This is a genomic window from Bradyrhizobium sp. CCGB01 (genome assembly GCF_024199795.1).
Classification (GTDB): domain Bacteria; phylum Pseudomonadota; class Alphaproteobacteria; order Rhizobiales; family Xanthobacteraceae; genus Bradyrhizobium.
Genome location: NZ_JANADK010000001.1, coordinates 8781717 through 8837379, shown reverse-complemented (window position 1 = coordinate 8837379; position 55663 = coordinate 8781717). Strand labels below are relative to the sequence as shown.

Genomic DNA, 55663 nt, shown 5'->3' with positions numbered 1-55663 from the left:
AGGCCCCAACATTGCATCAGGTTTTCCAGGTGCTGCCCTGACGCTTGCCGGAGGCAAGCGCGGCGCGCTGCGACGGATTTCGCCGGGCGACGGTAGCAAGCTCCGCTCTGAGCCTGAGGACGAGTCCGGCTTTGGCTGGCGTCGCTTTGGTATTCTGCAAGAACTTCCACAGCAGATCTATCGGTACGTCGGCCTTTGAGCAGGTTCGCCCAATATACCGAATATCCGAGAGGTGGAGTGTGCCCAAGATGGCTAGGTCGGCGGCTTCCCACTCCCGTCAGCGGGTAGAGGATCGACAGCCAGAAGCTGTGAATGACAGAAGTCTAGGCTGGACAGCACCCCGCTTAGGCCCCCGTCTTCCATAGAATCAATCTATAACCACAGCGGATCGAATTTCGTTTGTGACCGCAACGGATAACGCCCATCGCGGCAACAGCGTGCCTTTCGGCCGAGGACGACCTCGCCACTTGCCTGAGCATGAAACCATTTCCATGAGCAATGACGCCCTGAACGCAATCTGTCCCTACTACACAATGTACCCACTCGACTTTCCTCTGCGTGTCTTAAAAACGCACGGCAAGCGGGGCGACTGGGTGATAGATCCGTTTTGTGGGCGCGGCACTACAAATTTCGCGGCTCGGCTCCTCGAAATGCCTTCCGTGGGTGTCGACAGCAGTCCGGTGGCGGCAGCTCTCGCTCAGGCGAAGCTTGCGACAGCCGACCCAAAACAAGTTGTGGCTTGTGCCCGCTCCATTCTTGAAGCTGCAAAAGAACCCGAGCGAGTGCCCTCAGGCAAGTTTTGGAAGCTCGCGTACCATGAAAGTACCCTCGTTCGTCTCTGCCAGTTGCGCGAGGCACTACTCGCAGAATGTTCGTCGCCGGCAAGGGTGCTACTGCGCGCAATAATCCTTGGTGCGCTCCACGGGCCACGACCAAAGGGGACACCTTCATACTTCTCGAACCAGTCCCCGCGCACGTTCGCGCCGAAGCCAGACTACGCGGCGAGATTCTGGACTCGACAGGGGATGCGCCCGGACAAAGTCGACGTGCTGTCGATAATTCAAACCCGGGCGGAACGCTACCTCGCTGAGCCGCCGCCCAAGGTCAACGGCTTGGTGCAACTCGGAGACAGCCGAAAGGCGGCCACTTTCAACGACGTTCCCAAGGCACGCTTCGTGGTCACATCACCTCCATACTTTGGCATGCGCACCTACCTGCCAGATCAATGGCTCCGGCTCTGGTTTCTTGGTGGCCCAGACCACGTTGATTACCGTTATCCGGAGGGGCAGCTTGAGCACTCGGGCGCGGACCACTTCGCGACCGAGATGCGGCGAGTTTGGAGGAATATGGCCTTGCACACGACTGAAGGAGCGCGGCTGATCATCCGCTACGGCGGAATCCATGATCGTGACGCAAGGCCCATGGATGTGCTTAAAATGTCCTTGGCCGACTCCGGCTGGAGGATTGTGGCCGCTAGGGCGGTGCCCGATTCCGATCGCGGTCGCCGACAGGTTCGGCAGTTTCAAGCCAAACCAAAGAAAGCAATCACGGAATATGACGTGTACTGCCACCATGTGGACGGGGATTATCAGTGACGAAGGAAAGCCGGAAAAAGCCGGAGGCCAGCGGCAAGACGCAGCAGTCGGAGGGGAAGCATCTCCACGACTTCGAGAAAGTTCCGTTCGACCACGACACGACTAAGTCGAAGTCCTCCGACGAGGAATTGAACAGCCGGTACGCGAAGGGAGAGGTCCGCATAGTTACCGAACAGGCCCGATATCCCCTGGCTGGAATTCTTGGGATGCTCAGGGATGTGATAGAGGACGAGGACGGCGAGAAAGAGCTACGGTACAAGCTTGATCCGGAATATCAGCGCCGCCACCGATGGAGCAATGAAAGGAAATCGAGGCTCATTGAGTCGTTCTTGATGAACGTGCCGGTTCCACCAGTGTTCCTGTACGAGCGCGATCTGGCTCGCTTTGAGGTGATGGACGGACGACAACGCCTGACTGCACTGAGCGACTTCTACGCAGACAAGTTCGAACTCATTGGGCTGCAGTACTGGTCGGACCTCGACGGCCGCAAGTACTCGCAACTTCCTTCAAAAATCAGAGACGGCATCGATCGGCGCTACATCTCATCAATAATTCTTCTTAAGGAAACAGCGGCCAGCGAGGAGCAGGCCGCCATGCTGAAGAAGATGGTGTTCGAACGCCTCAACTCGGGGGGAGTTAAGCTTGGGAGCCAGGAGACGCGCAATGCCGTCTACAATGGCCCGCTCAATAAACTCTGTCTTGATCTGTCGGAAAACGAGAAGTTTCGACGTATGTGGGGTATCCCGCTCGATCCTAAACCAGAGGAGACGAACGACGACGAAGAGGTTGAGGAGGCCACCGACGATTCGACAACAGCGGGTCTCCGCATGTTTGAGAAGATGGAGGACGCGGAACTTGTGCTGCGCTTCTTCGCTTACCGGAAGATCGGGGAGTTCAAGGCGGGTTTAAACAAGATCTCCGAATTTCTTGACCGGTTCATCGTGGCTGGCAACAAGTTTCCGGAAAAAGGACTCGCCGAATATCGGGCGATGTTTGAAGAGACCATACAGTTCCTTTGGGAGGTGCTGGGGGTCGAAACATTCACCGTTCTCGATCCTTCGAAGCGGAGACCGACAAAGATCGTCTATGACCCGCTCATGTTCGTCGCGAACAGCCCCGGTGTCGTGCCTCATCGGGCCGAACTGGTTGCGAACAAGGTCGTGCTCCGGGATGAGCTAAAGGAAATGTATCAGAAGAACCAAGGCCTCTTCTCTGGTCGTCGTACGAACTTCAAAGATACCCAAGACCGGAATCGCTGCGTGAGCGAAGCCTTCTCCAACGCGATCGCCAAAACTGCGAAATAGATTCGCGAAGGAGCCTATCTGTGCGTTCTACGTTGGACGTATTCACGAAGGAGTTGGAGGAACTACGGGTTCTGGTGGCATCGATCAGCCCGGTCAACGCGGCGCTCGCTAACCACAAGGACTCGCTCGTGCGTAGGTACGTATTTGTCCGCCGCCGGTTTGATTACGCGGCATTCGCCGTTGCTCTGTACGCCTCATTCGAGAAGTTCATCGAAGCCTTCATAGCTGAGTACGCTCATTTTGAGTCGCGGCGCCTTAGCTACGGGGAGTTGCCAACGAAGCTCTTGACGAAGCACCGTTCACGCACGGCCGAGATGTTGTCGCGTGGTCGTATCGGAGAGGGGCGCTATCTTGGCCTCACCGAACTTGAGGTCGTTAAGAACTTGTTCGAGTGTCTGAATGGCGTCAAGCCGTACACCCTGAACAAAGCAGCGGTAATAGCCCACGATGTAAATCTGCGCGTTGGCGAGATCGACAACCTTTTTGCGACCGTCGGCATCGAGAACGTTTGCGATCGTGCCCGCCGAGCGGATGCGCTCATGCACTGGTACCGCGAGACGAAGAACCTTGAAGTTGTTCTACAAGACGGTGTGCCCGCGACCCTCGTCGAGGAACGCATCAAAGATCTAGTCGATCGCCGCAACGAGATCGCACATGGAGGTGACATCCCGACCGAGCTGCCCGGTGAGAACGAGATGAAAGAGGCGATCAGTTTCATGCAAGCCTTCGCACAGTCAATCTTCGCGATCACTGTTGGAGCCTATCTCAAGACACATCACGCGCCCACGTCGCTCGGCCACGTCGAACTTGTGCAAGTACAAAACGATGGCCCATACAAGAAAGGAACCATCGTTGTGATCGAGAAGCCCGCGAAGCGGCTCCTCGTCGGCCAGCCTGTGTTTGTGCTCGTGGACTCTACAGGCGCACGATGGGGCCGCATCCAAAAGCTGCGAGTAAACGACACCGACGTGCATGAAGTGATGCCAGAGACCGACGCTCCGAGGGGAGTCGGAGTTGAGCTGGACTTTAAGTGCCCGAAAGGAGCAAATCTCATTGCTCTGGAGACAGACGACGATGCTGTTTGGAGAGTGTCTGAAGCGGCAGTAGCGCCGTGAGTGTCCGCGGCTGCTCGGCTCGAAGGCGAACGCTCAAGGCGGGCTCAGTTGCCTGCTCTGACGATCTCCATCCTTCCATGAACCGCATTGCTGTGGCTGTGGCCACGTTCAAAATTTGACGCCCGCCCATATGCGTGGTACGCCATGACCATCATCGCTACCATTTGATCAAAGCCCCGCCCTAGGTGGGGCTTTTGTCGTCGACCTATCTGACGCCTCGGCAATCCCGCCGGGGCGTTTTTTGTTTTGGAGGGACTATGACTAACCGCCTTTTCTACGATCCCGATACCGCACGGCCACATGTTGGCTTCAGGTTATCGGTGCACCAACTGGCTGCGCTGGATGAAGCACGCCTGAACCTTCGTCAGGGCAGGTCGGAGTTCGTGAGGCAGGCCGTCGCGGAGCGTCTGCAACGGCTTCAGGCCGCCGCGAAGTAGTCGCCAAAGAGAAAGCCCACGGCGTTCGCCGCGCCATGGGCCTCAATCTCGTTCATTCTTGTTCAACCTGCTGAGATCGAACTGAAAACACTATGCCTGAAACACACTCCGAAATCAACATCAGCCGCGTCCGCCGCGCCATCGACTTCTGGGATGGATTCACCGGTGGTGAAAGGCTGGTCGCTGGCGTGATCGCCGATCACTTCAACTCTGAAGAAGGATATGCCTTCCCGACATATCGATACCTCGAATTCGTCTACGGCTTCAGTCAGACCACAATCTCAAACGCTGTGGAGAAGCTGCGCAAGGGCCTGATGACCGTCGATAATTCCGGAGGAAACAATCGGTACAAACCGGACCCGCAAAAGGTGGAGTCTGTACTCGTCCGCCTCAAAGAGAAGCGTGAGGAATGGAAGCGCAAGAAGTCGGAGGACAGGAAGGCAAAGAAAGTGCTCCACGAGATGGAGCAAGATGCTCCACGAGATGGAGCAGCGGCGCTCCACGAGGCGGAGCCTAATGTCCAACGCAATGCCCAACCGAAAGACCAACACATTCCCGACGAAGCTTCGTCGGGTGTGTCCGCTCGCTCCTCTGAAAGGGAACGCGCCTGCGGCGCTGGCCAGCCGGGCAATGAGAAGCAGGCCAATCAATACCGCCAGACCCGTGAGGAAGCGAAGCGAGATTGGATCGAGCTCAATCGCATCATATCCGGCACATCAGAGGATGCCGAGCACCAACCAGGAAAGCGCTCCGACCGTGGAGCGATGTTTCTCTGGTTCAAGCTGCTGCGCTCTGGCGTCCCGTCGAGCCAGATCGTTCAGGCTGCCGAGAGCTACCGCGATCGGCAAAGATCAAACGGCCAGTGGGTGGCAGGCGTCGCCGGCTTCCTTGCTAAGTTTGATCAGGAAATGCGCGAGGACGGGACCTACCCTGAGACCGAGCGGCACGCTGCTAACGACAACCAGCACTTCCGAGCCGCCAGCGGCGACGACGATCTCAACCGAGGCGTTGAGGTTGATGTCTAACCCATGACCGGCAGCACACGTCACGCTGCCGGTCCCCTTCACCCCTCAGTCGGTGCCTGCCCCCCAGGGCGCACCGGATCATCATCACCCACATTCATCTCAATGCCGGGCCGCCAGACAGCACCACCGGCCGAAAGCGTTTGCCATGACCACTTCACTGGACCAGCCCACTGGACGCCTCAACTTTTCCCGACCTTCAGGAAAACCCGCCGGCCGCCACCGCATCACCATACGGGAGGCTGACGACCGACATGGCCGGTTCGAAGTAAGGCTGACAGATGGATCGACCCTGCCGGCATCCCGCACGCCGCTGCTATCCGCGGCTCGATACCTCCTCGGTGAAGGTGCGAACCCTTCCGCCGTTGTCGAGATGCGTCACGCCGGCCGGCCTGATACCGTCGCCGCATTCGGCAGGGTGGGCGCACTCGCAAAGCTCGACGTTCGGGAGGATCAAACGAGTGGACCGCGCTTCTGTAGGTGGCGACCACCACCACAAGACCGGGGATAGACGCTGCGGGTATCGATCGTCGGTGCGTTAATGTGCGGTGGGCCTAGCAGCGTAGCCTTCAAGGTCAGCGCGCTCCACGGGGCTGCTGCACGCCTTCCAACGATCACAGAAAAGGCCTGACGACTCGCGATTACCCTCGCGTCTATATTAGGGGAATTACGACTTACGGCGCTCACGGCATGCAGATGGGCCGAGTCCTATTGACTTTTTCCCCATATCGTGCGACAAGATTAACTACATTGGCACTGGATTGAACGCTAGGCCCCCTCACGGGGCCTTTCGCATTTCTAACGCCCCGATACCCACCAGCCCGCTCGGCATACCGCCCGGCGGGTTTTTCGTTTTGGAGAACACCATGAAGAAAACTGACCCGTTCGCACCGGATGAGCTTGTCTGCTCACCAATGGTACACGTAGCGCTGAAGCTGCCCAAAATCCTGCTCGACAGGATCGACGCTGCCGCCGCTCAAGACGATCCGAGCTGTGCGAACCGGAGTTCGAAGATGCGCCGATACTTGATAGCCGGCCTTCGCCGCGAACATGAGGCTGCCTGAGATGACCACGGACGCAATTGAGGACGCCGTCGTCTCTGCCGCACGCGCCAAGGGCTATGCGCTAAACTCAACGATCATGGCGACCGTGGCCATCGATCTTGCCGGTTCGTCGCTTGTCGGCGACCTGATCACGATTCCCGGTAAGGGCTCGCTGTCGGTCGCAGACTATCTTCGTGACTTGCGCGACCGGGCACCGAGCGGCTTCAGCCGATTGCAGGAGCCTGAGAAGCCCGACGCGGAGCGGACAGTCACCGAGATGCGCCGGAAACGATCGCTCGACGCCGCATGGCATGACCGCCGTGCCAAGGCCGCCGGCCTGACCTTGGACATGATGAATGAGATCGCGAGGAACCGCGCATGACCTATCGAAGATTACGAAGTGCAGTTGCCACCCGGGAGGCCATCGAAGCCATCCCACCCGATGCACGGGAGCAACGGGCTCAGCATCTAGTGGCCCGCGAACGAGGCCAGCGACTTGCCGCCGCTCAGGCCGCCGTGGCAGCCGCGCTAGAGGCCCATGAACGCGCACTGGCCAGCGTCCCGGGGGCTGAGGCCGATCTCAAGGCCGCCCGTGCAACACTCGACGAAGTCGAAAGAGAGGCAGCAGCGGCAGCGCCGACTGCTTAAATATTCGGACGGCGGTTCAGCTCTCTCCAGAGGCTGCCGTTCGTATAGGGAGGCGTGACGTAGGCCGATGTTGAGACTTGCGAAATTGCACGCCCTCGCGGTGGCTCTCGCCGTCGTCGCGCCTCCCGCCCTTGCCGGACCCTACTGCATACCAGCCCACGGTCGTGACCAGATCGCCAAAGCCGGCAGCGTCTGTCCGATCGGCTATCTGGCGTCGGGACCGTGCTGCGTTGCGCTCCATGTGGACACGCCACGCGCCTTTGCCCGTCTTCCCGGCCGATCGTGTCCGGCCGGAACATTCACCAGCGCCGGAGAATATTGCGTGTCACTGCGGTAGCCGCGCCAAGACGCGCTGCACCTGCACCGCCTGCCACTTGCCGTTGCCGAGCGCGGTAGGAATACCGGCCTCGTTCAGGCCATCTGCAATGGCCCGTAGCGACGTTGCGCCGGCCGCTTGTAACTTGCGGATCGTCGGACCGATATCTGCCGCATGTTTCGTGGTGCGCTCCGACAGGGCCTTCCGGGAGGCTTCCTGCATCTTCGCACCGGGGACAACGCCACGGTTGCCACCAAGCTGCTTACCCCGCCGCTTGGCCGCTGCTAGTGCCGCCTTGGTGCGGGCTGAAATCATGCCGGCTTCCAACTCCGCCACTGCCACCATCTGCTGAAGCAGGAAGCGGCCGGTAGCGCCTTCGATCACGGGCAGGTCCGCGAAGCGAACGTCAACGCCCGCCTCAAGCAGGCGGGACAGGAAGGCGACAGAGCGAGTGAGGCGGTCAACCTTGGAGACCACCAGCGCAGCCCGATGCAGTCGCGCCGCGGCCAGCGCCTGCTCCAGTGCGGGCCGGTCAGCTCGCTTACCCGACTCCACCTCGGTGAACTCGGCAACGATCGTCCAGTCGCCCCCGTTGAGATACGCCGCGACTGCCGCGCGTTGAGCTTCGATGCCGAGACCAGACTTGCCCTGCTTGCCGGTGGAAACTCGGTAGTAGGTGACGAACTTCCCGTTATGCTGCGCCATGGCCTTGCCTGTTACAAATACTTCAACGTCCGTTGACGTATCTGTAACGGCGGGTAGGCCGCCCCGTCAACGAAAATCTTTCGATCTTCGGTCCTCACCCAAAGCACAGTTGTGCTGACGCCATGGTGGGGAGCTGCTGAGGTGTCGCGGCCACCGAAGAGACCGCCGTGATCAGTCATCTACACCAGCGCCCCAGCATCGTTCGTCTGCGGTTGTCCGCTCGCTGGTGACGGTCAGTGATCATCAGCCCGGTGGAGGCCGTCTGCCGCTGACGGAAGGTCGGGCTGCGTGGCTGCGATCGACTGGACGTGGTGCGCCAAAGCTGACCGCTCCTCACCGTGACGGACAATGCGACCACGGCCGGGGGCTCCTCACTTCATCGTCCGCCGTGGAGCACCATCGCCATCACCATCACCATCACCATCACCATCATTGCCCTCGCCCTGCACAGGCCTGCGAGGTTTCCCAGCGCTCGCGAGCGGGGGAGGGTGAAGGCGAGTTTTTTTGTGCGGCATACCCCCTCGGTCGGCCAACCCCTTCCTACTAGCGAGCAGCAAAAGGCGCCTTTCTGAGAGGCCCACCCCACCAAGAAAAAGACCCCACCCATTTCGGGTGGTCACCGTCCGCGCGCCAGCCGCGCCAACAAAACAAGAGAAACATGTCAGAGATCATCAGCGTCCACGCATCATTGACCGCGACCGACAGCGCGAGTCCCGTCATCGCCGGACTTCTCCGGAACGTTCGCAAGCTTGAGGCCGCAGTTAAGTCCATCAACGGCATCTCAGCATCCAAGCTGTTTCCCGACAGTGTCTCAGCCGGCCTCCAGAGGATCACCGACGACGCTCGGAAGGCCGCGTCGACTTACCGCACAGAATGGAAGTCGGCCTATGCAGACAGTCTGCGTGACGCGCGGGCGTTCCATCGTGAGCTGGACCGCCTCGACCGGCAGACCTTCAATCGGCGACAGGCTGAGCAACGCGCCGTTGGTCGTGGTGCCAGCTCCGGCGGTCGTGGCGCGCTCCCTCGTGGCATTTCGCCAACCACCGCGCTCATCTCCGGCGGCATCACGATCTCAGGTGTCGCATCCGCATTCAAGAGACGGATGGAAGCCGACGTCGCCGAGACCAAGGCGCAAATCTTCGGCGGGCTGTCACAAGCTGAGGTGAAGCGGCTTCGTGGTGACTGGTCGGATCAAGTCGCGGTCAAGTTCGGTGAGTCCGCAGCCGCAGTGCTGGACAGCTACACGGAAGCGCTTAAGCAAGGCTTCGACGCCACGGCTGCAAAAAAGGTCACAGAGAACGCCTTGGAGGCGTCTTCGGCGCTCGAAATGAACATCGGTGAACTGATGAAGCTGGCCGGCAAGACCGCGACCAGCCTCTACGGCAACGTCCGGAACGCTGATCCTGCCCGCGTGGCACGAATGATGACCTCGGTTGCCGTTGCTGCCGCCGCGACCGCCGCGGACCCCAATGAAGTCGTTGAGGCGAACAAGCGTGCTCTGTCAGCCTTGAGCACAACCAAGATGAAGGAAATCGATCTCTCCGCGTTCACGTCGGTCGGCATCTCGGCAGGCCTCCAGCCGAACAAGGCCGGTACGTTCCTCGGTTACTTGACCTCCGAATTTGCAAACGCCGGCAATGCCCGCGGCCAGCGTGCGAAGGATCTGGATCAAGCAGCGCGAATGATCGGATACGGTGGCCGGTCGCAAATGGCTCAACGGATGGCTGCCGCACCGACTGAGTTCATGCTCGACATGTTCTCGAAGATGCGGAACATGAGCGAGCAGACCCGGGCGAAGTTCGCCAACCTCGCCGGCATGCGGGAATGGCGGGATGAGCTGGTGCAGATGGCCAAGGCCTCCGATCAAATTCGGGAGACCTTGAAGGAGATCGACCAAAAGAGCGATGCCGTTTCCGGGTTTTCCAAGGCCAAACTCAACTCACTTCAGAAGCGCTGGGACCGCATCAAGGCAATGTTCGGTCTCGCATGGGAAAAATTCGGAAGCGGCTTCGAGCAGAGCTTCATCGAGGTGTCGGACTGGTTTGACAAGCACACCAGCATCGTCACCTCCGGCAGGATCGCGGAGAAGTCCAGAGACCTTGTCGAGCGACTGAAGAAGGCGTTTGGCGTCGCCAGCATGGGCGATGCACTCGACAAGATCGCCGCGAAACTGTCGTCCGTAGACGTCGACAAGATCATCGGCTTCCTGTCGGGCTTCGCGGGCGGGCTCAGGTCTGTGTTCGATACCGTCACCACCCTGCTGAAAGGCGTGGCCGCGGCAATGGGCAAGGACGGTAACAGCGCCGAAGTCCTGGGGAGGCTGACCGGCCAGATTGTTGCCTTGTCCGTCGCGCTCGGAACACTCGCCCCGGTCATGGCCGTGTTCACCGGCTTGGTGGGCATCATCGGCCGCATCGCGGGCCTGCTCGGTGGTCGGGCGTTGCTCGGTGCTGCGAGCGCCAACCCTGTTGGTACCGCTGCCCTGCTCGCGTGGCTCCTCGCGGAGAACAACGACACCGGCTTATCCGATGCCTCGAAGAAACGGCCGGGCGAGACGACAAGCCAATGGCGAGAGCGTCAACGCCAGCACAAGAGAGACCTGTACCAGAAGCAGAGTGGCGACGGCTTCAACCCCGCGGACGTTCACCCGATGAGCTTCATCGGGAACAAGCTGGACAATCTCGGTGGGAAGATCGAACGCGCCTCGTTCATGAGCACTGACCTCAGTTCCCGCGGACGCACCTACGGCAGCGGCGGCAGCAGCAGCGCGGCGATCAGTGCCAACATGAACCGGATCGTCAGCGGGGTCGGCACCCCCGATGCTCTGTGGAAGAACGTAACGCCGGGCGGCCTCCTTCCGAACTTCGGCGTTGGCTCTGGCGGCATCATCAAGCGCAGCAACATCCCTTCCTTCGGCGGCGGAGGCGGCAGCGTTGACGATATGAGCCGGGCGGCCTTCGATAAGAAGTTCGCTGGCACTCCGCTCGCTGGCAAGTACGATCAGATCGTCGCGGCGGCCAGAGTCAACGGCATCTCGCCTGCGCTGCTGGCCGGTGTGATCGCGCACGAAACCGGCAACGGCCATGTGTTGTCCGGAAACAACGTTGCTGGCCTGATGGACCCGGCAACCGGCATGGCGAAAAAGATGCAGTTCGCCAGTCTCGATGCAGGCATCAGCAGAGCCGGCCAAGTGGTCGCAAAGAACTACCGTCTGGCCGGTGGCAACCTCGACAAGATGGGGGCGCGCTATGCCCCTGTCGGCGCCGCGAACGATCCGCGTGGGCTGAACGGTGGATGGCCCGGAGGCGTTCGCAAGCAGATGAGTGCGCTGTCTGGTGGCGTCGGCAGCACCGCCGCAGCGGCGGCTGGCGTTGAACCCGGCCTTGCCGACAAGCTCGGCCTGCGCGGGAGGGCCAACTTCATGCATGGTCAGTATGGTGGCGTCGGTCAAAACCTGACCACCGTCGCCCTGGCCTCCGGAAAGAAGTTGACCGTCAACTCCGCTGCGGCAGAGTCCTTCAAGGGCTTCGTCGATGAGCTGGAAGCGTCTGGCTACAAGATCAGATCGATCGGCGGCTTTGATATGCGAGGCAAGCGCAAGGGCGGAGGTTGGTCGCAGCACGCCTATGGTAATGCGATCGACATCAACCCCGGCAAGAACGCTCAGGATGGCACCGGCAGAACGGACATGCCGGCGAACGTTCGCGACATGGCCGCCAAGTACGGTCTGTCATGGGGTGGAGACTGGTCGAAGAAGTTCAACGACCCGATGCACTTCGAGTGGAACGGATCACAGCCGTGGAAGAATGTCCCGACGCCGAGTGATGCTGTCAAGAACGTGCCTGCTGCTCCGCAGTCTGGCATCCCGATGCGGGGTGGCTTCGGCGGTGGTAACAGCAACGTCGCGATCCACATCAACGGCAATAGCCACGATCCGGAAGCTCTGGCCACGCTGGTTCAGCGCCGCATCGACGAGAAGATGAACTGGCGCGCCCATGACTCGGAGAGCGAGTACACCTGAGGCACAGCTCGGCCCTACGGGGCCGGGCAACTTTTTTCGTCGTTTGCGTCAATACAAATTCCAATGCAAACGCCGATCGATCATGGTCGAGTCGCGACCGGCAGTCGGTCGTGTTTGAAATGAAAGCATCACATGAAAAGTCATCCCGTTGAAACCGCCATCGAATTGATATTGCCGGCCCTGTTTAGAGTGTCGGGGGTTCAGCAGCACCTTGCGAGGTCAGCGGCCGAGAATCTCATCGAGCTTATTGACGGACACGCATTCCACGACGCCTTGACCGAGGCCCCTTCGGAGATGGGGGAGGCCGCGCGAGCCATTTCCTGATCTCACCTGAGCCACACCAGCCATCAACGCCCTCAGCCAATCCGGCCGGGGGCGTCTTTTGCAATCCGAGGTATGGCATTGATCACACGGACCATGGCGAATACCGACACGTCACCATAGTCATCGCCGGATGTTCGGGCCGCATGGCCCTGAATGGCATCGACGACTCGCGGATCGAATCCAAGGTTACGGCCGACCGACTTGAGGCGGTGCCGCCATGCGTGGTTAGGCTGGACCCGTTCGTCGGTTACCACTGTCCGAACAAAATCAAGGACACGTTTGTAGCTGCCTTTCGCGAACAGCGGGCCGTCTCCCGAGTCAGCGACGAAGCGCAACAACCCGAGTTCGATCAGGTGGGGGTGAATAGGGACCAGCCGGTAAGTCCCGGTCTTGATGCTCCCGGCGAGTGGATTCAGATCAAAGATATGGTGGCCTGACTCGGTGCGAACATCCTCTTTCCGAAGCTGTAACGCCTCCGCAATCCGGCAGCCGGTGTAGCAGGCGATCAGCGGAGCCCACCGCTTGGCGGCGGCCGTCCTCGAGTCCTCTTTCGGCTTCTGCATGTATGAGCAGCAGGCCTCGAAGATCGCGCCGGCTTCCTGATCTGTGAAGCCCTTCGGCCGGGTCCGGATTTTCTTTTCCGCCTTGACCTTGACTGCGTCGGCAGGATTGTTCGTCAGCTTCCGATTGTCTACTGCCCACCCAAAGACGGATTTGATCCCCGGCAGATCACCATCCTTCAAGGTCTTGGCTGTCACGACCTTCAGACGGGCATCCTTGAACGCAAGCATGTCCTGCTCGGTCACGCGGATGGCATCGTCATGACCGAGATGCTTGACCAGTCGATCGATGGCACCCTTGTATGTGTCATAGGTGGTCTTACTGCGGCCGGTAGCTTTGGCTTCAGCCCACCACAGGTCAAGCAAGCCGGTGACCGTCTGCCTCGGCTTGATCGCTGCTACGCTTTCGATCGGAGGGAAGCGATGCGCCTTCGGATCAGGGCTGTAATCCCCCTCCGCATTGCGCCGGAGCTGCCAGCCTGCATCGAGGCTGGCCGTTCCGACAAGGCGCAGGAAGCGTTGTCGATCGTTCGGGTTTAGGTGGATGCGCTGGCGGATCAGAACCCAATCCGCGAGCAGCCCGAACCGATCTTCCAGCGCGTCATGCTGACCGGCTGAGAAGGCGTTGACCGCCGCAGTCAGGTCATCAGTCCCAAACAGTTCTATCGCGGTGTTCGCCTCGTTCGGCATCAACGCGGCAGGTGGTGGGTTCTTGATGCGACCTTCGAGCGCCGCGCGACTGAGCGCCTTGTGATACATCCATGCGTCAGGTTCGCCGGGGTTGTCGCGGTGGATTTCCTGATACAGCCGGTACGTCTCGCCGCTGAGCGCGACCATGTCTTTATGACTGAGACTGATCGGAGCCGCCTCGGTCAAGTCGAACAGCCGGCGAAGATGATCCAGAGCGTTGGCCTGCCGAGCCTCTGCAATGGTCGTGTCGTCTGTTTCGAGACTGAAGGCGACGTCACTTCCGATCGTCACCGTCTTGATGCAGGGATAGTCGTGCGGAGTGGAGATGCTGAGCAACACGCGCTTGCCGCGTAGCCGGTCTACGATCTTAGCAGGGACACGGATTCGGAATTGGGGAACACTAGAGCGGGCACGTTTGGACATTGAAAACTTCAGAGAAACCATTGGTCTGTGTGGCACTTTTGTGTGGCACTCAGGACCGAAATTTCAAGAAAATCAATGTTCCCAAGAAGATGGGTGGTGCTGCCAGACAGGATTGAACTGTCGACCTCTCCATTACCAATGGAGTGCTCTACCACTGAGCTACGGCAGCATGTGCTGGGACAAGAATCGGCCGCCACGAGGGGCCTACCAAGCGGGCCGATATCTGCCACAAGCCCCCCTCCTGTGCAAGCTTGCAGGACCCGACAAAATGAGAAAATCGGGGCGATATCAGGCCCAAAATGCCCGATTCGGCGCGAAACGGCCGACTTTCCGACGATTTGGGTTCCGATATCCCCGGCCAACTGGCCAGTTGGCCGGGCGATCGGATTCGGTCCATTTCGAGTTTCGCACGATCCGTTCGCGCGGGCCTCTTGAGCCGCCGTATTCCTTGGGCATGTTATCGCCGATCGCTGTATGGACCTGCCATGGTTGACGAGAACGACAAGAGCACGAGACAGGACCGATCGTCCCGCGACGACCGGCTGAAATCGGCGCTGCGCGAAAACCTGAAGCGGCGGAAGGTGCAGGCGCGCGAACGCGCCGCAAGCACCGAGCCCTCGCAGAACGAAAATGGTTCCCTAGATGAGGGGACCGCCGGCAAGGCCGGCGGCTAGAATTTTGGAATGAGCGAGTATGACGATGGGGCAGGACGGACAGCAACGAACCGGCAGGGATGAGCTGATGGCGCAGTTCTCGCGTCCCGAGCAGACCTTTCCGACGCTGAGCCCTGTCGAGATCGAGCGCCTGCGCCATTTCGGCGAGCTCAGGCCGTATAAAGACGGCGAACTGCTGTTCGAAACCGGCAAGCAGGGACCGGGCATGTTCGTGGTGCTATCGGGCCACGTCGCCATCACCCAGCGCGACGGGCTCGGCCACGTCACGCCCGTGATTGATCAGGGGCCGGGGCAGTTCCTGGCCGAGCTCGGCCAGCTCTCGGGCCGACCGGCGCTGGTCGATGGCCGCGCCGAAGGCGATGTCGAGGTGCTCCTGGTGCCGCCGGACCGGCTGCGCGCGCTGCTGGTGGCCGAAGCCGATCTCGGCGAGCGCATCATGCGCGCGCTGATCCTGCGCCGGGTCAGCCTGATCCAGGCCGGCATCGGTGGCCCCGTGCTGATCGGGCCGTCGAACTCCGCAGGCGTGGTGCGCCTGCAAGGCTTTTTGACCCGCAACGGCCAGCCGCATCATCTGCTCGATCCCAATAGCGAGCACGATGCGGCCGAGATGATCGCGCGCTATTCGCCGAAGCCGGAGGATTGGCCGCTGGTCGTCACTGCCGACGGCACCGTGCTGCGCAATCCCAGCGAGACCCAGCTCGGGCGCGCCATCGGCATGATCGGTGGTGCCAAGGACAACCGCATCTATGACGTCGCGATCGTCGGCTGCGGACCGGCGGGACTTGCGACCGCGGTCTACGCCGCCTCCGAAGGTCTCTCGGTCGCGGTGGTCGACACCCGCGCCTTCGGTGGCCAGGCCGGCGCCAGTGCGCGGATCGAGAACTATCTCGGCTTTCCGACCGGCATCTCCGGTCAGGCGCTCGCCGGCCGTGCCTTCACCCAGGCGCAGAAGTTCGGCGCCGAAATCATGATTCCGATCTCGGTGAAGTCGCTCGATTGCTCGCGCGCCGGCGGCACCTTCGCCCTGGCTTTGGATTGCGGGGATTCCTTGCGCTCGCGCGCGGTGGTGGTCGCGAGCGGCGCGCGCTATCGCCGGCCTGAGATCGAGAACCTCGACACATTCGAGGGACGCGGCGTCTGGTACTGGGCCTCCCCGGTCGAGGCGAAGCTCTGCGCCGGCGAGGAAGTGGCCCTTGTCGGTGCCGGCAATTCGGCGGGGCAGGCGGCCGTGTTCCTGTCGGGGCATGCCAAGAAGGTGCTGATGATCATCCGCGGCGGCGGTCTCGGCGCCAGCATGTCGCGCTATCTCATCGAGCGCATCGAAGCGACGCCGAATATCGAATTGCTGTTCAACACCGAGATCACCGCGCTCGAGGGCGACGAGGCCTCGCTGCTGCGGCGCATCCGCTGGAAGAGCCGGCTGTCTGATGACGAAGACTCTGCCGATATCCGCAATCTCTTTTTGTTCGTCGGCGCCGATCCCGCCACCAACTGGCTCGACGGCTGCGGCGTGACGCTCGATCGCGGCGGCTTCGTCGTCACCGGGGCGCAGTCCGAGCAGAACCAGGGCCGGCTCGTTGCGCCGCTTGAGACCTCCGTGCCCGGCGTCTACGCCGTCGGCGACGTTCGCTCCGGTTCGGTCAAGCGCGTCGGCGGCGCCATCGGCGAAGGCGCGCAGGTCGTGGCCTCCCTGCACGGCTACCTCGGCGACGCCGCAAAACCGGCGCTTTAGGCAAGCAGAAGACAAGCGGATGGCAAGTCGAATGTGGCTTGCCATTGCGTCTGCAACTACAGACTATCCCCTCATCCTGAGGAGCCGCGAGAGCGGCGTCTCGAAGGATCGAGGGCCACGCTGCCAAAGCCGGGCCTGCATGGTTCGAGACGCGTGCTTCGCACGCTCCTCACCATGAGGATCGACAAACAAAACGCTTACGGGAGGACTAAATGGCCGAACTCGTCGTGCTCTATAAAACGCCCAAGGACGCTGCCGCCTTCGACAAGCATTATGCCGAGACCCACATTCCGCTCGCCAAGAAACTTCCGGGCCTGAAGAAATACGCCGTCAGCACGGGCGCGGTCGGCTCGCCCGCCGGACCATCCGGAGTTCATCTCGTTGCCATTCTCTCCTTCGACAGCGTGGGCGACATCCAGAAGGCATTCGGCAGCGAAGCGGGCAAGGCCGCCGCGGGCGACGTGCCGAAATTCGCCAGTGGCGGTGCGGACCTCCTGATCTTCGACACCAAGGAAGTGTGAGTTTTCGGTTCAACTTTCGTCGAAAGCCTGCTGTCCTTTGTGACAGCGATGCAAAAAATTCAGCCATGCGTTTGTCGATTCGCACGACGACGCATGGCTGCGCACGCGCCTGTGACATTGCTGCGTGTAGCCATTCGATGAGGGCCGTAATACCATCTGGCCGTTTCCTGACGGAGAGAGCGAGATGATGCTTGGATTGAGCCTGCCCGCACTGACGCTGATCCATGTCATCATCAGCCTGATCGCGATTGCCGCCGGCCTCGTCGTGATGTTCGGCCTGCTCGGCTCAAAGTCGATGCCGGGCCCCACCGCGATCTTCCTGCTCTTCACGATCCTCACCAGCGCCACCGGCTTCCTGTTTCCGTTCAAGGAGCTGCTGCCCTCGCACATCATCGGCATCATCTCGCTGGTGCTGCTCGCGATCGCCTGCTTCGCGCTGTACGGCCAGAAGCTCGCAGGCGTCTGGCGTCCGGTCTACATCGTGACCGCGATGATCTCGCTCTATTTCAACGTCTTCGTGCTGGTGATCCAGTCGTTCCTGAAGGTGCCGGCGCTCGCCGCGCTCGCACCCGCCGTGCCGCCGGCGCCGCCGTCCGGCCCGGTGTTCGCCGTGGTGCAGGGCCTCGTGCTGGTGTTCTTCGTGGTGCTCACCATCGGCGCCTGGCGCCGTTTCAGGCCGATGACGTTCGCCTGATGATTGATACTTCGTCATTCCCGGGCACCGCGCAGCGGTGGCGCGGAACGACGTCTCGCTGAAGGAGCCATTCATGCCCACGATCACCACCAAAGACGGCGTCGAGATCTTTTACAAGGATTGGGGCTCGGGCCAGCCGATCGTGTTCAGCCATGGCTGGCCGCTCTCGGCCGACGACTGGGACGCGCAGATGTTGTTCTTCGTCGCGCACGGCTACCGCGTCATCGCCCATGACCGCCGCGGCCACGGCCGCTCGTCGCAGGTCGCCGACGGTCACGACATGGATCACTACGCCGACGACCTCGCGGCCGTGACGGCGCATCTCGACCTGAAGAACGCCATCCATGTCGGCCATTCCACCGGCGGCGGCGAAGTCGTGCACTACATCGCGCGTCACGGCGAGAGCCGGGTGGCGAAGGCGGCGATCCTCTCCGCGGTGCCGCCGCTGATGGTGCAGACCGCGGCCAATCCGGGCGGCCTGCCGAAGAGCGTGTTCGACGGTCTCCAGGCGCAACTTGCCGCCAGCCGCACGCAATTCTATCGCGACCTCCCGGCGGGTCCGTTCTACGGCTACAACCGCCCCGGCGCAAAACCGTCGGAAGCGGTGATCCAGAACTGGTGGCGCCAGGGCATGATGGGCGGCGCCAAGGCGCATTACGACGGCATCGTCGCGTTCTCGCAGACCGACTTCACCGAAGACCTCAAGAAGATCAACGTGCCCGTGCTGGTGATGCACGGTGACGACGACCAGATCGTGCCGTATGCCGATTCCGCGCCGCTATCGGCCAAGCTGCTGAAGAACGGCACGCTGAAGACCTACAAGGGTTTTCCGCACGGCATGCCGACTACGCACGCCGAGACCATCAACGCGGACCTCCTGGCGTTCTTCAGGGGGTGAGGCGCTGATCCTTACCCTCCCCTGGAGGGGGAGGGTCGATCGCGCGTAGCGCGGGCGGGGTGGGGTGATCTCTCCTCGCGGGCACTGATCAATGCGGAGAGACTGTCACCCCACCCCGTCTCTCATCTTCGCTGCGCTCAGATGTGAGCCGACCCCTCCCCCTCCAGGGGAGGGTAAGAAGAGTCACTTCAATATCCCCCGGATCGCATCGAAGGTGCGCTTCACGAAAGCCTCCGGCTTCTCCCGCACACCTTCGCCGATCCAGCTTTCGCCGCCGACGCGCATCGCGCCGGTGGCGATCATGGCGACGAGCCGGGCCTTCAGCCGGTCCGATTTGTTTCGGGCGCGCTGTGAAAGCCCTTCGGCCAGCGCGCGCTCGAGCTTCTCGTATTTGAGCTGGTCGCGGGCCTGCAGCGCCGGATTGTCGCGCTTGAGCCGCGACATCGCCGCCGCTTCCGCAGGATCGATCCGCCGGACCGCCGCCGCGATCGCATTCTCCGCCGCGGTCAGCATGGATTCGTCCGCAGGCCGCGCCACGACCTCTGCGACCAGTGCGCTTGCCGCGCCCTCCTGCCAGGCGGCGACCACGTCCTCTTTCGACGCGAAATAGTGGAAGAAGCTGCGGCGCGACACGTCCGCTGCGGCTGCGATGTCGTCGATGGTCGTGGCCTCGAAGCCGCGCTCCAGGAACAGCGCCATCGCCCCGCGGGTCAGCCGTTCGCGAGTCTCCTGCAATTTACGCTGGCGCAGGCCGGGGCCGTCAGGGGATTTCGCTCCTGCCGGCAATGGCTTGGCGCTTGTCCTGGCCGATTTCGCAGCTGGCTTCGAAGCCTTCAAATTATTTCACCTCTTGCAAACTTGCACCCAGTGCACATTTAGACCGGTCGCGGGCCTTTTCCACCCCCTGATAGCGCCTGGAGACATGGCATGACCGACTGGACGACGGCAGACATCCCCTCTCTCAGCGGCAAGACCGCCGTCGTGACCGGGGCGACCGGCGGCCTCGGCTACGAGACGGCGATGGCGCTGGCGGGCGCCGGTGCCATTGTCATACTCACCGGGCGCAACGACGCAAAGGGCCTGCGCGCCATCGAGGGCATTTGCGAGCGGTTTCCCAACGCATTGATCGCCTATGAGCATCTCGATCTCGCCAGCCTCGCCTCGGTCGCCGATTTTGCCAAACGTTTCGCTGCCAGCAACGAGCAGCTCGATCTCCTCGTCAACATTGCCGGCGTGATGGCGCTGCCGAAGCGGCAGCAGACGGAGGATGGTTTCGAGATGCAGCTCGGCACCAACTATCTCGGTCACTACGCGCTGACGGCGCGGCTGCTGCCGCAGCTTCGCCGCGCCAAGGCGGCTCGGATCGTCAACCTCTCGAGCCTTGCGCATCGCCCCGGCGCGATCAATTTCGACGATCTGCAAAGCAAGCATTCCTATCGCCCCTGGCGCGCCTACTGCCAGTCCAAGCTGGCGATGCTGATGTTTGCGCTGGAGTTGCAGCGCCGCAGCCTCGCTGCCGGCTGGGGCCTGACGAGCCTTGCCGCCCATCCCGGCTACGCGCGAACCGATCTCATCCCGAACGGGCCGGGCACCAGCTCGTTCCAATCGCGTGTGAGCCGGTGGCTGCAGCCCTTGATCAGCCAGTCCGCGGCCGAAGGTGCGCTGCCGACCCTGTTCGCCGCGACCTCGCCGGCTGCCGAGCCCGGCGGCTATTACGGTCCGAACTGGTTCTACGAATTGAAGGGACCGCCAGTGCCAGCGAAAATCATGCCGCAGGCGAAGGATTTCGCCACGGCCGCGATGCTGTGGGATGTCTCGGCGACGTTGACCGGTGTATCTTTCGACGAGATCGCGGTCGCCGCATGAGCCGCGGGTCCGTTGGGGGCGTCCCGATGCAGGTCATCATCTTCGGTGCCACCGGCATGGTCGGGCAGGGTGTATTGCGCGAATGCCTGATCGATGCAGGCATCGACCGGGTGGTTGCGGTCGGGCGCAGCCCGACGGGCGTGCGCAATGCCAAGCTCACCGAGATCACACACGGCGATTTCACGGACTATGCCGCGATCGAGCCGCAGCTCACCGGCTTCGATGCCTGTTTCTTCTGCCTCGGCGTCTCATCGATCGGCATGAGCGAGGAGCGCTACCGTCAACTCACCTACGATCTCACGCTCGCGGCGGCGACGACGCTGGCGAAGCTCAATCCGCAGATGACATTCGTCTACGTCACCGGCGCCGGCACCGATTCCACCGAGCAGGGATCGCGGATGTGGGCGCGGATCAAGGGCAAGACCGAAAACGACCTGCTCAAGCTGCCGTTCAAGGCGGCCTACATGTTCCGGCCCGGCGCGATCCAGCCCTTGCACGGTATCCGTTCCAAGACGGCATGGGTGCAGGCGGTGTATGCCGCAACCTGGCCGCTCTGGTCGGTGCTGCGCCGGATCTCGCCGCGGCTCGTCACATCGACCGAGCAGATGGGCCGGGCCATGATTCGCGTCGCCCGGGAAGGGTATCCGCGGAAGGTGCTGGAGATGGAGGATATCAATAGCCTCTAGTCCGCTGGCCCGTTAGTTCTGAGGAAATTTCCGCGTCCGCGCGCGTTGGGCCCTATCGACCCCCGAGGAGAAATGCCGGCGATGTCTCCACAGCTCAAATTGATCGCGCTCGACGCCGACGATCTCGCCGTGATCTCGACCCATGTGCAGGACGCTCGCGTCCAGGCCGCCGACATCATCTGGCGGCAAAGCGAGAAGCGGCTGGTGGTCGGAATGAGCCGGCTGGACTGGGAGCAGACGCTGGACGGCGAGGCCGAACCCCGCCGGCTGGTCGCCGCGCTCCGCTTCGATCGCGTGCTCGCCTGCAAATCGCGCAACATCGACCTCGGGGCCCCGGACGAGGTCCTGGACCTCGTCGGCATCGAGTTTCACTCCCAGGACGGCCGCAACGAGGAGCCGGGCGGCAGCGCCCTCCTGCTGTTCGCCCAGGGCGGCGCCATCCGCCTCGACGTTGAGTGCCTGGAATGCGAGCTGACGGACCTTGGGGCGGATGAGCTGGGGACGGCACTGGGGATCGAGGGGGAGGGGTGAGGTGGCCTGTATACCAGTCGAACCGGCTCTGGGCTTCGCCGGAACGGCGTCTTGCGAGGGTTGACGCAGCTTCCCCGCCGCGCCATTGAGCAGGGGGGCAGGCGAGCCAATCCGCCCCAAAGACCAGCCGGAAGCCAAGCCAAAAATGCCCGTTCGTCTCGACCGCAGCAGCGCCGATTTTGACCAGCGATTCGCGGCCTTCCTTGCCGCCAAGCGCGAGGTCTCGGCCGACGTCGAGGCTGCCGCGCGCACGATCGTCGACGACGTGGCAAGGCGGGGCGATGCCGCCCTGCTCGAGGCCACGGCAAAGTTCGACCGCTTGACGCTCGATGCATCCGGCCTGCGCATCACCGCCGCCGAGATCGATGCCGCGGTAAAGGCCTGCGATGCCGCGACGCTGGACGCGCTAAAGCTCGCGCGCGACCGTATCGAGACCTATCACCGGCGCCAGCTGCCGAAGGACGAGCGCTTCACTGATCCGCTCGGCGTTGAGCTCGGCTGGCGCTACACCGCGATCGAATCCGCCGGCCTCTACGTGCCCGGCGGCACTGCGGCCTATCCGTCCTCGGTGCTGATGAACGCGGTGCCCGCGAAGGTCGCCGGCGTCGCGCGCCTCGTGATGGTGGTGCCTTCGCCGGACGGCAAGCTTAACCCGCTGGTGCTGGCGGCAGCCCATCTCGGCGGCGTCACCGAAATCTACCGCGTCGGCGGCGCGCAGGCCGTGGCCGCGCTCGCGCATGGCACCGCGACGATCGCGCCGGTCGCAAAAATCGTCGGCCCCGGCAACGCCTATGTCGCTGCCGCAAAACGGCTGGTATTCGGCAAGGTCGGCATCGATATGATCGCGGGTCCTTCCGAGGTGCTGGTCATCGCCGACGACACCGGCAATGCCGACTGGATCGCCGCCGACCTTTTGGCGCAGGCCGAGCACGATGCCAGCGCGCAATCGATTCTGATCACCAACTCCGCACGCCTGGCAGCCGATGTCGAAAATTCTCTCGAAGCGCAGCTGAAGACACTGCCGCGCACCGCAATTGCCGGCGCCTCCTGGGCCGATTTCGGCGCCATCATCATGGTGAAGAATCTTGCCGACGCCATTCCGCTCGCGGATGCGATCGCGGCCGAGCATCTCGAGATCATGACCGATGATCCCGACGCGCTTGCCGCAAAGATCCGCAATGCCGGCGCAGTGTTCCTCGGCGCGCATACGCCCGAGGCGATCGGCGACTATGTCGGCGGCTCCAACCACGTGCTGCCGACGGCGCGCTCGGCGCGATTCTCCTCAGGGCTCGGGGTCGCCGACTTCATGAAGCGCACCTCGATCCTGAAATGCGGCCCGGACCAGCTGCGTGCGCTGGGACCTGCCGCGATGACGCTCGGACAAGCGGAGGGGCTCGACGCTCATTCGCGCTCGATTGGATTGCGCCTCAATCTGTCATGACCCAGCCGCCCGAACAGGACGACTCGACCAATCGCATCGTCGCGGTCACGCTCGACGAGGACTCGATCGGCCGTTCCGGGCCCGACATCGAGCATGAGCGCGCGATCGCGATCTACGATCTGATCGAACAGAACCTGTTCGCGCCTGACGGTGCCGATGGAAAGGGGCCGTTCACGCTGCATATCGGCATCACCGGCAGCCGGCTGATGTTCGACATTCGCCGCGAGGACGGCGCGCCCGTGGTCGCGCATCTGTTGTCGCTGACGCCGTTCCGGCGGATCGTGAAGGACTATTTCATGATCTGCGACAGCTACTATCAGGCGATCCGGACCGCGACGCCGGACAAGATCGAGGCCATCGACATGGGCCGCCGCGGCATCCATGACGAGGGATCGCGCACGCTCCAGGAGCGGCTGAAGGGCAAGGTGCGGGTCGACTTCGAGACCTCGCGCCGGCTGTTCACGCTCATTACTGTCCTTCATTGGAAGGGTTAAACGCGGATGGCTGCGCCCACACGCGCACGCGATCCGCAATCGGTGCTGTTCGCCTGTGCGATGAACAGCGTGCGCTCGCCGATGGCGGAGAGCCTGCTGCGGCACATGTTTCCGCAAGGCCTCTACGTGAAGTCGGCCGGCGCCAGGCGCGGCGAGCTTGATCCGTTCGCGGTCAGCGTGATGGCCGAGCTCGGCCAGGACATCTCCGTCCACAAGCCGCAGACCTTCGAGGAGCTGGAGGACTGGGAGGGGCTGAATTTCGACCTCATCATCACGCTCTCGCCCGAAGCGCACCACAAGGCGCTGGAGCTGACCCGCACGCTCGCCGCCGACGTCGAATACTGGCCGACGCAGGATCCCACCACCATCGAAGGCAGCCGCGACCAGAAGCTCGCGGCCTACCGCGAGGTCTGCGACCAGCTCGTGATGCGCATCCGCCGGCGCTTTGCGAAGGTCGGCGCGGCGAGTGGGTAGCATCGGGCGGGCGTAACACCCGCGTCACAGACTGAGGGCACACGCATGTCGGAAGCCTCGAATCACCAAAGTCCGGGTTCCCGGGTTGTGAAATCAGCCCCCGTCCGATAGGTTCCGCGCGCAATTCACCCCCTGCTTCATCTCCCAAAATCACCTGATGCTCGGCCGCCCCAAATTCGTACTTGCCTCCGGTTCGCCGCGACGCCTGTCGCTGCTCAACCAGGCCGGCATCGAGCCGGACGCGCTCCGGCCGGCCGACGTCGACGAGACGCCGAAGCGGGGCGAGCTGCCGCGCGCCTGTGCCAATCGCCTCGCGCGAGCCAAGGCCGATGCCGCGCTGAAATCGGTGCAGCTCGACGACGAGCTGCGCGGCGCCTTCATCCTCTCCGCCGATACGGTTGTGGCGGTCGGCCGCCGCATCCTGCCCAAGGCCAATCTCGTGGACGAGGCCGCGCAGTGCCTGCGGCTGCTGTCGGGCCGCAACCACCGGGTCTACACCGCGATTACCCTCGTGACGCCGCGCGAGGCCTTCCGCCAGCGCCTGGTCGAGACCCGCGTCCGCTTCAAGCGCCTCTCGGAAGACGACATCCAGGCCTATATCGGCTCCGGCGAATGGCGCGGCAAAGCCGGCGGGTACGCCGTGCAGGGCATTGCCGGCTCCTTCGTGGTCAAGATGGTCGGCTCCTACACCAACGTCGTCGGCCTGCCGCTCTACGAGACCACGACGCTGCTCGGCGGCGAGGGTTTCCCGATCCGCTTCGGCTGGCTCAACGCCACGGCGGTGTGAGCTCCAACTAAATTCTCGAAAACAACCCCATGCACAGTAGAATGGGCCCACTGGAGCCCGGCGGGACCGCATGCGCCGCCGCCCGAGGAACCCGTTTGCCGACAGGCTCTTGAACTCTGTCACCTCCCGTAAGCCGCCGACATTATGGACGACCAGGTCAAAAAGCCCTCCGGGCCGCTCAAAACCTGCCCGATCTGCGGCAAGCCGCAGGCGCAGGCCACCCGTCCGTTCTGCTCCTCGCGCTGCCGCGACGTCGACCTGAACCGCTGGCTGAAAGGCTCTTACCTCATCCCCGGCCGCGACGATGATGTCGAAGACATAGAATAACTTAGCAATATCAATCTGTTGCTTGATTCGGCGATGCGCTGAGCGCCAGCTGCGGCGAGGCGGCCCCGGCTTGTGCACAGCCGGGCCGCGTCCGGCGAAGGCTCTTGGCGAAGCCGGGTGGACAGGCCGCTTCCAGCCCACTATAAACCGCCCGCTCGATGGGCCTTGGGTCCTTCGCTCAGCACGCCCAGGTAGCTCAGTTGGTAGAGCATGCGACTGAAAATCGCAGTGTCGGTGGTTCGATTCCGCCCCTGGGCACCATTTCACCTCAGCGCCAGTTTTGATCAGCCGGCCCGCGCCGCTTGCCGGGACCGTAGGTAGTCGCCGAACGCCGTGAGGGCGGGCTTCGCGGCAAGAACATCACCCACAAGAGGCGGTGCCGTTGCCCACCGCCTCGTGCCAGGTCCGGTGAGACCTCGGCGTATTGCAGCAGCGTGGCGTTGGCGGCGGGCTGGCGTTGAAGTCGTTGAAGGTGGGCGCCGGGCTTGTGGCGGAGGCGTCAACTCACATAGCCGGATGGAGTGCGTAGCCCGGATGGAGCGCTAGCGTAATCCGGGTTTGGTGCTGCGTGGGCGGTCGTGCGATGCGGTCGGTCGGTCCCGGATTTCGCTTCGCTCGATCCGGGCTACAAGGGCGCGCACGGTCGCCGCCGCATCGATAATCACGCGTGATCGACGACACATATCATTCCGACTGATCAAACTAGTCTTTTGTCCGGTGGCTCGCAGTGATCCACCAGGCAAAGGACAAGACTGATGCGCAATTACATTCTTGCGGCTCTCGCAGCCGTTACGTTGGCAAGCGCGGTGACACCCTCGAGCGCCACAACCATCGTCCGCGACCATCGCGCCCCGCCGGTCGTGCGGGACCATCGCAATCAACCCATCGTTCGGGATCACCGGACTCAACCCGAGGTCCGCGACCATCGCCATTAAACTTCCCGGCGACGGAGCCGAACTGACTAGGTTCGGCTTCGCTTCGCCTCATACAGCGGACTTGCTCATCCTCAGCGGATACGACCTTGACGCTCAATGTGCGCTCGGACCGATAGTCGGTATCCCCTCTACCGTCCCACCTTCGCCAGGCCCGCCAGGCTCGCCGCCAGCTCGTCGCTTCGGAACGGCTTCGTCAGCCGCGACAAGTCCGGCGTGATGCCTTCGTTGTTGGCGTAGCCTGACACGACGAGGATCTGAAGCTCGGGATATTGGTCGCGCAGGGCGAGGCCGAGATCCGTTCCGCTCATGCCGGGCATCAGATGGTCGGTGACGAGCAGGTTCGGCCGCAGGCCTTCCCTGACGCGCTGGAGCGCGTCCTCCGCGGAGCCCGCTTCGACGACGCTGTAGCCGAGCTCGCCCAGCATCTCGGCGGTGCTCATGCGCACCAGTGGTTCGTCATCCACCAAAAGGGCCGTACCGACGGGAAGCGGCCGCAGCTTTGGTTGCGGGACGGTGTGGCTCTGCGCTGTGGACGCCTGGCTGACCGGCAGCCACAGCTCAACTGTCGTGCCCAACCCCACCGCGCTCCTGATCGTCAGCGCGCCGCCGAGCTGCGACGCAAGGCCGTGCACCATCGAGAGGCCGAGACCGGTGCCTTGCCCGATCCCCTTGGTCGAGAAGAACGGTTCGACGGCGTGGGCGAGTGTGGCTTCGTCCATGCCGATGCCGGTGTCCGCGACCGAGATGCAGACATAGGCGCCCGGCGCCAAATCCGAATGATGTCCGCGGACGACCGTCCTGGCCTTGGCCGAGATGCGCAGCTTGCCGCCATCGGGCATGGCGTCACGGGCGTTCACACTGAGGTTCAGGATCGCCATCTCGACCTGGTTGGGATCGGCCATGGCCTCTGGAAGCCCTTCCGGCGTATCCACCGTCACCTGGATCTTGGGTCCCGTCGTGCTGGAGATCAGATCGCCCATGTCGGCAACGAGGCGGCCGATGTCGACCGGAACGGCCTGAAGCGGTTGCCGGCGCGCAAAGGCGAGGAGACGCTGAACCAGCGTCTTGGCGCGCTCGGCGGCCTGCGCCGCACCGGCGATCAGGCGATGCTCGCGCTCGCCGCCGATGCCCTTGCGCTGGAACATGTCGAGCAGGCCGACGATCGGCGTGAGCAGATTGTTGAAGTCGTGCGCGACGCCGCCCGTGAGCTGGCCCATCGCCTCCATCTTCTGGGCCTGACGCAGCGCTTCCTCGGCTTGCGCAAGCCGCGCCTGCTCCTCCAGGCGATCCGTCACGTCGATCCCGGTCAGGAACGCACCGATCCGCGTGCCGTCAGGCGCGCGCAGCGCCTCGAACTTCATTTCAAAGACGCGGCGGTCGAATTGCGGATCGCCGAACTCGTCGATGTTGATGAAGGCCTCGCCATCCAGCGCGCGTGCCCAGATCGCCGTTGCCGCCGCGAGATGCTCGGGCCGGTCGGCGAGGAATTCGTGCAGGGAATCGCCGACCCTCGGCCGCTTGCCGTAGATCCGCTGATAGGCATCGGCGCAGGACGTGTTGATAGCGAGCCAGCGATAGTCGAGATCGAGCGCCTGGATCTGCCCGTCGGTGGTCTCCACGATGGTGGCAAGCAGATGACGTTCCGCCGTGCGTTCGGCGACGCGCTGCTCGAGCGTCGTGGTCAGCTCCCGGTAGCGTGCCTCGCTATTCCGCAGCCGCGCCTCGCCAAGAATACGTTCGGTCGTCTCGGACACGATGCAGAGGACGCCGCCGACCGAGCCATCGTCATCAGGTACGGCCGAGTAGGAGACATCCCAGTAGCTGGTTTCGCCGTAACCATGACGCTCGACGTAGAAGGGACGATCCTTGGCGGCGAATGTCTTCCGCGTCCGGCGGACTCCGGCAAGGAGCGGTTCGAGATCGTCCCACAGCTCGCCCCAGTTCTCGATCGCCGGGCGGCCGAGGGCGCGGGGGTGATTGGCGCCGATGCCGGGCGAATAGGCGTCGTTATAGAGTGCGACGAAATCAGGACCCCAGAACAGGACGATCTGGGCTTGCGCAGCCAGCAGCATGCCGACCGTCGACTTCAGCGCCCGGGACCAGTCGCGGGGATGACCGAGCGGTGAATCCGACCAGTCGTGGGCGCTCATCATGGCGCCCAGCTCGCCTCCGTCAGCGAGGAAGCCCATTTCAGCTGACTGCCGAGCGTTTGTCTCAGACAGCACCGGACTCCCCTGCGACGCGTGACATGGGCGTCCTTGCCCATTCGAGCCCCGATTTTGGAGGCTTAAGGACTGATAACACCCGGCCCGCACCCTGGTTCCAGTGCAGTCGATTTGTGCCGTCCTTGTGCTATTGCTGCGTCCCGCAACGACGCGAGGACACCCATGCTCCCCATTCCCGCCGACATCTTCACCGAGCCCGAGGACGTCTCGCCCGACGGCCTTGCCAATCTCGGCCCGCTCCGCCGGCTCGCGGGCGCTTGGCAGGCGGACAAGGGCATCGACATCAATCCGAAGGCGGAGGGGCCGGAGCGGCGGACCTTCATCGAGCGCATCCGGATGGACCCGATCGATCCGCAGGCCAACGGGCCGCAACTGCTTTACGGGCTGCGCTACCACATTCACATCAACACGCCCGAGGAAGACATCACCTTCCACGACCAGGTCGGCTATTGGCTGTGGGAGCCCGCGACCGGGCTGATCATGCAGACGCTCGCGATCCCGCGCGGGCAGGTGCTGCTCGCCTCGGGCAAGGCCGGGCCGGATGACAAGACGATCTCCGTCATGGCGAAGCGCGGCGATACTGCTTATGGAATCTGCTCGACCGATTTCCTGGAGCAGGCTTTCCGTACAGACTCCTATCGCTGCGACATCACCTTCAACGACGACGGAAGCTGGACCTATCTGATCCAGACCGAGTTGTTCGTGCGCGGCGCGCCGTTCAATCATCGCGACACCAACACGCTCAAGCTCGTTGCCCCGCCAACGCTCAATCCGCTCGCGGTGATCGTGAACGATCGCGCCAAGGGCAATGAGCCGGCGTGAAAGGAAGTCCGGAGAACTTGCATGAAGCCTTACGTCATCTGTCTGATGCATTCGAGCCTCGACGGCCGCACGCATCCCAGCCGCTGGCGGCCAAAGGGCGCGGGCACGGACTGGTTCGAGAAGATCCATGACGAGCTCGGTGGCGAGGCCTGGGTGATCGGCCGCGTCACCGGCTCGGAGTTCGCCAAGGGCAAGCCGTACCCGTCCGAGACGCGCGAGACATTTCCCCGCGAAAACTGGTTCGCGCGGCGCGATGCGAAAACCTACGGCGTCGTGCTCGACGCGCAGGGCAAGATCGGCTGGGGCCGGTCCGACATCGGCGGCGATCCTGTTGTCGTGGTGCTGACCGAGGGCGTGCCGGATTCGCATCTGGCCGGGCTCCGCGGCGAGGGCGTGTCCTATATCTTCGCCGGCAAGTCCGAAATCGACCTCGCGCTGGCGCTCGACATCCTCAATCGCGAGCTTGGCGTGAAGCGCCTGCTGGTGGAGGGCGGCGGCGTCGCCAATGGCGCATTCCTGCGCGCCGGTCTGATCGACGAATTCAATCTGATCCTCAGCCCTGCAATCGATGGCGCCAGGGGCGCACCCTTCGCGTTCGACTCGACGGATGCCGACAGCGACCAGCGCGCGCCGCTGACCGCGATGACGCTGGAGAGCACGCGGGATCTCGGCGGCGGCGTCTTGCTGCTGCGCTATCTCATCCAGAACGACCCGCAAGCCGTCGGCAAGTAAGCACCGGCATGTCGGGACAATCGGAGCATATCGTCATCGTCGGTACCGGCGCGGCCGGGCTGATGGCGGCGCGCGAATTGGCGCGCGCGGGCAGACGCGTGACGATCCTGGAGGCGCGCGAGCGCTGCGGCGGGCGCATCCATCCGCTGCCGGCGGCGGAGTTCGGCTACCCCGCCGATGGCGGCGCCGAATTCGTCCATGGCGAGGCGCCGGTCACGCGCGGCCTCCTGCGCGAGGCCGGGCTGTCGCTTCAGGAGATCGAAGGCGAGCAGTGGAGTTTCGACGGCGTAGACATCTCGCGCGAGGATCGCCACGATCGGCACAAGGCCGAGCTGCAAACCGTGCTCCGCGAATTGACGGACGATCTCACCGTTGCCGATTTCCTGCGCCGGCATTTTTCCGGGAATGACTACGCGCCGATGCGCCATTCGATCGAGCGAATGGTCGAGGGCTATGACGCGGCCGACCCCGAGCGCGCCTCGACGCTGGCGCTGCGCGAGGAATGGATGGATGGCGGGCACTCTCCGCAAGCGCGTATCAATGGCGGCTATGGTGCGCTGATCGACTTCCTGGCGGCCGAGTGCCGCAGGCACGGGGTTGCGATCCAGTTCGGTCGTGTGGTGTCGGCCGTCGCCGAGGAGGGCGGCGCGATCCTTGTCCACGGCGCGGACGGCGCCGTGCATCGCTGTGATCGCGTGATCCTCACCGTGCCGCTGCCGCTGCTGCGCGAGATCGCGCTGCCGGCGAGCGCGCGCGCGAAGGCAGCGGCCGCCGACGACATCGGCTTCGGCAACGTCGTCAAGATCCTGCTGCGTTTCACGCGGCCATGGTGGCGCGAGCGCAAGCAAGAGCTCGCGGACATGACCTTCCTGCTGTCGGACCAGACGATCCCGGTGTGGTGGACGCGGCATCCGGACCAGCATCCCCTGCTCACCGGCTGGTTCGGCGGCCCGCGCACGGTCGAGCTGGCGAAGTTCGATCGGCAAGGACTGATCGATGCCGGGCTCGATTCGCTTGCGGCGATCTTCGGCGTGCCGCGGGAAGACATCGCGCGCGATCTCGTGGCGAGCGCGGCGACCAACTGGCTGCACGATCCCTTTGCCCGCGGCGCCTATTCCTGGGCAACGCCGCGGACGCGCGAGGCGCAGGCGCTGCTCGCGCGTGCCGACGGCCCGGTGCTGTTTTCCGGCGAAGCGCTCTATCGCGGCCGCGACATGGGCACGGTCGAGGCGGCGCTGGCGAGCGGGCGGGAGACGGCGGAGATGATCTTGCGGGGATAGGAAAAAGGCCCGCATCTCTGCGGGCCTTTTTGACTTACCAGCGGCCGCCGCCGAAGCTGAAGGTCACGCCGGGACCACCGCCGCCATAGTAGCCGTACGGTCCGCCGCCGTAGTAGCCGTGGTGGCGCGGATAATAGCCGTAGCTGCGGTAGTGCGGGCGATAGTAGCCGTGGTGGTGATGGCGCCAGTGGTGATGGCGATAGCCATGGTGGTGGTGCCTGTGCTGCGCGCTGATGTCAGTGGACTGGCTGGCCTGCGCGTTCTGCTTCGCGCTGGCCTTGCCCGCCGCGTTGGCCGTGGATCCGCCGGCGAGCGCCGCAGCACCGACAGCCATCGCGACAAAGAGATACTTCATGTCTTCACTCCAGTTGAGACGTCGTGTGACAACAGATGGGAGTCCGATGCGTTCCGAAAAGCGCGGGCGTCGAAACGACGCAGATCAGTTCCGGTCAACGCGTGTGAGTGAGTCGATGTCGCGCGGTCTATTGTCGCATCGATTTGAGTGAAGCGACGACGTCATCCGTGGTGACGATGCGCGCGAATTCGCCGTCGAGATTCGACAGCGTCATCGCATGGATTTCCTCGGCGGAATGCTTGTCGCCGTCGGGCCCGATGCGGTCGAACGTCCAGCTCGCGTCGCGCACGAGGCTTGTGTCGAAGCCGAGATTGCCGGCCATCCGCGTCGTCGTTTCGACACAGTGATTGGTGGTCGCGCCGCAGATCACGAGTGCGGTGATATTGCGCGCACGCAGGCGCTGCTCGAGATCGGTGCCGATGAAGGCGCTGTTGACGCGCTTGACGATGACCGGCTCGCCCGGCTGTTCGCGCGCTTCGTCCTTGACGGCGTAGCCGGAGCACGATGGCAGAAACGTCGAATTCGGCTTGGTGCCTTCGTGGCGGACGTGGAAGATCGGCGCGCCGCGCGTCCGGAACGCCTTGAGGAGATCGGCGATGCGCGCCACCGCATCCGGATTGTTGCGCCGCTTGCCGGCCGCCTCCCACTCATCGAACGCGCGCTGAACGTCGACGATGATAAGGGCGGGGAGGGGGCTGGGCATGGAGGAGACGCTTTCAGGCTTGCTTGCTGCACCAACTATGCGAGGCCTTTGGGAAACCGCACAATGCCAATCTTCCCTCGTTTCGCGACGAAGGTCCTCCCACGATCACGGATGCGGATCGGGAAAGCCGTGGCGTTCGGAGAGCGCGGCGAGGATCGCGTCCTTGTCGGCGATGAAGGCGCGGCCGTGGCGGCTGCCGGTCTGGTGCGGCGACGTCGTCCCATCCGCCAGCACGAGCAGCGGAAGCGACTGGTTCTCCTCGCCGACCAGCGCGATCACCGGCTGCCGTGGCTGCGGCCATGCGATGCGCTCGACGTCGAGCTTTGCGGCCAACGCCGGAAACGAGGCGAGCACCCCCTCGATCAGCGCGCAATGCCAGCAATAGAACAGGCGACCTGGAAAGGCCGGGTCCTCGAAACCTGGGCGCAGCAGAAACAGGCGGTCGCGCGTCATGAGTCGCTCCGAAGCATGGCCGCGATCATACACAATGATGGTGAGACTATTTGAACGGATCCTGGATCGACGGCGACGATTGCCGGATGCGGCGTACGCTCACGGGCTTGCCGTCGGAGACGAACAGCAGCTCGTATCGGCGGCCTTCGCTGTCGGTCGCCGTGCAGGTGACGTCAGAAACCTGCTTGGCGGCGAAATTGCCGGTCTGGCGGCAGACGCCGGTCGAGATCTGCTCGGCCGGCACCGGCAGGCCGTCGACCTTGGGCCGGTCCTTGGAATTGAGCAGCATGCGGTCGATTCGCAGCTCGTAGGAATTGTCGTCCGCGCGCTTGCCGTTCTCGCCGGAGAACGACACGACGTGGTTGGCGTCGGAGGGATCGTCGACGGCGACTGCGAAATTGACCCGGCCCTTGTCACCATGGGCGTAGGCCACCGTCTTGCAAGCGAAGGTGCGCCCGGCGACCTTCAGCGTCTTGCAGTGGCCTGACATCAGCGCCAGGAGGTCGATGAAGGCGTTCTGCGCTGGTGGATTGTTGACCGCGATAGGCGCAGAAGACTCGGCCAAACAAGGGCTTGCGAGAGCCGCGAGGGCCACGGCGAGGACCGGTCGGCGCAGGCGCATCGTCAGCCTCGTATGCCAGGGGGCCACGGCGGCGGAAAAGTTCCGCCCAACAACGAGCGAACCGCAAATTGGTTGCGATCCCGTTTGTTCAGCCGATCCCGCCTGGAATACCACCGCGCCACCCCTCGACGATTCGCCGGCTTGCCCCGCCTCCGCCCTAGCAGGCACTTGTTGCCAGGCCGATGTTCTTTTCGTGGCAGAGCTAGCCCATCGCCGCCTGCCAGCGGGTGTCGCGCAATGAGGGACGGCGATGCAGCCGGGCGTCGAGCAGCGCGCGGGCGCGGGGCAGCTCGCCGCTGCGCATGAGCGCGACGATGTAGGTGTCCTCGATCAGCTCGCGCTGGGCATGGCTGCCGCCGATGCGCACGACCTCGCCGAGGACGGGCGCGAGCGTTTGCACGCATGAAGTGTAGTCCTCGTCGGCAAAGGCCACGAGCGCGCGGCAGATCGCCGGCACCACGGGACCGGCCGGCAGCTTGCCGTCGCCCAGCCGCTGCTCGATTGCCGCAAGGCGCGCGGCGAGCGCCGCCTGGTTCTGCGTCGCCGCCGCGAACAGCGCCATGTGGACGTCGGCAAAGGGCAGGCTCGATTTCGGAAACAGTTTTTGCGCGATGGCATCGGCATCGAGCCAGAGCGTCTCCGGCACGGCGTGGCCGTAGGCCGACAGCCGCCAGAGCAGCGAGGCGCCGTCGGTGACGACGTTGAGCGGCGGCGCCTGCGTGGCCGAGGGCTGAAGCACGTCGGCGTAGATCGCAAGCGCGCGCGCCGCATCGCCATGCTCGAGCGCGCCGAGCGCCTGATGCCAGAGGATGTGGCCGTGCAGGATGCCGGTGCGGTCGTAAGAGGGAATCCACTCGTCGACGAGACGGTCGGCCGCCTCGATCGAGCCGTCCTCGAACATCGCATGCAGCACGGCGTGCGCGGCGTGGGCGTTCTGACGGCGCAGGTCGAAACCGCGCTCGGTGACGCGACGGCCGCGCGCGACGTCGCCGTTCTCGGTCATCGCCCAGCCGGCCATGGTGAGAAACCACCAGTCCTCGCCATAGTGCTGCGCCACGCGCTCGCACAGCTCATGCCGTGCGCGGTCGTGGTCGGCCATGCCGGAGAACGCGAACAGGCCGAACGCGCCGAGCGGCAGCGACAGCACCACGGCATCGCGCGGCCAGCCCTCGATGTGCCTTCGCATTGCCGCGATGGCTTCGATCAGCCGGCCCTCGATCGCGAGCGCCAGCGTCTCGACATGCGAGCGCTCGCGCTCCGTGCCGCGCTTCGCCACGAGCTCGCGCGCGCGTGCCGCCTTGCTTCGCGCGAGATCGCCCTGCTGATAGAAGCCATGCACGCGGGCGCGGGCGATAAGGGCTAGCGCGAAATCCGGATCGGCCGCAATCGCGCGCTCCAGCGTCTCCGTCGTGCCGGTCCACCCCGCGAGCATGAGGTCGACGCCTTCGCGATAGGTGCTTGCCGCCTCGTCTGACGAGGTGGAGAGCGGCAGGCCGTAGCGGTCTTCGTGCGCCATCCCCGTCTCCGTCTCAAGCCGTTCGCGCGCGGCGTCCCTCGATCGGATAGGCCGGGTCGTTGTAGCCCGGCGTCGAGGGATGGCCCGGCACGACCAGCCGGTCGATCAGCGCCTCGTCATCCGCCGTGAAGCGGTAGTCGAGCGCGCTCATGTAGCCGTCCCACTGCTCCTCGGTGCGCGGGCCCGCGACGATCGATGAGACGAAGGCGGAGTTGAGCACCCAGGCGACCGCGAACTGGCCGGCGGTGATGCCTTTCTTCTCGGCGTGGGTCTTGATCTCCTGCGCGAGCTGGAGCGATTCCGGCCGCCATTCCGTCTGCATCATGCGGGTGTCGTTGCGGCCGGCGCGCGTCTCCTTGTCCGGGGCTGCGTCGGGCTTGTACTTGCCGGTGAGCACGCCGCGCGCCAGCGGGCTGTAGGGCACGATGCCGAGGCCGTAATAGGAGCAGGCCGGAAAATGCTCGACCTCGGGCATGCGGTTCATGGCGTTGTAATAAGGCTGGCTCACCACGGGCCGGTCGATGCCGAGCCGGTCGCAGATGTTGCAGATCTCGGCGACGCGCCAGGCGCGATAGTTCGAGACGCCGAAATAGCGCACCTTGCCGGCGCGGATCAGGTCGCCCATCGCGCGCACCGTCTCCTCCAGCGGCGTCGCATGGTCTTCCTTGTGCAGATAGTAGATGTCGATGTGGTCGGTGCCGAGCCGCTTCAGGCTCTCGTCGGCGGCCTGCAACACCCAGCGCCGCGACAGGCCGACACGGTTGGGATCGTTGCCCGTATCATTGTTCATGGGGTTGGCGAGCTTGGTCGCGAGCACCCAGGCCTGACGATTGCCCGCGATGGCGCGGCCGACGACCTCTTCGGACGCGCCTTTCGAATAGGCGTCGGCGGTGTCGATGAAGTTGATGCCCGCCTCGTGCGCTTTCGCGATGATCCGTTTGGATGCGGCTTCATCCGTCGGCCCGCCGAACATCATGGTGCCCAGGCAGATCGGCGACACTTTGAGGCCGCTGCGGCCGAGTTGGCGGTATTGCATGGGCGGGTCCTTGCTGCTTTTTGTGGAGGCAGCATAGCCGGCTCGGCCCGTCATTGCGAGCGCCGCGGCGGCCTGACCGCGCGCCTATGCCGGGCCCTTCAAGATCTTGAACACGCCATTCGCCATCACGATGCAGCGGCCGTCGACGGTGACTTCGGTGCTCATGAAAATGAGGCTGCGCGTCGAGCGCACCACGCGCGGGCGGGAGATCAGGATGTCGCCGATCTGGCCGGCCTCGACGAAATGGGTGTCGAGCTGCACCGTTGCCATGAATTCCTTGCCAGAGACGTAGCGGGCGGTCATGCCGCAGGTGCGGTCGGCAAACGTCATCATCACGCCGCCCTGGACCATGCCGCGGCGGTTGTGGTGCTTGTCCTCGGTCGCGAGTGCGAATTCGTAATGGCCGTCGATCTTGCGTTCCCACAAGGGGCCGATCAGGTGCATGAAGCCCGTGGTCTCGAGGATGCTCCAGCCGTCCGATTTGAGCCTTGCGGCGGCCTTGTTGGTCATGTGGTCGTCCATTGCTGCGCGGGTCTTGCGATCTCATTTCATCGGGGCCCGACGTGGTGTAGTCAAGCATGATGAGACCGTTCGACGATGCCACACGGCGGAATATCGCGGCTGCCTGCGCGGCCTTCACGCGCCTGCCCGAGGACGATGCGGCGGCGGCATTGAAGCGCGCCGCGGTTGTGGTCGCGCTGACCGGCACGACCGGCGGTGATGACACCGCATTCCTGCTCACGCTGCGCGCCTCACATCTGCGCGCCCATCGCGGCCAATGGGCCTTGCCGGGCGGTCGCTGCGATGCCGGCGAGACGCCGGTCGAGGCGGCACTACGCGAGCTCGATGAGGAGCTTGGCCTTCGCCTCACCAGCGCGGATGTGCTCGGCACGCTCGATGCTTATCCGACCCGCTCCGGCTATCTGATTACGCCGGTGGTGGTCTGGGCGGCGGACAGCGCTGCGATCCGGCCGAACCCGGATGAGGTCGCCTCCGTCCACCGCATCGCGCTCGCCACGATCGAGCGCGAAGACGCGTTCGACTTCATCGCAATCCCCGAAAGCTCCCGCCGCGTGATCCGCTTCCATCACCAGATGAGCCTGATTCACGCGCCGACGGCGGCGCTGATCTACCAGTTCCGCGAGGTGCTGGCGGGGCGGCACACCCGCGTCACCGAGCTGGAGCAGCCGGTGTTCGCCTGGAAGTGACGATGGTAAACGGCGCGTTAACGTGACGGTTACCGGATGCCTGCTAAGAGGGCAGCATGCATCATTCGATTCGAAATCGCCTTGCGTTGGTTCCATTCGCGCTCGTCCTGCTCGCGCCCGCCGCGCGCGGCGGCACTTCTGACGCGCTGCCGCCGACCGTCCGCGATGCCAACGCGCAGCTCCTGTCGCAATTTTTCGCGCAAGGCGGGGCATCGCCCGCCGTGCTCGAATATCGCCGCAAGCTCGGGGAATATCAGGCGGCGCGCGCGGCCTTCGACGAGGAGGCGGGCGCCTATTGGAGCCAGATCTCCGAGAAGCGCCGCGGCCGCAACGCCAAGCGGCGCAGCGGACAGCAGGTCACGTTGGACGATTACGTGCTGGAGCACCCGCCGCTCTATAACGGGCCGAAGCGGCCGGTGAACCCCGAGCCGGAAGAGACGCCGGATCGTCCGACCAGAAAGCCCATCCCCGTGGTCGCCGATCTCCTGCGCGCGGCGCAGGAGCTTTACCAGTTCGCGCCGCAGCGCCCGTCCAGCGAGGTCGAGTTCAAGCGCGCCTATGCGCGCTATGCGCTCGCCTCGGGGCTTACGCGCGAGCAGGCCGTGCGGGTCTATTCGTTCGAGACCGGCGGCACCGGCAGCTACGATGTGCAGGCGGGCATCGAGCATGGCGGCAAGCGCGCGATCTCGACCGCGATGGGTTACAACCAGCTGCTGACGACCAACAGCGTCGAGCTGCTGGCCGAGCAGGGCCATGAATTGATCCGCGCGCTCTCCGACAAGGTGGCGCGGACCTCGGGGCCGGCGCGACAATCGCTCGAGCACAAGCTCGGCGTGCTGAAGAAAATGGTAGCGCATGCGAAGTCGGTGCCCGACACCTGGTCGGAGCACGAGAAGATCGGCAACACCGCGCAGGGCTGGGCCATGCATGCCATGGTGCTGGACATCGATATCGGCCCGATGCTGCAAACCCATAAGCTTTTGACGTCGGTGCTGTTCGCCCGCGCCAAGGGTTACAGTCGGCCGCTCACGGCCGCCGAGCTCGAGATGATGAACCTCACCGGCGACGGCACCGGCCTCGACATGGTGACGATGCCGCAGGCGATGCGCGAGCAGGTGCCGACCTCGAACTTCTTCCAGCGCGGCGGCTACGAACGCAACCCGGTCGCGATCCGCCACAACACGGTCGCCAAGCTGCTGGCGGTGACGGATACGCGGATGGACAGCAACAGCAACAACGCCGGCGCGCGGGAGCTGGCGGGCGCGTTTTAGGACGCTGGCGAGCTGCCGTAGGGTGGGCAAAGCGGAAGCGTGCCCACCATTGTCGATCGGAATGCGGTGACAGATGGTGGGCACGGCGCGCGAAGTGCGCGCCTTTGCCCACCCTACTGCACTGTGCCTACTGATCCGACCCGAACTTGAACTTGCCGTCGCCTTCCAGATACGGGCCGCTGCGCATGTAGAGCTGGCCGTTGTGCCCGATGAAGAACAGCGTGCCCCGCGGCACCTTCTTGGCGCCCTTCAGCAGTTCGCCGGCATTGCTGGTGCCCATCTTGTAGGAGAAGGTCTTGCCTTCCTTGTCATAGGCATAGCCGGTGTCGGGCTTGAGCTCCCAAGGCGTTGGAGCGGTCTGCGCCAATGCGGGTGCAGTGAACGCGCCGAGCACGGCGGCAATCAAAAATGTCTTCGTTGAAAATGCCATCATCTATCCTCCCCATCGAGGCACCCGGCTTGAACAAATCACGAACGATGCTTCCGGGTCAATTTGCGAAAGCGCCGCATTGCATCACGCCTCGCCCAGCAGTTTGTGATTTTCCCTTCGTCCCCGCGCGACTATGTTCCGCTTTCCGTCTAGAACGCAATTCGACAAAAATATTGGTAGGGATGATTCGGATGAACCATGTCATTAAAGCCTGCTGGGTCGCCGCGCTGTTGCTGACGGCGCTGGCGCCGGCCGCCCGGGCCGACGATTACCAGCTCAGCCACAACCAGCGGATTTCGTGCAGCCGCGGCCTCGCCCCGGGCAAGCTGAACACTGCGACCTGCAAGTCCTACACCTACCTGTTCAATACCAAGACCTCGGAATATTTCCGCTGCCAGGTCTCGCTGGCGCTGACCCGCGACAACAAGGAAGTCATCAACGTCCAGACCGACGGCGGCTGCACCAAGAAGCCGCGCATCTTCGAGACCGACGGCCATTACGATTTCGACGCCACCGAGACCGAGCCGCCGAACACCAACTCGTTCTTCGGCCCCGGCGGGTACTCGGTCTGGGCCGCCGACGTCAGCGCGCAGAAGGTGCGCGGCTGCATCATCATCTCCTCCGGCCTCGGCTCCGACATCTCCAAGTGCCTGGACATGACGTTCCAGTGAGAGCTTGCCAATAAGGCCTGCCGCGACGGCGAGGCGCGCTCCCAAGGCCCGGCTGCGCCACGTCGCCGCACCTGCCGGGTTCCCCAAAAGTCGAGCCGGATCGGCCATTTAGCGCAGTCCTGTTTTGTCTTTTGGATGGGTTGACCCGCTCCCCTCATCCGGCCAATTTCGCCGCTGGTTTGGGGAGTACAAAAACCATGAAACGGACGATTTTCGGCGCGGCCGCGGCTCTTGCTCTGGCGGCGTCGGCACCTTGCGCGCATGCGCAATCCTTCATCAACGTGCTGACCGGGGGCACCTCCGGCGTCTACTATCCGCTCGGCGTCGCGATCGGAAAGATCTACGGCGACAAGATTCCGAACGTGAAGACGCAGGTGCAGGCCACCAAGGCGTCGGTCGAGAACCTGATCCTGCTCCAGCAGGGCCGCGGCGAACTGGCGTTCACGCTGGGTGACTCGCTCAAGGCCGCCTGGGACGGCGACGAGGAAGCCGGCTTCAAGAACAAGCTGGACAAGCTGCGCACCATCGGCGCGATCTATCCAAACTACATCCAGATCGTCGCGACCGCCGAAAGCGGCATCAAGACGCTGGCGGACCTCAAGGGCAAGAGCCTGTCGGTCGGCGCGCCGAAGTCGGGCACCGAGCTCAATTCCCGCGCGATCCTCAGTGCTGCCGGCATGAGCTACAAGGACCTCGGCAAGGTCGAATACCTGCCGTTCGCCGAATCCGTCGACCTCATGAAGAACCGTCAGCTCGGCGCGACCCTGCAATCGGCCGGCCTCGGCGTCGCCTCGCTGAAGGACCTCTCGACGTCCAGCGCGATCACCGTCGTGTCGGTGCCGAAGGAGACCGTCGACAAGATCGGCCCGCCCTTCATCTCCGCGATCATCCCGGCCAACACCTATACCGGCCAGGACAAGGACGTGCCGACCGCGGCCGTGGTCAACTATCTCGTCACCAGCTCGGCGGTGTCGGACGATCTCGCCTATCAGATGACCAAGCTGGTGTTCGAATCGCTGCCCGAGCTCGCCAACGCGCATGCGGCGGGCAAGGAGATCAAGCTCGAGGCGGCCGCCAATGGCAGCCCGGTTCCGCTGCATCCCGGCGCGATCCGCTATTACAAGGAAAAAGGGCTGATCAAGTAACTCTCCAGTCATTCCGGGGCGATGCGCAGCATCGAACCCGGAATCTCGAGATTCCGGGTTCGGCTCTTGCGAGCCGCCCCGGAATGACGACGGGGGACTTTCGTGAATGCCCGGGATAACCCCGGGCATGACGTTTTTGGGACCCTGTGCCAATGCTATCCGGCACGGGCAGGCTGGGGACGAGCAAAATGCTGGAAAAGGCAGAGGGCACCGATGCGGCGCCCATCAAGGTTGAGTTCGACAATTTCGAGCACGGTTTTCCGGAAGGCTTTGGTCCGGGCTGGTGGGGCACGCTCGCCTACTGGATCGGCATCGCCTTTGCGACCTTCCAGCTCTATGTCGCGGCCTTCAACTATCTGCCGAGCCAGGTGGTGCGCGGCGTCCATGTCGGCTTCCTCGTTCTCCTCACCTTCGGCCTGATCGCCAACTTCACCGCGAAGAGCGCGTTCGGCCGTGCGGTGGGCTGGGTGATCGGCGGTGCCGGCTTCTTCTGCGGGCTCTATCAGTGGATCTTCTACGCCGATTTGATCGCGCGCGACGGTGATCCGACCCGGCTTGACCTTGTGGTCGGCACGCTGCTCGCGGTGCTGATCTTCGAGGGCACGCGGCGCCTGATGGGCGCGGCGCTGCCGCTGATGTGCGGCGCGTGTCTCGTCTACTGGTTCTTCGGGCAATATCTGCCGTCTCCGCTCAACCATCGCGGCTATGATTTCGACCAGATCGTCACGCATCTGTCGTTCGGCACCGAAGGCTTTTACGGCGTGCCGATCTACGTCTCGGCGACCTACATCTTCCTGTTCATCCTGTTCGGCTCGTTCCTGGAACGCGCCGGCATGATCCAGCTGTTCACCGACGTTTCGCTCGGCCTGTTCGGCCGCACCCGCGGCGGTCCCGCCAAGGTCGCGGTGTTCGCCTCGGGCATGATGGGCACGATCTCCGGCTCCGGCGTCGCCAACGTCGTCACTGTCGGCCAGTTCACGATTCCGCTGATGATCAGGTTCGGCTATCGCCGCGCGTTTGCCGCCGGCGTCGAGGCGACGGCCTCGATGGGCGGACAGATCATGCCGCCGGTGATGGGCGCGGTCGCCTTCATCATGGCGGAGACGCTCGGCGTTCAATATTCGGAAATCGTCAAGGCCGCGGCAATTCCCGCCATCCTCTATTTCGCCTCCGCGTTCTGGATGGTGCATCTGGAAGCCGGCAAGCACGGCCTCGTCGGCATGAAGCGCTCGGAAATCCCGAGCGCGTGGAAGGCGCTGGTGACGCGCTGGTACCTCGTGCTGCCGCTCGCCGCACTGGTCTACATGCTGTTCGAAGGCTTTACGCCGCTCTATGCCGGCAGCATGGGCCTTGCGCTCACGGTGGGACTGATCCTTGGCACCGCCATCACGACGGGCGCGTCCTCGATGGCGATCCGCTACATCTTCTGGATCGGGCTTGCGCTCGTCGTCGCCGCGCTGTCGCGTGACGGCTTGCAGATCGTGCCGGTCGCGAGCGTCGTCGTCGGATTGATCGTGATCACCGCGTTCGTCCGTGGCGGGTTCAAGGCCCTGCGCGACTGCCGCGACGCGCTGGCGGAGAGTGCGAAGTCCGCCATCACCGTCGGCATGGCCTGTGCCATCGTCGGCGTCATCATCGGCATGATGTCGCAGACCGGCGTCGGCACCATCTTCGGTGGCTGGGTGATCGGGCTCGGCGAGAAGAGCCTGTTCCTGGCGCTGATCATGACCATGCTGCTGTCGATCCTGCTCGGCACCGGCATCCCGACCATCCCGACCTACATCATCACCGCCGCGCTCGCAGCGCCGGCGCTGGCGAAACTCGGCGTGCCCCTGATCGCGAGCCACATGTTCGCGTTCTATTACGGCATCATGGCCGACCTCTCGCCGCCGGTGGCGCTGGCGGCGCTCGCGGCGGCGCCGATCGCGAAGGAGAATCCGGACAAGATCGGCTGGGAGGCGATGCGCATTGCGCTCGCGGGCTACGTCATCCCCTTCATCTTCGTCTATTCGCCCGCCTTGATGTTGCAGGCCGGCGATCCCATGGCCGCAAAACTCGGCTTCTACGGCGCGGTGGCGCTGGCGAGCTTCAAGGCGCTGGTGGCGATCGCGCTGTTCGGCATGGTGGCGATCGGCTTCCTGTTCACGCGGCTGACGCTGCTGGAACGCGTCGTCGCGCTCGGCGCAGCTCTTTGCCTGCTCGGCGACTTCGCCTTCAGTGACACCGCGGGCTTCGTGCTCTCGGCGGCACTCGTGCTGTGGCAGTGGCGGCAGCGTCCGCCAACCGTTGCCGAAGCCGCGTGAGCCTCTGCTTCGCAACAGCCGGAGGCGTGAAGGTGCTCGCGCTCTCCGCCTTCACGCTGGTGTGGACGCATTCGATCGCCAAGGTCGACTGGCAGGAGGATTGGCGCGTCACGCCCGCCGGCCTCGAGCTGGTGCAGGCCCGCGTCAAGGGCACCGGCCCCGGCATGGAGCCGCCGCCCGAGGCGCGGCTGGTGGGCGGCTGGTTTCAATGGAGGCCTGAGCGCGCGCCGATGCCGGAGGTCGTGCTCGGCAATTCCGGTGCGGCGGGGGAATGGCGGCTATGCCATGATGGGAAGTGCCGGACGCTATCGGAGATTGTCGGGCATCCCATCGGTGCTAACGTCACCACGATGAAGATCTGTAACGATCCGTAGCCCGGATGAGCGAAGCGATATCCGGGAACGGTGGCCCCCGGATATCGCTTCGCTCATCCGGGCTACAAGAACAACAACACGGGAGACACGCGATGGATCGGCTCAAGGGCAAGGTTGCGATGGTGGTGGGGGCCGGCTCGATCGGACCCGGCTGGGGCAACGGCAAGGCCACCGCGGTGACCTTTGCGCGCGAGGGCGCGCAGGTGTTTTGCGTCGATCGCAACGGCGCCGCCGCCGAGGAGACCGCGAAGATCATCACGGGCGAAGGCGGCAATGCGACCGCCTTCACCGCGGACGTCTCCCGCGCGAGCGAGATCGAGGCGATGGTTGCGGCGTGCCTGAAGGCCTATGGCCGCATCGACGTACTCGACAACAATGTCGGCATCGCCGAGATGGGCAGTGTGGTCGAGGTGGCCGAGGAGAGCTGGGACCGCGTCTTCACCGTCAACCTCAAGAGCGCCTATCTCGCCATGAAGCACGTCATTCCGGTCATGGTGAAGCAGGGCGGCGGCTCCATCATCAACATCTCCTCGATCGCCTCGATCCGCCATGTCGGGATTTCCTATGTCAGCTACAACGCCAGCAAGGCGGCGATGAACCAGCTGACGCGCTCCACCGCGATCGAGTTCGCGAAGAACCATGTGCGGGTGAATGCGATCCTGCCCGGCCTGATGAAGACGCCGATGGTGGAGCATTCGGCAGGTCTCGCCAACAGCTACGCCAAGGGCGATGTCGAGGCGATGTGGCGCGCCCGCGATGCGCAGGTGCCGATGGGCCACATGGGCGAGGCCTGGGACGTCGCGAATGCCGCGCTGTTTCTGGCGTCGGACGAATCCAAATATGTGACGGGGATCGAGCTCGTGGTGGACGGCGGCATCACGTGCAAGGCGGGGGCGTAATTCCAATCTCCGCTGTCGTCCCGGATCTGCGCTTCGCTTGTCCGGGACGACAGTGGTGATTTACTGCGCCAGCGCCAGAATCCCGCCGGCGAATGAATGCCACGCGGCGGTCTCGCTGATCGGCCAGTTCAAGACCTTCACTGCCAGCAGCGCAAGCGTGCCGTAGATGTAGACCGGATGGACGCGGCCATCGCTGCGCCAGTCGCGCACCATGGCGACGACGAGCAGGAGCGAGGCGACCACGGCCGGGGCGATCGTTACGGGTACCGGCGGCGGGCCGGGCGGTCCGGGAGGCGCGAGAAACGTCAGGAACCAGCGCGCGATCGCGGCATCGAGGATCGAGACCGCGGCCAGCAGCATCAGGCGCTTGTGAATCTCGGGTTTGCGCGTGTTCACGATCGCGAGCACGAACACCACCGCGAAGAACGCGATGCCGCTCATCGGCACGATCGAGAAGCCGATGCCGGCGTCCTTCTGCCCGAGCGCGGCTGCGTGCTGCATCACGTGCACGGAGGCGAGGAAGCCGAAGATCGTCATCGCGGTCGCAAGCGACACGCCGGCAATCCCGAGCGCGCGGTGATTGACCACGCGGCCCGACGCCGCGAGCCAGGTCTGGATCACGAAATAGAGAGACCAGGTGAAGAACAGGAGCGCGTGAAAATGAATCACCGGGCTCGCGGAAAACGTCCGCTGCGCGAGCGGAACGAAATAGGTCGGTGCGAAGCCGAGAAACGCGGTGGCGGCGCAGGCCAGTGCCATATTGAGATAAAAATATCGTGCAGGCGACGCATCACGCGCGCGTACACGACGGTCGTCGATCAGGGTCGTCATCAGGAGTGAGTCTGGAGCGGCGGTGTTTGGTTCAATGCTCTCCCTCTCCCCGTCCTTACGGGGAGAGGGTCGGGGTGAGGGGCTCTCTCCGCATGCGAGTCTGCCGACTGACCTGTACCCCCTCACCCGCCGCGCTGCGCGCGTCGACCTCTCCCCGCAAGCGGGGCGAGGTAAACAAGCTTTATCCCCCCGCGCTCAATTCTGCGCGATCGAGCTCTTCCTCGATCTTGTGAAATGCGTCGTCGCCGATCACTTCGGTGGCGCGGAGGTCGAAGATCGATTTGCGCGCTGCTTCGATGGCGCGGCGGCGCAGGGGATCGGCGGGCAATTCGCCGCTGGCGATGCCGCCGTGCGGATCGTCGTCTGCCTGCATCAGGATGGCGCGGTATTCGAGCCGCAGGATTTCCGCTTCCTCCGACGGGTCGTCCTCGATCGCATCGAGCGCGGCACGATAGGCGACCGCGCGGGCGCGCGCGACCTCGATGCCGACGGGATCGTCGTCCTTGAGGCCGAAGGCCAGGATCAGCGGCCGCAGCGTCAGGCCCTGGATGATCAGCGAGCCCAGCACAACCGCAAAGGCGATGAAGACGATGAAGTCGCGATAGGGAAAATTCTCCGGCAAAGCAAAAGCGGTGGCGAGCGTGACGAGGCCACGCATGCCGCACCAGGAGATGATGAGGCCGCCCCTCGGCGAGGCGACCTGCTTGGGATCCTTCGGATGATAGAGCCCGCGTGCGATCAGCACGCGCAGCGTCGTGCGGTAGAACGTGACCCAGGCAAGCCGCACCAGCACCACCGTGAGCAGGATCCAGGCGGCGGCCACGCAATATTCCCAGCGGACTTCCGCGTCCAGCCGTGTCCAGATCGGGCGCATCTGCATGCCGATCAGCATGAAGGCGAGGACGTTGAGGACGAACACGATCGTCTCCCACACGGCATAGGATGGCACTCGCAGCCGTGCCGGCATGCGTGCCCCCGCCGTGCGCGCGACGGTGATGGCATAGACGACGATGGTGAGGATGCCGGAGAGGCCGAGATGCTCGGCCGCGATCCAGACCATGAAGGTGGTGGCGAACTGCACGATGATCGCGCTCGGTGCTTCCGTCACGCGTTCCAGGAACAGCGGGATGATGCGCCCCGCCAGAAGACCGGCGAGGACGCTGCCGACCAGCCCGAGCGCAATCGTCGGCGCGACCTCGCTCCATTTCAGGTGCTCCATGACGACTGCGCCGACTGCGATGCGATAGATCAACAGCGCGCTGGCGTCGTTGAGCAGGCTCTCGCCCTCCAGCACCTTCACCATACGATAGGGCAGCTTGACCTGGCTCAGGATCGCAACCGCAGCCGCGGCGTCCGGCGGCGCCACGATGGCGCCGAGCGCAATGGCGGCGGCCCAGGGCATGTCAGGCATCAGCCGGTGCGCGACGAAGGCCACGCCAATTGTGGTCAGGCCGACCGCGGCCACCACCAGGGTGGAGACCGGAACCCAGTTGTTGCGCAAGTCCCGCAGCGAGGTGTCGAAGGCGGCGTCCATCAGCACCGGTGCGACAAAAAGCGCCAAGGCGAGGTCGGGTTCGAGCGTCCAGGACGGGCTGTTCGGCACGAAGGCGATCAGGGCGCCGCCGATGGCGAGAAAGGTCGGGTAGGGGACCTTGATCCGCCGCGCCAGCGCCGATAATGCAACGGCGCCGAGCAGAAGCGCGATGATCCATTCGAATGTCGACACGATCGTCCCCGAAACCGATTTGAGCGGCGCCACAAGCTAGCACCAATCCGGCCGTATGGTGGATAGTACGGCCCCAAGGCAAGACTTTCCGACTGCAACAAGCATGCGTTTTCAAAAACTTGTTCAACTGTCAGGGGCCGTCGCGCTCTCCGTGCTGTCGCTCAGCGTGTCCCACGCCGCGACCGGCGGCGAGCCGGCTGCCGTCACGCAGGTCGACATCGCCCCGTGCCTTGCCGCGGCCGCGGCCGACGACATGGACAAGGCCGGTCCCGCCTGCGCGGCGGTCATCGACAACGAGAAGACGGCGAAGGCGGACCTGGTCAAGGCGCTGATCGCGCGCGGCGCGATTCTGGCGCGGCACGATCAGATCGACCGTGCGATCGCCGACGACAGCCGCGCTCTGCTGCTCGATCCCACCCTCGCCGACCTCTTCAACGCCCGTGGCGAGCTCTGGCTGAAGAAGGGCGACAAGCCCAAGGCGGTGCAGGATTTCGGTGCGGCGCTGAAGATCGATCCGAACCACGAGAAAGCCAGGGCCAATCACAAGGCGATGGCGCGCGAGCTCGAGCGGATCGGTGCTCAGATGGCCGTCGCCGGCAAGCCCAGCTTCAATTGCAGGAGCGCGCGCCGTGCCGTGGAAAAGGCGATCTGCGGAAACCGCGAGCTCGCCGACCTCGATCGGGAGATCTTTGGATCGAATGCGCGCGTGATCCGGGAGGCGCGCAGTCCCGCGGAAGCCAAGGCGCTCCAGCGCGAGCAGGACGATTTTATTGCCCGCCGCAATGCGGGGTTCGGCCGGCCGGGGTACGATTTGAAGAAGGCGATGCAGGAGCGGCTGCAACGGATCAACGGGGTCGACGGGTATTGAGGGAATCTTCGCCTTTCCCCGCAAGCGGGAGAGAGAGCGGGCGCCGGCGCGTCCCTGACCCGGCCCGAATTGAACCCATCGCTTCCCCGCCGCGACAATGGTGAAAACCTGATGTCACGGAGCCTTCCCGATGTGCGGCGTGCACCCTTCCGCGCAAACGTCGCCGTTTGCCAAAATCTCGCTGCGCGCCTTCCTCCTCAGCGCTGCGGTGAGCCTGATCCTGGCAGCCCCGGCCTCGGCCGGCACCGGTTGCGTGATGGGCAGCAAGGCCGCGCCGGCCGAACTTGTTCCGGCTTGCAGCGCCATCATCGACCAGGCTTCAAATTCATCCTCCGAGCGCGCCACGGCTCTGCTGGTTCGCGCTGACGCCAATGCGCGGACCTCGGGCGGCCTCACGCAGGCGCTGCGGGATATCGACCGCGCCATCGCGCTCGACGGCAAGAATGCCAAAGCCTGGCGCTTGCGCGGCGATCTCCTGCGCGAGGCCGGCGGCGATCTCAATCGCGCCGCTTCGGACCTCAGCAAGGCGATCGAGCTCGATCCGCAGGATGCGGAGGCCTATGAGCTGCGCGGCGTGGTCTACACCACCCAGCGCAGGCTCGACCGCGCGCTCGCCGATTACGACCAGGCGATCAAGCTGAAGCCGGACGATGCGCAGGCCTGGTCCGATCGCGGCGTGAACTATTATCTCGGCGGCGACAATGAGAAAGCGATCAAGGATCTCAGCGAGGCGCTGCGGCTCGATCCGAACCGGCCGCGCAGCTACACCAACCGCGGCGCGGCCTACAAGAAGCTCGGCCAGCTCGACAAGGCGGTCGCGGACGACGGCGAGGCGATCAGGCTCGATCCAAAGGTGCCCGAATATTTTGACAACCGCGGGCTCACCTATGCTGCAATGAAGGAATACGACAAGGCAATCGCCGATTACGACCAGGCGCTGCGGCTGGCGCCGCGGCCGAACTTCTTCACCAACCGCGGCGATTCCTACCAGCTCAAGGGCGAGCTTGGCACGGCGCTGAGCGACTACGAGGCCGCGCTGAAGATCGATCCGAATTTTGCGCAGACCTATAACAATCGCGCGGTGCTCTACAAGAAGATGGGCGAGCGCAAGAAGGCGCTGGCCGATTACGAGACCGCGCTGAAGCTCGATCCCGGCAACGAGAATGCCGCCGCCGGCCGCCGCACCATGATCTCCGAGATCGCCAAATTCGGTGCCGAGCCGCCGCGCCCTCTCGCAGCGAATTCCGGCAATGGTCCGTCGTTCGACTGCGCCACGGCCAGGCGCGAGGTCGAGAAGGTGATCTGCGCCGATCCGCAACTGGGCGTACTCGACCGCCAGATTGCCGAGACCTATGAGCGCGTGCTCAAGTCCGCGAGCAAGCGCTCGGCCGGCGACCTGCGCAAGACCCAGCGCGATTTCCTCAGCACGCGCAACGCCAGCTTTGGTCGGCCCGGCTATGATCTGCGGAAGGTCATGCAGGATCGCCTGCAGCGGCTGAATGCGATGGAGAGCTAGCCGCCCCTCACCGCAACCCGCTCCGCGCGAGCGAAACTCGTCGCGGCCCCGAACGAACGGGGAGAGGGACGCCATTTCCAGTTCTTTTCAGCTTGAACCGCGGCCCGTTCCCGGGAAAATAGCCCTCAAACTACGCCAGTGCTTGATCCCTGTCATGGCGGGACGTCTGTCCTGCCGCAAGGTCGAGGCCAGGCGGATAAAGGGAACGGGAGCGCGGGAATGAATGCCCAGGGGAAGAGTCTCTATCACGAGGTCCACGCGCGCTCGCTGGCTGATCCCCAGGGCTTTTGGGCCGAGGCGGCCACGGAGATCGACTGGATCGAGCCGCCGAAGACGATTTTCGACGGCGCGCAGGGCGTCTATGGCCGTTGGTACACGGGCGGCGTCGTCAACACCTGCTACAACGCGCTCGACCGCCATGTCGAACGCGGCCGCGCCGACCAGGTCGCGCTGATCCATGATTCGCCGCTGACGAGCGCGGTCACCAAATTCACCTATGCCGAGCTCTTGGCCGAGGTGCAGGCGCTCGGCGCCGTCATGCAGGATTTTGGCGTCGCCAAGGGCGATCGCGTCATCCTCTATATGCCGATGGTGCCGGAGGCGGTGGTCGCGATGCTCGCCTGCGCGCGCATCGGTGCGGTGCACTCGGTGGTGTTCGGCGGCTTTGCCGCCAAGGAGCTCGCCACCCGTATCGACGATGCCCAGCCGAAGCTCATTCTCTCCGCAAGCTGCGGCATCGAGCCCGGCCGCATCGTGCAGTACAAGCCGCTGCTCGACGAGGCGATCAAGCTTGCCGGCACGAAGCCGAAGGCCTGCATCGTGCTGCAGCGTCCGCAGCTCGTCTGCGACCTCACGCCCGGCCGCGACTACGATTGGGCGAGCCTGCGCCGCAAGGCGATCAACGACGGCAAGAAAGCCCCTTGCGTGCCTGTCGCCGCCACCGATCCGCTCTACATCCTCTACACGTCAGGCACGACCGGGATTCCCAAGGGCGTCGTGCGCGACAATGGCGGCCATCTGGTCGCGGTGAAATGGTCGATGTTCAACCTCTATGGCGTCAAGCCGGGCGAGGTCTGGTGGTGCGGCTCCGACATCGGCTGGGTGGTCGGCCACAGCTACATCATCTACGGCCCGCTGCTGCACGGCGCGACCTCGATCATGTATGAGGGCAAGCCGATCGGCACGCCCGATGCCGGCGCGTTCTGGCGCGTCATCAGCGAGCACAAGGCGGTCGCCTTCTTCACCGCGCCGACCGCGTTCCGCGCGATCCGCAAGGAGGATCCGGAAGGCAAGTTCATCCGGCAATACGACCTCTCCAAATTCCGCACGCTGTTCCTCGCCGGCGAGCGCGCCGACCCGCCGACGGTGGAATGGGCCGAGCAGCAGTTGAAGGTGCCGGTGATCGATCATTGGTGGCAGACCGAGACGGGCTGGTGCATCGCCGGCAATCCCGTCGGTCTCGGCATGCTGCCGGTGAAGCATGGCTCGCCGACGGTGCCGATGCCTGGCTACCAGGTCGATGTCGTGGACGAAGCCGCCAAGCCCGTCGGCCCGAACACCATGGGCTCGATCGTCATCAAGCTGCCGATGCCGCCGGGCTGCCTGCCGACGCTGTGGAATCAGGACGACCGGTTCAAGGAAGCCTATCTCACCGAATTCCCCGGCTACTACAAAACCTCCGATGCCGGCTACAAGGACGAGGACGGCTATGTTTTCGTCATGGGCCGCACCGACGACATCATCAACGTCGCCGGCCATCGTCTCTCCACCGGCGGCATGGAGGAGATCCTGGCCTCGCATCCCGACGTCGCCGAATGCGCGGTGCTCGGCGTCAAGGATGCCATCAAGGGCGAGGTGCCCTGCGGCTTCCTGGTGCTCAAGGCCGGCGTGAAGCGGCCGCCCGCGGAGATCGAGAAGGAGATCGTCGCGCTGGTGCGCAACCGGCTCGGCCCGGTCGCTGCCTTCAAGCTCGCCATCACCGTCGGCCGCCTGCCCAAGACGCGCTCGGGAAAGATCCTGCGCGGCACCATCAAGAAGATCGCCGACGGCGAAGCCTGGACCATGCCGGCCACGATCGAGGACCCCAAGGTGCTGGACGAGATCGGCGAGGCGCTGAAGGGGAGGGTGTGAGGTTTGATGTCCGGTCGCCATGCTGGTGAGGCGCGACCCTCTCTCTCCAACCTCAGCCGTCATCACCCGCGAAAGCGGGTGATCCAGTACTCCGCGGCGCGAGATGTGTCCCCAATGTCCGTCGCGGAGTACTGGATTCCCCGCCTTCGCGGGGAATGACAGCGAGTGGGGGAACAGCGCCCAGGGACTTACAATCTCCTCATTCCGCGCTAAACAGGGCCGGCCAACAGGGAACCTCGTATGCCACTCGCCACCGCGCCGCGCCTGCTTGCAGCCGTAGCTCTCGCCATCGCTCTCTCCGCCTGCTCCGCGCGCTACCAGACGCCGGTGGCGATGGGTGGGGACGATGACGACGCGGTCTGCCAGAGCCGGGGCTATGCGCAGGGCTCGCCCGAATACGTGGCCTGCCGCAAGGACCGCGACGTCCAGCGCAATGCCGCCACCGCGCGCGCCGATCGCCGCCAACGCGACCTCGGCGAATACATGCTGAACCACCCCGAGCGGCCGTAGGCCGTCCCGCTCAACGGAGGCCGTTATGAACGAGGACCAGTTCAACACCAGCCTGCGTAAATTCCTGAAGCAAGTCGGTGTCACCTCGCAGCGTGAGATCGAGAAGGCCGTGCGCGATGCGATCGCGGCGGGCCGGATAAAGGGCCATGAGCAGCTCAACGCGAAGATGGTGCTGACGATCGACAGCGTCGGACTCGTCCACGAGATCAACGACACGATCGAGCTGGGCTGACTTGCCGATCGCGCGAGCCGCATATTGACGGCTCCAGCGGCGACGATGGGTGCGATCTTCATCGTAAGCCGAAACAAAAACGCGGCGGGTCATCCCGCCGCGTTTGCATTCGATGAAGAGTTGAGAGGAGGGACTTACTCCTCCTCCTCGTCCTGCTTCTTGCCGCCGAGCGTCTTCAGCTTGGCGAACACGGCGTCGACGTTGAGGTCGTCGCTCGATCGCTCCGCGGGTTCGTACTCGTCCTTCTTGGTGGTCTCGGAGGCCGGCAGCAGCGTGGCGCCGCCATAGGCCGCGTCGATCGGCTTTTCCTTCGCCGCGCGCGCCACTTCGAAATCGAGCTCGATCTGCGAGCAGAGGCCGAGGGTCACCGGGTCGATCGGGGTCAGCTGGGAGGTGTTCCAGTGGGTGCGGTCGCGAACGCTGGCGATGGTGCTCTTGGTGGTGCCGACCAGGCGCATGATCTGGGCGTCCTTGAGCTCCGGATGGCTGCGCAGCAGCCAGAGGATGGCGCTCGGGCGCTCGTGGCGGCGGGAGACCGGCGTGTAGCGCGGGCCCTTGCGCTTCGGCTGCGGCGGCAGCACGACCTTGCTCTCCTGGAGGCGGAGCCGGTAGTCCGGGTTGTTCTCGCCCTTCTCGATCTCCTCACGGGTCAACTGGCCGTTGGAGAGGGGATCCATGCCCTTGATGCCCTGGGCGGCATCGCCGTCGGCGATCGCGCGCACCTCGAGGGGATGCATCTTGGTGAAATCGGCGACCTGGTCGAAGGTCAGCGCGGTGTTGTCGAGCAGCCAAACGGCGGTCGCCTTGGGCATCAGAGGTGCGTTGCTCATGGCAAATCTCCTTTGTGCTTCGCCCACCCCTCTGGAGGCGAAACCGGTGGTCATCAGCGATGACAGGGAATTCGCGCTATATAAGCCCGGAGGGGCTAACCACGCAATGGTTCTGCTATAGATAGTGCCTTGACAGCGGCCTAAAGGGGGCCCAATTCCCTTAGAAGCGCCTGTAAAGTCCTAGCAGACCCTTTTAAGCCCAATTCCATCCATTGACCGCCCCCGCCAGAAGGCGAAACGGGTGATTCGGTCCCGAGATCGCTCAATGTCAGCCAAACCAGACCTTAAGATCGTGCTTTGTTCTCCCCGCGGCTTCTGCGCCGGGGTGGTCCGGGCGATCGACACCGTGGAACGGGCGCTCGATAAATACGGCGCCCCCGTCTATGTTCGCCACGAGATTGTGCACAACAAATACGTCGTCGACGGGTTGAAGAAGAAGGGTGCCATTTTCGTCGAAGAGCTCGCCGAAATCCCGGAAAACACCACCGCGCCGGTGGTGTTCTCGGCCCATGGCGTGCCGAAATCGGTTCCGGCCGACGCCACGTCGCGCAACCTGTTCTCGCTGGATGCGACCTGCCCGCTGGTGACCAAGGTGCACCGCGAGGCCGCGATCCACTTCAAGCGCGGCCGCGAGATCTTCCTGATCGGCCACTCCCACCACCCCGAAGTGGTCGGCACGCTCGGCCAGCTTCCGGTCGGCGCCGTGACCCTGATCGAAACCGCCGAGGACGCCAAGACGATCGTCCCGAAGAACCCCGACAACATCGCCTTCGTGACCCAGACCACGCTGTCGATCGACGACACCGCCGAGATCGTGGCGCTGCTCAAGGAGCGCTTCCCGAACATCAACGGCCCGCACAAGGAAGACATCTGCTACGCCACCACCAACCGCCAGCTCGCGGTGAAGAAGGTGGCGCCGGTGGTCGACGCGCTGATCGTTGTCGGCGCCCCCAATTCGTCGAACTCGCAGCGCCTGCGCGAGGTCGCCGAGCGCGAGGGCTGCGGGATCGCGGTGCTGGCGCAGCGCGCCACCGACATCGACTGGGACAAGTTCGGCAACATCAAGAGCCTCGGCATCACCGCGGGCGCGTCCGCGCCGGAAGTGATCGTCGAGGAGATCATGGACGCGTTCGCCGAGCGCTACACGCTGCATGTCGAGACGGTCTCGGCCGCGGAGGAGAACGAGTTCTTCCCGCTGCCGCGTCAGGTGCGCCCCGAAGCCGCCGCCGAGTAGACCTTTATGGCGGTCTACACCGACGTTGCCGCCGACGAGCTTGCGGATTTCCTGAAGCAATACGATCTCGGCGAATTGCTCTCATACAAGGGCATCGCCGAGGGCGTCGAGAATTCAAACTTCCTGCTGCACACGGGTCAAGGCTCGTTCATCCTCACGCTCTATGAGAAGCGCGTGGCGAAGAACGATCTGCCGTTCTTCCTGGCGCTGATGACGCATCTCGCCGAGCACGGCGTCAACTGCCCGCTGCCGGTAAAGGGCAGAGACGGCGAGGCGCTGCGCGAGCTGTCGGGCCGTCCGGCCGCGATCATCACCTTTCTCGAAGGCGTCTGGCCGCGCAAGCCGAACGCGACCCATTGTGCCGGCGTCGGCGAGGGGCTGGCCAGGATGCATCTGGCCGGCGCCAATTTTGCGATCAAGCGTGGCAATGCGCTGTCGGTCTCGGGCTGGCGGCCGCTGTTCGACGCGGCGGCAAGCCGCGCCGATGAGGTCCAGCCGGGCCTGCATGCGTTTCTCGCCGCCGAGCTCGATTATCTCTCGAGCGGGGTCTGGCCGAACAATCTGCCGGAGGGCGTGATCCACGCCGATCTCTTCAACGACAACGTCTTCTTCCTTGGCGACAAGCTCTCGGGGATCATCGACTTCACCTTCGCCTGCAACGACATGCTGGCCTATGACGTCGCGATCTGCCTGAATGCCTGGTGTTTCGAGCCGGATCATTCGTTCAACGTCACCAAGGCGCGCGCCTTCCTCAATGCCTATGGCCGGGTGCGAAAACTCTCCGAGGCGGAAGAAGCCGCGCTGCCGCTGCTCGCGCGCGGCGCCGCGATCCGCTTCCTGCTGACGCGGCTGGTCGACTGGCTCAACGTCCCTCCGGGCGCGCTGGTCAAGCCGAAGGATCCGCTGGAATATTTCCGCAAGCTGCGCTTCCACCAGAGCGTGTCCAGCGCGCGCGATTACGGGCTGATGCCGTCAGGACTGGTCGCGTGAGCGAGCTTCCCATTGTGACGATCTATACCGACGGCGCCTGCTCGGGAAATCCCGGGCCCGGCGGCTGGGGCGCGATCCTGAAGTTCGGCGACAAGGAAAAAGAGCTGAACGGCGGCGAGCGCCACACCACCAACAACCAGATGGAATTGATGGCGGCGATCTCCGCGCTCGAAGCGCTGAAGAAGCCGTGCACGGTCGATCTCTACACCGACAGCCAGTATGTGCGGCAGGGCATCACCGGCTGGATCCACGGCTGGAAGCGCAACGGCTGGCGTACCGCCGACAAGAAGCCGGTGAAGAATGTCGAGCTATGGCAGCGCCTCGATGCCGCGCTGAAGGCACATGACGTCCGTTGGCATTGGGTCAAGGGCCACGCCGGGCACCCGGAGAACGAGCGGGCGGATCAGCTGGCGCGGGATGGAATCGTGAAGGCGCGATTGCAGCAGCGGGTGGGGGAGTAGGCGTCGAGGAGGCCACACTCTCCGCCG

54 protein-coding genes and 2 tRNA genes are annotated in these 55663 nt (G+C 64.1%); 40 read left to right on the top strand and 16 right to left on the bottom strand.

The annotated features are described in order from the left end of the window. Nucleotides 1-491 precede the first annotated feature (491 nt). From NLM25_RS41625 to NLM25_RS41595, 7 genes are all read left to right on the top strand, one after another. On the top strand, nucleotides 492-1595 hold the full coding sequence (locus NLM25_RS41625; protein WP_254140775.1) for a DNA methyltransferase: 1104 nt from the start codon (nucleotides 492-494) through the stop codon (nucleotides 1593-1595). Further along, nucleotides 1592-2899: a DUF262 domain-containing protein gene (locus NLM25_RS41620; protein WP_254140774.1), complete on the top strand. Its 1308-nt coding sequence runs from the start codon at nucleotides 1592-1594 to the stop codon at nucleotides 2897-2899. The genes NLM25_RS41625 and NLM25_RS41620 overlap by 4 nt, the downstream gene beginning before the upstream one ends. Before the next feature lie 32 nt (nucleotides 2900-2931). Then, complete coding sequence (locus tag NLM25_RS41615) at nucleotides 2932-4014, top strand: HEPN domain-containing protein (protein ID WP_254140773.1); 1083 nt, start codon at nucleotides 2932-2934, stop codon at nucleotides 4012-4014. A 257-nt stretch (nucleotides 4015-4271) separates the two neighbouring features. Then, the gene (locus NLM25_RS41610; protein WP_254140772.1) at nucleotides 4272-4451 is read left to right on the top strand and encodes a ribbon-helix-helix protein, CopG family; all 180 of its coding nucleotides are present in this window, start codon (nucleotides 4272-4274) and stop codon (nucleotides 4449-4451) included. A 92-nt stretch (nucleotides 4452-4543) separates the two neighbouring features. Then, nucleotides 4544-5476 (top strand): hypothetical protein, encoded by a 933-nt coding sequence (locus tag NLM25_RS41605; protein ID WP_254140771.1) that lies wholly within the window; start codon nucleotides 4544-4546, stop codon nucleotides 5474-5476. A gap of 863 nt (nucleotides 5477-6339) precedes the next feature. After that, entirely contained in the window at nucleotides 6340-6537 is a 198-nt protein-coding gene (locus NLM25_RS41600) for a hypothetical protein (RefSeq protein ID WP_095426830.1), read from the top strand. Nucleotides 6538-6613: 76 nt separating this feature from the next. Next, a complete protein-coding gene (locus NLM25_RS41595; protein ID WP_254140770.1) occupies nucleotides 6614-6898 on the top strand; it encodes a hypothetical protein in 285 nt (94 codons plus the stop codon). 591 nt (nucleotides 6899-7489) lie between these two features. On the opposite strand, the gene NLM25_RS41590 is transcribed toward NLM25_RS41595, so the two are convergent. Further along, complete coding sequence (locus NLM25_RS41590; protein WP_254140769.1) at nucleotides 7490-8185, bottom strand: recombinase family protein; 696 nt, start codon at nucleotides 8183-8185, stop codon at nucleotides 7490-7492. A 658-nt stretch (nucleotides 8186-8843) separates the two neighbouring features. On the opposite strand from NLM25_RS41590, the gene NLM25_RS41585 reads away from it, so the two are divergent. Beyond that, on the top strand, nucleotides 8844-12206 hold the full coding sequence (locus NLM25_RS41585) for a M15 family metallopeptidase (protein WP_254140768.1): 3363 nt from the start codon (nucleotides 8844-8846) through the stop codon (nucleotides 12204-12206). 356 nt (nucleotides 12207-12562) lie between these two features. On the opposite strand, the gene NLM25_RS41580 is transcribed toward NLM25_RS41585, so the two are convergent. Together NLM25_RS41580 and NLM25_RS41575 are read right to left on the bottom strand one after the other, a co-directional pair. Then, the gene (locus NLM25_RS41580) at nucleotides 12563-14203 is read right to left on the bottom strand and encodes a tyrosine-type recombinase/integrase (protein ID WP_254140767.1); all 1641 of its coding nucleotides are present in this window, start codon (nucleotides 14201-14203) and stop codon (nucleotides 12563-12565) included. A 94-nt stretch (nucleotides 14204-14297) separates the two neighbouring features. Beyond that, nucleotides 14298-14372: transfer RNA gene (locus NLM25_RS41575), tRNA-Thr, on the bottom strand. A 316-nt stretch (nucleotides 14373-14688) separates the two neighbouring features. Here NLM25_RS41575 and NLM25_RS41570 point away from each other — a divergent pair. From NLM25_RS41570 to NLM25_RS41550, 5 genes are all read left to right on the top strand, one after another. Beyond that, on the top strand, nucleotides 14689-14877 hold the full coding sequence (locus tag NLM25_RS41570; protein WP_254123711.1) for a hypothetical protein: 189 nt from the start codon (nucleotides 14689-14691) through the stop codon (nucleotides 14875-14877). Nucleotides 14878-14902: 25 nt separating this feature from the next. After that, nucleotides 14903-16609 carry an FAD-dependent oxidoreductase gene (locus NLM25_RS41565; RefSeq protein ID WP_254141356.1) on the top strand — a complete coding sequence of 569 codons (1707 nt, stop codon included), beginning with the start codon at nucleotides 14903-14905 and terminating at the stop codon, nucleotides 16607-16609. A gap of 212 nt (nucleotides 16610-16821) precedes the next feature. Continuing rightward, on the top strand, nucleotides 16822-17130 hold the full coding sequence (locus tag NLM25_RS41560) for an EthD family reductase (RefSeq protein ID WP_063985878.1): 309 nt from the start codon (nucleotides 16822-16824) through the stop codon (nucleotides 17128-17130). A 184-nt stretch (nucleotides 17131-17314) separates the two neighbouring features. Next, nucleotides 17315-17824 carry a hypothetical protein gene (locus NLM25_RS41555; RefSeq protein WP_254140766.1) on the top strand — a complete coding sequence of 170 codons (510 nt, stop codon included), beginning with the start codon at nucleotides 17315-17317 and terminating at the stop codon, nucleotides 17822-17824. Between the two features lie 73 nt (nucleotides 17825-17897). Then, on the top strand, nucleotides 17898-18722 hold the full coding sequence (locus tag NLM25_RS41550) for an alpha/beta fold hydrolase (RefSeq protein ID WP_254123708.1): 825 nt from the start codon (nucleotides 17898-17900) through the stop codon (nucleotides 18720-18722). Between the two features lie 183 nt (nucleotides 18723-18905). On the opposite strand, the gene NLM25_RS41545 is transcribed toward NLM25_RS41550, so the two are convergent. Further along, the gene (locus tag NLM25_RS41545; protein ID WP_254140765.1) at nucleotides 18906-19559 is read right to left on the bottom strand and encodes a TetR/AcrR family transcriptional regulator; all 654 of its coding nucleotides are present in this window, start codon (nucleotides 19557-19559) and stop codon (nucleotides 18906-18908) included. 90 nt (nucleotides 19560-19649) lie between these two features. On the opposite strand from NLM25_RS41545, the gene NLM25_RS41540 reads away from it, so the two are divergent. The 9 genes from NLM25_RS41540 (at nucleotide 19650) to NLM25_RS41500 (ending at nucleotide 25589) form a co-directional block, all read left to right on the top strand. Further along, the gene (locus NLM25_RS41540; protein ID WP_254140764.1) at nucleotides 19650-20588 is read left to right on the top strand and encodes an SDR family oxidoreductase; all 939 of its coding nucleotides are present in this window, start codon (nucleotides 19650-19652) and stop codon (nucleotides 20586-20588) included. A gap of 26 nt (nucleotides 20589-20614) precedes the next feature. Beyond that, a complete protein-coding gene (locus tag NLM25_RS41535; protein WP_254140763.1) occupies nucleotides 20615-21274 on the top strand; it encodes an NAD(P)H-binding protein in 660 nt (219 codons plus the stop codon). Between the two features lie 81 nt (nucleotides 21275-21355). Next, on the top strand, nucleotides 21356-21805 hold the full coding sequence (locus NLM25_RS41530) for a DUF2948 family protein (RefSeq protein ID WP_254123702.1): 450 nt from the start codon (nucleotides 21356-21358) through the stop codon (nucleotides 21803-21805). A 145-nt stretch (nucleotides 21806-21950) separates the two neighbouring features. Beyond that, the gene (hisD, locus tag NLM25_RS41525) at nucleotides 21951-23246 is read left to right on the top strand and encodes a histidinol dehydrogenase (protein WP_254140762.1); all 1296 of its coding nucleotides are present in this window, start codon (nucleotides 21951-21953) and stop codon (nucleotides 23244-23246) included. Continuing rightward, a complete protein-coding gene (locus NLM25_RS41520) occupies nucleotides 23243-23740 on the top strand; it encodes a UPF0262 family protein (RefSeq protein ID WP_254123700.1) in 498 nt (165 codons plus the stop codon). The genes hisD and NLM25_RS41520 overlap by 4 nt, the downstream gene beginning before the upstream one ends. A gap of 6 nt (nucleotides 23741-23746) precedes the next feature. Next, nucleotides 23747-24214 carry a low molecular weight phosphatase family protein gene (locus NLM25_RS41515; RefSeq protein ID WP_254140761.1) on the top strand — a complete coding sequence of 156 codons (468 nt, stop codon included), beginning with the start codon at nucleotides 23747-23749 and terminating at the stop codon, nucleotides 24212-24214. Nucleotides 24215-24371: 157 nt separating this feature from the next. Next, nucleotides 24372-25001 (top strand): Maf-like protein, encoded by a 630-nt coding sequence (locus NLM25_RS41510; protein WP_007597557.1) that lies wholly within the window; start codon nucleotides 24372-24374, stop codon nucleotides 24999-25001. A gap of 144 nt (nucleotides 25002-25145) precedes the next feature. Further along, nucleotides 25146-25328, top strand: a complete 183-nt coding sequence (gene yacG, locus NLM25_RS41505; RefSeq protein WP_254140760.1) for a DNA gyrase inhibitor YacG — start codon at nucleotides 25146-25148, stop codon at nucleotides 25326-25328. A 185-nt stretch (nucleotides 25329-25513) separates the two neighbouring features. Beyond that, nucleotides 25514-25589, top strand: a tRNA-Phe gene (locus NLM25_RS41500). Nucleotides 25590-26391: 802 nt separating this feature from the next. Here NLM25_RS41500 and NLM25_RS41495 read toward each other — a convergent pair. Further along, nucleotides 26392-28416, bottom strand: coding sequence for an ATP-binding protein (locus NLM25_RS41495; protein WP_375167868.1), 2025 nt, complete (start codon nucleotides 28414-28416; stop codon nucleotides 26392-26394). A gap of 234 nt (nucleotides 28417-28650) precedes the next feature. Here NLM25_RS41495 and NLM25_RS41490 point away from each other — a divergent pair, with 234 nt between their 5' ends. From NLM25_RS41490 to NLM25_RS41480, 3 genes are read left to right on the top strand one after another with little or no spacing between them, the layout of a single operon-like run. Next, nucleotides 28651-29310, top strand: coding sequence for an FABP family protein (locus tag NLM25_RS41490; protein ID WP_254140758.1), 660 nt, complete (start codon nucleotides 28651-28653; stop codon nucleotides 29308-29310). Between the two features lie 21 nt (nucleotides 29311-29331). Continuing rightward, entirely contained in the window at nucleotides 29332-30042 is a 711-nt protein-coding gene (locus NLM25_RS41485; RefSeq protein WP_254140757.1) for a dihydrofolate reductase family protein, read from the top strand. A gap of 8 nt (nucleotides 30043-30050) precedes the next feature. Next, complete coding sequence (locus tag NLM25_RS41480) at nucleotides 30051-31322, top strand: NAD(P)/FAD-dependent oxidoreductase (protein WP_254140756.1); 1272 nt, start codon at nucleotides 30051-30053, stop codon at nucleotides 31320-31322. A 34-nt stretch (nucleotides 31323-31356) separates the two neighbouring features. Here NLM25_RS41480 and NLM25_RS41475 read toward each other — a convergent pair whose 3' ends face one another. From NLM25_RS41475 to NLM25_RS41445, 7 genes are all read right to left on the bottom strand, one after another. Further along, on the bottom strand, nucleotides 31357-31677 hold the full coding sequence (locus tag NLM25_RS41475) for a hypothetical protein (RefSeq protein ID WP_254140755.1): 321 nt from the start codon (nucleotides 31675-31677) through the stop codon (nucleotides 31357-31359). A 127-nt stretch (nucleotides 31678-31804) separates the two neighbouring features. Next, on the bottom strand, nucleotides 31805-32380 hold the full coding sequence (locus NLM25_RS41470; protein WP_254140754.1) for a cysteine hydrolase family protein: 576 nt from the start codon (nucleotides 32378-32380) through the stop codon (nucleotides 31805-31807). A gap of 105 nt (nucleotides 32381-32485) precedes the next feature. After that, nucleotides 32486-32833: a DUF3088 domain-containing protein gene (locus NLM25_RS41465; RefSeq protein ID WP_254123686.1), complete on the bottom strand. Its 348-nt coding sequence runs from the start codon at nucleotides 32831-32833 to the stop codon at nucleotides 32486-32488. A gap of 46 nt (nucleotides 32834-32879) precedes the next feature. Then, a complete protein-coding gene (locus tag NLM25_RS41460; RefSeq protein WP_254140753.1) occupies nucleotides 32880-33455 on the bottom strand; it encodes a hypothetical protein in 576 nt (191 codons plus the stop codon). 202 nt (nucleotides 33456-33657) lie between these two features. Next, nucleotides 33658-34971, bottom strand: a complete 1314-nt coding sequence (locus NLM25_RS41455) for a tetratricopeptide repeat protein (RefSeq protein WP_254140752.1) — start codon at nucleotides 34969-34971, stop codon at nucleotides 33658-33660. 13 nt (nucleotides 34972-34984) lie between these two features. Then, on the bottom strand, nucleotides 34985-36007 hold the full coding sequence (locus NLM25_RS41450) for an aldo/keto reductase (RefSeq protein ID WP_254140751.1): 1023 nt from the start codon (nucleotides 36005-36007) through the stop codon (nucleotides 34985-34987). 84 nt (nucleotides 36008-36091) lie between these two features. Further along, on the bottom strand, nucleotides 36092-36517 hold the full coding sequence (locus tag NLM25_RS41445; RefSeq protein ID WP_254140750.1) for a PaaI family thioesterase: 426 nt from the start codon (nucleotides 36515-36517) through the stop codon (nucleotides 36092-36094). Between the two features lie 68 nt (nucleotides 36518-36585). Between NLM25_RS41445 and NLM25_RS41440 the strand changes: the two genes are divergently transcribed. Together NLM25_RS41440 and NLM25_RS41435 are read left to right on the top strand one after the other, a co-directional pair. Then, a complete protein-coding gene (locus NLM25_RS41440; protein WP_254123677.1) occupies nucleotides 36586-37215 on the top strand; it encodes a CoA pyrophosphatase in 630 nt (209 codons plus the stop codon). A gap of 56 nt (nucleotides 37216-37271) precedes the next feature. Next, the gene (locus tag NLM25_RS41435) at nucleotides 37272-38486 is read left to right on the top strand and encodes a hypothetical protein (RefSeq protein ID WP_254140749.1); all 1215 of its coding nucleotides are present in this window, start codon (nucleotides 37272-37274) and stop codon (nucleotides 38484-38486) included. 127 nt (nucleotides 38487-38613) lie between these two features. Here the strand turns inward: NLM25_RS41435 and NLM25_RS41430 are convergent, their stop codons facing one another. Further along, complete coding sequence (locus NLM25_RS41430; RefSeq protein ID WP_254141355.1) at nucleotides 38614-38916, bottom strand: hypothetical protein; 303 nt, start codon at nucleotides 38914-38916, stop codon at nucleotides 38614-38616. A 191-nt stretch (nucleotides 38917-39107) separates the two neighbouring features. Between NLM25_RS41430 and NLM25_RS41425 the strand changes: the two genes are divergently transcribed. From NLM25_RS41425 to NLM25_RS41405, 5 genes are all read left to right on the top strand, one after another. Beyond that, nucleotides 39108-39587 (top strand): hypothetical protein, encoded by a 480-nt coding sequence (locus tag NLM25_RS41425; RefSeq protein ID WP_254140748.1) that lies wholly within the window; start codon nucleotides 39108-39110, stop codon nucleotides 39585-39587. A gap of 197 nt (nucleotides 39588-39784) precedes the next feature. Continuing rightward, nucleotides 39785-40732: a TAXI family TRAP transporter solute-binding subunit gene (locus NLM25_RS41420; protein ID WP_254140747.1), complete on the top strand. Its 948-nt coding sequence runs from the start codon at nucleotides 39785-39787 to the stop codon at nucleotides 40730-40732. A gap of 188 nt (nucleotides 40733-40920) precedes the next feature. Then, a complete protein-coding gene (locus tag NLM25_RS41415; RefSeq protein WP_254140746.1) occupies nucleotides 40921-43035 on the top strand; it encodes a TRAP transporter permease in 2115 nt (704 codons plus the stop codon). Beyond that, on the top strand, nucleotides 43032-43409 hold the full coding sequence (locus NLM25_RS41410; protein ID WP_254140745.1) for a DUF1850 domain-containing protein: 378 nt from the start codon (nucleotides 43032-43034) through the stop codon (nucleotides 43407-43409). Before NLM25_RS41415 ends, NLM25_RS41410 begins: the two co-directional genes overlap by 4 nt. Before the next feature lie 92 nt (nucleotides 43410-43501). Next, nucleotides 43502-44308: an SDR family NAD(P)-dependent oxidoreductase gene (locus tag NLM25_RS41405; protein WP_254123668.1), complete on the top strand. Its 807-nt coding sequence runs from the start codon at nucleotides 43502-43504 to the stop codon at nucleotides 44306-44308. A gap of 60 nt (nucleotides 44309-44368) precedes the next feature. Here the strand turns inward: NLM25_RS41405 and NLM25_RS41400 are convergent, their stop codons facing one another. Continuing rightward, nucleotides 44369-45139, bottom strand: a complete 771-nt coding sequence (locus NLM25_RS41400) for a hypothetical protein (protein WP_254140744.1) — start codon at nucleotides 45137-45139, stop codon at nucleotides 44369-44371. A 181-nt stretch (nucleotides 45140-45320) separates the two neighbouring features. Further along, nucleotides 45321-46898 (bottom strand): sodium:proton antiporter, encoded by a 1578-nt coding sequence (locus NLM25_RS41395; RefSeq protein WP_254140743.1) that lies wholly within the window; start codon nucleotides 46896-46898, stop codon nucleotides 45321-45323. A 70-nt stretch (nucleotides 46899-46968) separates the two neighbouring features. On the opposite strand from NLM25_RS41395, the gene NLM25_RS41390 reads away from it, so the two are divergent. The 5 genes from NLM25_RS41390 to NLM25_RS41370 all read left to right on the top strand — a co-directional run bounded on the left by NLM25_RS41390 (nucleotide 46969) and on the right by NLM25_RS41370 (nucleotide 52121). Further along, a complete protein-coding gene (locus NLM25_RS41390) occupies nucleotides 46969-47733 on the top strand; it encodes a tetratricopeptide repeat protein (RefSeq protein WP_254140742.1) in 765 nt (254 codons plus the stop codon). 130 nt (nucleotides 47734-47863) lie between these two features. Then, nucleotides 47864-49249 (top strand): tetratricopeptide repeat protein, encoded by a 1386-nt coding sequence (locus NLM25_RS41385; RefSeq protein ID WP_254140741.1) that lies wholly within the window; start codon nucleotides 47864-47866, stop codon nucleotides 49247-49249. Between the two features lie 219 nt (nucleotides 49250-49468). After that, nucleotides 49469-51379 carry a propionyl-CoA synthetase gene (locus NLM25_RS41380; RefSeq protein ID WP_254140740.1) on the top strand — a complete coding sequence of 637 codons (1911 nt, stop codon included), beginning with the start codon at nucleotides 49469-49471 and terminating at the stop codon, nucleotides 51377-51379. A 240-nt stretch (nucleotides 51380-51619) separates the two neighbouring features. Then, on the top strand, nucleotides 51620-51889 hold the full coding sequence (locus NLM25_RS41375) for a hypothetical protein (protein WP_027561414.1): 270 nt from the start codon (nucleotides 51620-51622) through the stop codon (nucleotides 51887-51889). Between the two features lie 25 nt (nucleotides 51890-51914). Beyond that, entirely contained in the window at nucleotides 51915-52121 is a 207-nt protein-coding gene (locus NLM25_RS41370) for a DUF6494 family protein (protein WP_254140739.1), read from the top strand. A 134-nt stretch (nucleotides 52122-52255) separates the two neighbouring features. On the opposite strand, the gene NLM25_RS41365 is transcribed toward NLM25_RS41370, so the two are convergent. Further along, nucleotides 52256-52951, bottom strand: a complete 696-nt coding sequence (locus NLM25_RS41365; RefSeq protein ID WP_254123656.1) for a DUF1013 domain-containing protein — start codon at nucleotides 52949-52951, stop codon at nucleotides 52256-52258. Between the two features lie 265 nt (nucleotides 52952-53216). Here NLM25_RS41365 and ispH point away from each other — a divergent pair, with 265 nt between their 5' ends. Genes ispH through rnhA form a run of 3 tightly spaced genes read left to right on the top strand, consistent with a single transcriptional unit; the run spans nucleotide 53217 to nucleotide 55636 of the window. Continuing rightward, entirely contained in the window at nucleotides 53217-54185 is a 969-nt protein-coding gene (gene ispH / locus NLM25_RS41360) for a 4-hydroxy-3-methylbut-2-enyl diphosphate reductase (RefSeq protein ID WP_254140738.1), read from the top strand. A gap of 6 nt (nucleotides 54186-54191) precedes the next feature. Further along, entirely contained in the window at nucleotides 54192-55175 is a 984-nt protein-coding gene (locus NLM25_RS41355; RefSeq protein WP_254140737.1) for a homoserine kinase, read from the top strand. Then, entirely contained in the window at nucleotides 55172-55636 is a 465-nt protein-coding gene (gene rnhA / locus NLM25_RS41350) for a ribonuclease HI (RefSeq protein WP_254140736.1), read from the top strand. The genes NLM25_RS41355 and rnhA overlap by 4 nt, the downstream gene beginning before the upstream one ends. Nucleotides 55637-55663: the final 27 nt, after the last annotated feature.

Excerpts from the sequence above, each read along its gene's own strand:
- NLM25_RS41550 (WP_254123708.1), top strand. The coding sequence starts at position 17,898 with ATGCCCACGATCACCACCAAAGACGGCGTCGAGATCTTTTACAAGGAT.
- NLM25_RS41440 (WP_254123677.1), top strand. The coding sequence starts at position 36,586 with ATGATGAGACCGTTCGACGATGCCACACGGCGGAATATCGCGGCTGCC.
- yacG (WP_254140760.1), top strand. The coding sequence starts at position 25,146 with ATGGACGACCAGGTCAAAAAGCCCTCCGGGCCGCTCAAAACCTGCCCG.
- NLM25_RS41595 (WP_254140770.1), top strand. The coding sequence starts at position 6,614 with ATGGCGACCGTGGCCATCGATCTTGCCGGTTCGTCGCTTGTCGGCGAC.
- NLM25_RS41535 (WP_254140763.1), top strand. The coding sequence starts at position 20,615 with ATGCAGGTCATCATCTTCGGTGCCACCGGCATGGTCGGGCAGGGTGTA.
- NLM25_RS41570 (WP_254123711.1), top strand. The coding sequence starts at position 14,689 with ATGGTTGACGAGAACGACAAGAGCACGAGACAGGACCGATCGTCCCGC.
- NLM25_RS41355 (WP_254140737.1), top strand. The coding sequence starts at position 54,192 with ATGGCGGTCTACACCGACGTTGCCGCCGACGAGCTTGCGGATTTCCTG.
- NLM25_RS41375 (WP_027561414.1), top strand. The coding sequence starts at position 51,620 with ATGCCACTCGCCACCGCGCCGCGCCTGCTTGCAGCCGTAGCTCTCGCC.
- hisD (WP_254140762.1), top strand. The coding sequence starts at position 21,951 with ATGCCCGTTCGTCTCGACCGCAGCAGCGCCGATTTTGACCAGCGATTC.
- NLM25_RS41585 (WP_254140768.1), top strand. The coding sequence starts at position 8,844 with ATGTCAGAGATCATCAGCGTCCACGCATCATTGACCGCGACCGACAGC.
- NLM25_RS41435 (WP_254140749.1), top strand. The coding sequence starts at position 37,272 with ATGCATCATTCGATTCGAAATCGCCTTGCGTTGGTTCCATTCGCGCTC.
- NLM25_RS41415 (WP_254140746.1), top strand. The coding sequence starts at position 40,921 with ATGCTGGAAAAGGCAGAGGGCACCGATGCGGCGCCCATCAAGGTTGAG.
- NLM25_RS41385 (WP_254140741.1), top strand. The coding sequence starts at position 47,864 with ATGTGCGGCGTGCACCCTTCCGCGCAAACGTCGCCGTTTGCCAAAATC.
- NLM25_RS41465 (WP_254123686.1), bottom strand. The coding sequence starts at position 32,833 with ATGACGCGCGACCGCCTGTTTCTGCTGCGCCCAGGTTTCGAGGACCCG.
- ispH (WP_254140738.1), top strand. The coding sequence starts at position 53,217 with ATGTCAGCCAAACCAGACCTTAAGATCGTGCTTTGTTCTCCCCGCGGC.
- NLM25_RS41565 (WP_254141356.1), top strand. The coding sequence starts at position 14,903 with ATGGGGCAGGACGGACAGCAACGAACCGGCAGGGATGAGCTGATGGCG.
- NLM25_RS41365 (WP_254123656.1), bottom strand. The coding sequence starts at position 52,951 with ATGAGCAACGCACCTCTGATGCCCAAGGCGACCGCCGTTTGGCTGCTC.
- NLM25_RS41590 (WP_254140769.1), bottom strand. The coding sequence starts at position 8,185 with ATGGCGCAGCATAACGGGAAGTTCGTCACCTACTACCGAGTTTCCACC.
- NLM25_RS41510 (WP_007597557.1), top strand. The coding sequence starts at position 24,372 with ATGCTCGGCCGCCCCAAATTCGTACTTGCCTCCGGTTCGCCGCGACGC.
- NLM25_RS41540 (WP_254140764.1), top strand. The coding sequence starts at position 19,650 with ATGACCGACTGGACGACGGCAGACATCCCCTCTCTCAGCGGCAAGACC.
- NLM25_RS41425 (WP_254140748.1), top strand. The coding sequence starts at position 39,108 with ATGAACCATGTCATTAAAGCCTGCTGGGTCGCCGCGCTGTTGCTGACG.
- NLM25_RS41580 (WP_254140767.1), bottom strand. The coding sequence starts at position 14,203 with ATGTCCAAACGTGCCCGCTCTAGTGTTCCCCAATTCCGAATCCGTGTC.
- NLM25_RS41610 (WP_254140772.1), top strand. The coding sequence starts at position 4,272 with ATGACTAACCGCCTTTTCTACGATCCCGATACCGCACGGCCACATGTT.
- NLM25_RS41530 (WP_254123702.1), top strand. The coding sequence starts at position 21,356 with ATGTCTCCACAGCTCAAATTGATCGCGCTCGACGCCGACGATCTCGCC.
- NLM25_RS41460 (WP_254140753.1), bottom strand. The coding sequence starts at position 33,455 with ATGCGCCTGCGCCGACCGGTCCTCGCCGTGGCCCTCGCGGCTCTCGCA.
- NLM25_RS41560 (WP_063985878.1), top strand. The coding sequence starts at position 16,822 with ATGGCCGAACTCGTCGTGCTCTATAAAACGCCCAAGGACGCTGCCGCC.
- NLM25_RS41600 (WP_095426830.1), top strand. The coding sequence starts at position 6,340 with ATGAAGAAAACTGACCCGTTCGCACCGGATGAGCTTGTCTGCTCACCA.
- NLM25_RS41625 (WP_254140775.1), top strand. The coding sequence starts at position 492 with ATGAGCAATGACGCCCTGAACGCAATCTGTCCCTACTACACAATGTAC.
- NLM25_RS41515 (WP_254140761.1), top strand. The coding sequence starts at position 23,747 with ATGGCTGCGCCCACACGCGCACGCGATCCGCAATCGGTGCTGTTCGCC.
- NLM25_RS41450 (WP_254140751.1), bottom strand. The coding sequence starts at position 36,007 with ATGCAATACCGCCAACTCGGCCGCAGCGGCCTCAAAGTGTCGCCGATC.
- NLM25_RS41470 (WP_254140754.1), bottom strand. The coding sequence starts at position 32,380 with ATGCCCAGCCCCCTCCCCGCCCTTATCATCGTCGACGTTCAGCGCGCG.
- NLM25_RS41520 (WP_254123700.1), top strand. The coding sequence starts at position 23,243 with ATGACCCAGCCGCCCGAACAGGACGACTCGACCAATCGCATCGTCGCG.
- NLM25_RS41445 (WP_254140750.1), bottom strand. The coding sequence starts at position 36,517 with ATGACCAACAAGGCCGCCGCAAGGCTCAAATCGGACGGCTGGAGCATC.
- NLM25_RS41555 (WP_254140766.1), top strand. The coding sequence starts at position 17,315 with ATGATGCTTGGATTGAGCCTGCCCGCACTGACGCTGATCCATGTCATC.
- NLM25_RS41605 (WP_254140771.1), top strand. The coding sequence starts at position 4,544 with ATGCCTGAAACACACTCCGAAATCAACATCAGCCGCGTCCGCCGCGCC.
- NLM25_RS41420 (WP_254140747.1), top strand. The coding sequence starts at position 39,785 with ATGAAACGGACGATTTTCGGCGCGGCCGCGGCTCTTGCTCTGGCGGCG.
- NLM25_RS41485 (WP_254140757.1), top strand. The coding sequence starts at position 29,332 with ATGAAGCCTTACGTCATCTGTCTGATGCATTCGAGCCTCGACGGCCGC.
- NLM25_RS41495 (WP_375167868.1), bottom strand. The coding sequence starts at position 28,416 with ATGATGAGCGCCCACGACTGGTCGGATTCACCGCTCGGTCATCCCCGC.
- NLM25_RS41400 (WP_254140744.1), bottom strand. The coding sequence starts at position 45,139 with ATGACGACCCTGATCGACGACCGTCGTGTACGCGCGCGTGATGCGTCG.
- NLM25_RS41390 (WP_254140742.1), top strand. The coding sequence starts at position 46,969 with ATGCGTTTTCAAAAACTTGTTCAACTGTCAGGGGCCGTCGCGCTCTCC.
- NLM25_RS41430 (WP_254141355.1), bottom strand. The coding sequence starts at position 38,916 with ATGGCATTTTCAACGAAGACATTTTTGATTGCCGCCGTGCTCGGCGCG.
- NLM25_RS41370 (WP_254140739.1), top strand. The coding sequence starts at position 51,915 with ATGAACGAGGACCAGTTCAACACCAGCCTGCGTAAATTCCTGAAGCAA.
- NLM25_RS41405 (WP_254123668.1), top strand. The coding sequence starts at position 43,502 with ATGGATCGGCTCAAGGGCAAGGTTGCGATGGTGGTGGGGGCCGGCTCG.
- NLM25_RS41380 (WP_254140740.1), top strand. The coding sequence starts at position 49,469 with ATGAATGCCCAGGGGAAGAGTCTCTATCACGAGGTCCACGCGCGCTCG.
- NLM25_RS41475 (WP_254140755.1), bottom strand. The coding sequence starts at position 31,677 with ATGAAGTATCTCTTTGTCGCGATGGCTGTCGGTGCTGCGGCGCTCGCC.
- NLM25_RS41480 (WP_254140756.1), top strand. The coding sequence starts at position 30,051 with ATGTCGGGACAATCGGAGCATATCGTCATCGTCGGTACCGGCGCGGCC.
- NLM25_RS41455 (WP_254140752.1), bottom strand. The coding sequence starts at position 34,971 with ATGGCGCACGAAGACCGCTACGGCCTGCCGCTCTCCACCTCGTCAGAC.
- NLM25_RS41490 (WP_254140758.1), top strand. The coding sequence starts at position 28,651 with ATGCTCCCCATTCCCGCCGACATCTTCACCGAGCCCGAGGACGTCTCG.